The 47587-nt window shown below is 38.1% G+C and carries 37 protein-coding genes and 1 pseudogene (1 of these 38 cut by a window edge); 25 read left to right on the top strand and 13 right to left on the bottom strand.

From position 1 onward, the window contains the following. The 23 genes from AACZ49_RS06055 to AACZ49_RS06165 all read left to right on the top strand — a co-directional run. Positions 1 to 930, top strand: partial view of a dicarboxylate/amino acid:cation symporter gene (locus AACZ49_RS06055; RefSeq protein WP_339652649.1) — the 3' portion only. Its footprint begins 435 nt before the window's first position; only the last 930 of its 1365 coding nucleotides appear in the window; its start codon lies off the left edge, out of view; its stop codon occupies positions 928 to 930. Positions 931 to 949: 19 nt separating this feature from the next. Further along, the gene (locus tag AACZ49_RS06060) at positions 950 to 2635 is read left to right on the top strand and encodes an alpha-amylase family glycosyl hydrolase (RefSeq protein ID WP_339652651.1); all 1686 of its coding nucleotides are present in this window, start codon (positions 950 to 952) and stop codon (positions 2633 to 2635) included. A 37-nt stretch (positions 2636 to 2672) separates the two neighbouring features. After that, positions 2673 to 3590 carry an alpha/beta hydrolase gene (locus AACZ49_RS06065; protein ID WP_339652653.1) on the top strand — a complete coding sequence of 306 codons (918 nt, stop codon included), beginning with the start codon at positions 2673 to 2675 and terminating at the stop codon, positions 3588 to 3590. 37 nt (positions 3591 to 3627) lie between these two features. Continuing rightward, positions 3628 to 6168: an alpha-glucan family phosphorylase gene (glgP, locus tag AACZ49_RS06070; protein WP_339652655.1), complete on the top strand. Its 2541-nt coding sequence runs from the start codon at positions 3628 to 3630 to the stop codon at positions 6166 to 6168. Positions 6169 to 6195: 27 nt separating this feature from the next. After that, the gene (locus AACZ49_RS06075; protein ID WP_339652657.1) at positions 6196 to 6414 is read left to right on the top strand and encodes a hypothetical protein; all 219 of its coding nucleotides are present in this window, start codon (positions 6196 to 6198) and stop codon (positions 6412 to 6414) included. 181 nt (positions 6415 to 6595) lie between these two features. After that, positions 6596 to 7570 carry an ATP-dependent 6-phosphofructokinase gene (locus AACZ49_RS06080; RefSeq protein ID WP_339652659.1) on the top strand — a complete coding sequence of 325 codons (975 nt, stop codon included), beginning with the start codon at positions 6596 to 6598 and terminating at the stop codon, positions 7568 to 7570. A 3-nt stretch (positions 7571 to 7573) separates the two neighbouring features. Beyond that, positions 7574 to 8836 (top strand): MgtC/SapB family protein, encoded by a 1263-nt coding sequence (locus AACZ49_RS06085; protein ID WP_339652661.1) that lies wholly within the window; start codon positions 7574 to 7576, stop codon positions 8834 to 8836. A gap of 17 nt (positions 8837 to 8853) precedes the next feature. Next, a complete protein-coding gene (locus tag AACZ49_RS06090; protein WP_339652663.1) occupies positions 8854 to 9849 on the top strand; it encodes a 2-hydroxyacid dehydrogenase in 996 nt (331 codons plus the stop codon). A gap of 48 nt (positions 9850 to 9897) precedes the next feature. Further along, positions 9898 to 10728, top strand: coding sequence for a universal stress protein (locus tag AACZ49_RS06095; RefSeq protein WP_339652665.1), 831 nt, complete (start codon positions 9898 to 9900; stop codon positions 10726 to 10728). Between the two features lie 13 nt (positions 10729 to 10741). Further along, complete coding sequence (locus AACZ49_RS06100) at positions 10742 to 11296, top strand: ion channel (RefSeq protein WP_339652667.1); 555 nt, start codon at positions 10742 to 10744, stop codon at positions 11294 to 11296. After that, a complete protein-coding gene (locus AACZ49_RS06105; RefSeq protein WP_339652669.1) occupies positions 11289 to 12128 on the top strand; it encodes an ATP cone domain-containing protein in 840 nt (279 codons plus the stop codon). The genes AACZ49_RS06100 and AACZ49_RS06105 overlap by 8 nt, the downstream gene beginning before the upstream one ends. A gap of 36 nt (positions 12129 to 12164) precedes the next feature. Then, a complete protein-coding gene (locus tag AACZ49_RS06110) occupies positions 12165 to 12419 on the top strand; it encodes a hypothetical protein (protein ID WP_339652671.1) in 255 nt (84 codons plus the stop codon). A 15-nt stretch (positions 12420 to 12434) separates the two neighbouring features. Beyond that, positions 12435 to 13811, top strand: a complete 1377-nt coding sequence (locus AACZ49_RS06115) for an MBL fold metallo-hydrolase (protein WP_339652673.1) — start codon at positions 12435 to 12437, stop codon at positions 13809 to 13811. A 30-nt stretch (positions 13812 to 13841) separates the two neighbouring features. Continuing rightward, positions 13842 to 15359 carry a thymidine phosphorylase family protein gene (locus AACZ49_RS06120; RefSeq protein ID WP_339652675.1) on the top strand — a complete coding sequence of 506 codons (1518 nt, stop codon included), beginning with the start codon at positions 13842 to 13844 and terminating at the stop codon, positions 15357 to 15359. Continuing rightward, complete coding sequence (locus AACZ49_RS06125) at positions 15356 to 16249, top strand: ribose-phosphate pyrophosphokinase (protein WP_339652676.1); 894 nt, start codon at positions 15356 to 15358, stop codon at positions 16247 to 16249. The genes AACZ49_RS06120 and AACZ49_RS06125 overlap by 4 nt, the downstream gene beginning before the upstream one ends. A gap of 44 nt (positions 16250 to 16293) precedes the next feature. Beyond that, positions 16294 to 16890 carry a hypothetical protein gene (locus tag AACZ49_RS06130; RefSeq protein WP_339652678.1) on the top strand — a complete coding sequence of 199 codons (597 nt, stop codon included), beginning with the start codon at positions 16294 to 16296 and terminating at the stop codon, positions 16888 to 16890. Between the two features lie 6 nt (positions 16891 to 16896). Further along, positions 16897 to 17190 (top strand): phosphoribosylpyrophosphate synthetase, encoded by a 294-nt coding sequence (locus tag AACZ49_RS06135; protein WP_339652679.1) that lies wholly within the window; start codon positions 16897 to 16899, stop codon positions 17188 to 17190. 65 nt (positions 17191 to 17255) lie between these two features. Further along, positions 17256 to 19376 (top strand): copper-translocating P-type ATPase, encoded by a 2121-nt coding sequence (locus AACZ49_RS06140; protein ID WP_339652726.1) that lies wholly within the window; start codon positions 17256 to 17258, stop codon positions 19374 to 19376. After that, on the top strand, positions 19376 to 20593 hold the full coding sequence (locus AACZ49_RS06145; RefSeq protein ID WP_339652681.1) for an MFS transporter: 1218 nt from the start codon (positions 19376 to 19378) through the stop codon (positions 20591 to 20593). The genes AACZ49_RS06140 and AACZ49_RS06145 overlap by 1 nt, the downstream gene beginning before the upstream one ends. 85 nt (positions 20594 to 20678) lie before the next feature. Beyond that, positions 20679 to 21116, top strand: a complete 438-nt coding sequence (locus AACZ49_RS06150) for a universal stress protein (RefSeq protein WP_339652683.1) — start codon at positions 20679 to 20681, stop codon at positions 21114 to 21116. 133 nt (positions 21117 to 21249) lie between these two features. Continuing rightward, positions 21250 to 22443 (top strand): phospholipase D-like domain-containing protein, encoded by a 1194-nt coding sequence (locus tag AACZ49_RS06155; protein WP_339652685.1) that lies wholly within the window; start codon positions 21250 to 21252, stop codon positions 22441 to 22443. Positions 22444 to 22620: 177 nt separating this feature from the next. Continuing rightward, entirely contained in the window at positions 22621 to 23073 is a 453-nt protein-coding gene (locus tag AACZ49_RS06160; protein WP_339652687.1) for a pyridoxamine 5'-phosphate oxidase family protein, read from the top strand. A 140-nt stretch (positions 23074 to 23213) separates the two neighbouring features. After that, complete coding sequence (locus AACZ49_RS06165) at positions 23214 to 23708, top strand: hypothetical protein (RefSeq protein ID WP_339652689.1); 495 nt, start codon at positions 23214 to 23216, stop codon at positions 23706 to 23708. 21 nt (positions 23709 to 23729) lie between these two features. Here AACZ49_RS06165 and AACZ49_RS06170 read toward each other — a convergent pair whose 3' ends face one another. The 8 genes and pseudogenes from AACZ49_RS06170 to AACZ49_RS06205 form a co-directional block, all read right to left on the bottom strand. Continuing rightward, a complete protein-coding gene (locus tag AACZ49_RS06170) occupies positions 23730 to 24680 on the bottom strand; it encodes a hypothetical protein (protein ID WP_339652691.1) in 951 nt (316 codons plus the stop codon). Beyond that, on the bottom strand, positions 24677 to 27883 hold the full coding sequence (locus AACZ49_RS06175; RefSeq protein WP_339652693.1) for a hypothetical protein: 3207 nt from the start codon (positions 27881 to 27883) through the stop codon (positions 24677 to 24679). The genes AACZ49_RS06170 and AACZ49_RS06175 overlap by 4 nt, the downstream gene beginning before the upstream one ends. Beyond that, on the bottom strand, positions 27880 to 28527 hold the full coding sequence (locus AACZ49_RS06180; protein WP_339652695.1) for a hypothetical protein: 648 nt from the start codon (positions 28525 to 28527) through the stop codon (positions 27880 to 27882). The genes AACZ49_RS06175 and AACZ49_RS06180 overlap by 4 nt, the downstream gene beginning before the upstream one ends. Beyond that, on the bottom strand, positions 28500 to 29846 hold the full coding sequence (locus AACZ49_RS06185; RefSeq protein ID WP_339652697.1) for a hypothetical protein: 1347 nt from the start codon (positions 29844 to 29846) through the stop codon (positions 28500 to 28502). Before AACZ49_RS06185 ends, AACZ49_RS06180 begins: the two co-directional genes overlap by 28 nt. A gap of 41 nt (positions 29847 to 29887) precedes the next feature. Further along, a pseudogene (locus AACZ49_RS06190) lies at positions 29888 to 32488 on the bottom strand (TrlF family AAA-like ATPase); the annotation flags it as partial. A gap of 242 nt (positions 32489 to 32730) precedes the next feature. After that, the gene (locus AACZ49_RS06195; protein WP_339652699.1) at positions 32731 to 33027 is read right to left on the bottom strand and encodes a hypothetical protein; all 297 of its coding nucleotides are present in this window, start codon (positions 33025 to 33027) and stop codon (positions 32731 to 32733) included. A gap of 6 nt (positions 33028 to 33033) precedes the next feature. Continuing rightward, positions 33034 to 33303: a helix-turn-helix domain-containing protein gene (locus AACZ49_RS06200; RefSeq protein ID WP_339652701.1), complete on the bottom strand. Its 270-nt coding sequence runs from the start codon at positions 33301 to 33303 to the stop codon at positions 33034 to 33036. 114 nt (positions 33304 to 33417) lie between these two features. Next, positions 33418 to 34626 (bottom strand): site-specific integrase, encoded by a 1209-nt coding sequence (locus AACZ49_RS06205; RefSeq protein ID WP_339652703.1) that lies wholly within the window; start codon positions 34624 to 34626, stop codon positions 33418 to 33420. A 646-nt stretch (positions 34627 to 35272) separates the two neighbouring features. Here AACZ49_RS06205 and AACZ49_RS06210 point away from each other — a divergent pair. Further along, positions 35273 to 37861: a hypothetical protein gene (locus tag AACZ49_RS06210; protein ID WP_339652705.1), complete on the top strand. Its 2589-nt coding sequence runs from the start codon at positions 35273 to 35275 to the stop codon at positions 37859 to 37861. A gap of 804 nt (positions 37862 to 38665) precedes the next feature. On the opposite strand, the gene AACZ49_RS06215 is transcribed toward AACZ49_RS06210, so the two are convergent. The 3 genes from AACZ49_RS06215 to AACZ49_RS06225 all read right to left on the bottom strand — a co-directional run bounded on the left by AACZ49_RS06215 (position 38666) and on the right by AACZ49_RS06225 (position 43413). Then, complete coding sequence (locus AACZ49_RS06215; protein ID WP_339652707.1) at positions 38666 to 40300, bottom strand: WG repeat-containing protein; 1635 nt, start codon at positions 40298 to 40300, stop codon at positions 38666 to 38668. Positions 40301 to 41099: 799 nt separating this feature from the next. Next, the gene (locus AACZ49_RS06220) at positions 41100 to 41735 is read right to left on the bottom strand and encodes an SCO family protein (RefSeq protein ID WP_339652709.1); all 636 of its coding nucleotides are present in this window, start codon (positions 41733 to 41735) and stop codon (positions 41100 to 41102) included. Between the two features lies 1 nt (position 41736). Then, complete coding sequence (locus AACZ49_RS06225) at positions 41737 to 43413, bottom strand: hypothetical protein (RefSeq protein ID WP_339652711.1); 1677 nt, start codon at positions 43411 to 43413, stop codon at positions 41737 to 41739. Positions 43414 to 43653: 240 nt separating this feature from the next. Here AACZ49_RS06225 and AACZ49_RS06230 point away from each other — a divergent pair, with 240 nt between their 5' ends. After that, on the top strand, positions 43654 to 45222 hold the full coding sequence (locus AACZ49_RS06230) for an IS1182 family transposase (protein ID WP_339652712.1): 1569 nt from the start codon (positions 43654 to 43656) through the stop codon (positions 45220 to 45222). 117 nt (positions 45223 to 45339) lie between these two features. Here the strand turns inward: AACZ49_RS06230 and AACZ49_RS06235 are convergent, their stop codons facing one another. Next, positions 45340 to 45900 (bottom strand): hypothetical protein, encoded by a 561-nt coding sequence (locus tag AACZ49_RS06235; RefSeq protein WP_339652713.1) that lies wholly within the window; start codon positions 45898 to 45900, stop codon positions 45340 to 45342. A gap of 161 nt (positions 45901 to 46061) precedes the next feature. After that, positions 46062 to 47342 carry a serine hydrolase gene (locus tag AACZ49_RS06240; RefSeq protein ID WP_339652715.1) on the bottom strand — a complete coding sequence of 427 codons (1281 nt, stop codon included), beginning with the start codon at positions 47340 to 47342 and terminating at the stop codon, positions 46062 to 46064. Positions 47343 to 47587 lie beyond the last annotated feature (245 nt).

A 47587-nucleotide genomic window follows, 5' to 3' on the forward strand; every position in this document is an offset into this window, starting at 1 on the left:
ACTGCCGAAAGTTCGGAACTATCATTTGGACTAAACGATATTCCGAATGCCATAACAAATTTATTGCCCGAAAACCCATTGGCATCTATTGTAACTGGCGAAATGTTGAGTATTGTAATTTTTACGATTATAATAGGCGTTGCCGTGTTATCGCTGACCGACAACTTTCTCAAACCGGTAAAGTTGCTGTTGGGGGCCATCCAGGAAATCTGTATGACGGTGGTCAAATGGGCCATGTTGTTGGTTCCGGTCGCTGTATTCGGTCTAATGGCACAGCTGACTTCGAGCGTTGGCCTGAACTCTTTGGCGGGTTTGGGTTTTTATGTGCTCGTAGTACTGATAGGATTGCTCATATTGGTCGGTATTTACCTCTTGCTGGTAAGCATCCTTGGTCGCAGCAATCCATTTAAGTTTTTACGTAAGATTACGGATGTCCAACTTTTGGCATTCTCAACAACAAGCTCTGCCGCAGTAATGCCCTTATCACTAAAAACAGCGGAGGAAGAACTCAAGGTGGATGCCTCTATCAGTAATTTTATAATTCCCATCGGAACCACCGTAAATATGGATGGGACGGCCCTTTATCAGACCATTACGACTTTGTTTATAGCCCAGGCATACGGACTTGAAATGGGCCTTCTAAATGTCATTGTTATCGTGATTACAATAGTTGCAGCTTCGATTGGAACTCCGGCCATACCGGGAGGAGGCGTGGTGATTTTGGCTTCTGTACTATCCAGTGTCGGAATTCCGGCCGAAGGAATTATCATCATCATCGGGGTGGAGCGCTTGCTTGGCATGTTCCGGTCTGCGGTCAACGTTACCGGTGACCTAACGGCCTGCATGGTATTCGATAGGTTTTATGGAAATAAACCAGGAGATGCCAAACAGAGCGATGTAAAAACAAATACAGAGTTTTCAACTGTTTAAATGTTAAAAGAAAAGGATAATGATAAAATCAATTAACAAAATAGATCTTACCCCGAAACCGGGCAAGGAGTATTGGATAAACTGTCATAGGGAATGGCGGGAGGAGATCATTTATTTTCTTATGATTGACCGATTTCATGACAGCAAAAAGCGGCATTCGAAGAATTTCGGTATCCGACATCCCGGTTTCGGGAACGAAGATCAGTTGCAAAAGCCTTTTGGGGGGACAATTAAAGGCATTATGGACAACATTGATTACATCAAAAATTTAGGCTGTACGGCCCTTTGGCTGAGCCCTGTTTTCGAAAACAATCCGGGATCCTACCATGGCTATGCCATACAGAACTATATGGACGTTGACAAACGCTGGGGCACCAAGGAAGAACTGGAAAAACTGGTGGACAAGGCACATGATCTGGATATACGGGTCTTTTTGGATATCGTTCTTCATCATTCCGGGGATAATTGGTCGTATCCTTTTGATTATGACTATTTCTATGCAGAGGGGCAACGGTTTCCACTAGGAGGTTGGCGTGAGAAAGACAGGCCGCTTCCAGTCGAACTGAGAAATCAGGAGCTGTATAACCGAAAAGGGCAGATCAGGAATTTTGATGCCTATCCCGAGACCCAGGAAGGTGACTTCTTTACCTTAAAAACATTTAGAAACGATGATTCCCCCGTTAGTGAAGATTTACAAGAGATACTGGCCAAGATACATTGTTACTGGATACGAGAGACCGATGTGGACGGTTTCCGGTTAGATGCCGTCAAGCATATGAAGGGTAGCGATATCAGTCGTTTTTGTTCTAACATACGGGAATATGCCTATTCCTTGGGGAAGAGAAACTTCTTTTTGTTCGGTGAGATTATTGGTAATGATGAGATGGGAAACCCCTATATAGGCCCCAAAATGCTGCCGGAGGACCGGAATGTATACTATGGGCTCGATTCCATTTTGGACCATCCTTTACATAGCGTATTGGCAGAAGTGATAAAAGGGAATTCATCTCCAAACAGATTGATACAGCGGTATTCTGAACTGCAAAGGAATGCCCTAAGCCGGGGCGAATATGGGGAATTCCTGGTAACCTATATCGATGACCACGATCAGGTGGGGATGGATTTTAAACACCGCTTTGGCTATAATGCCGTTCCCGAGCAAATTGTTGCGGGCATGGGCTTTCTCATTTGCGCCCTTGGCGCCCCATGTATTTATTACGGAACTGAACAAGGTTTTGAGGGCAACGGTATGGATGACCGGTATATTCGGGAAGGAATGTTCGATCCCGATGATAAACAGACGAATGTATTGAACCAAGATTCATGGATATACAAGAGAATTGCAGTCTTGGCACATCTAAGGCAGAAAGAAGCTATTCTAAAGTTCGGTAGGATGTATTTCCGGGAAACTTCAAAAAATGGACTTGATTTTCAGTTTCCCGATTGTGAGGAATGTCTTTTGGCATTTTCAAGGATTCTGCATGAGGGCGAAATTCTGGTAGTTTATAATTCTTCACCAAAGAATATCAAAGAAGAATATATAGCGATCGATAGCATTATCAACAAAGAGGGTATGCTTATGGAATGCATCTATGGCAAAAAGAAAAAAATTAGGATAGAAAAAAATATGGATAAGAACGATGGCCGTCTTTTCATCAAGGTAAAGCTCAAACCCATGGAGTTTTTGATATTCAAGAACAAGTAGCGGAAACAGAACCTCGTAACGAATTTGACCTAGGATAATGAAATACGTACAGATAAAAATAATAAAAATGGTTTTTTTGGCAGTATTGGTGATTTTAGTATCCGTTATATCGGTAGTGGGATATCAATACCTAACCGTCGTTTTGGCTCCAGAATATGATTCCGATACCATGCCCCTAAACTATGAAATAGTGGGCTCGGGCGAAAGGAACATAATCTTGATTCATGGTATGGCAGGTACTAAAAATTATTGGAAAAAGGATTTGGCGCAGGTTACCGGAAAGTACAGGCTACTTTTGGTCGACTTGTTGGGTTTCGGAGATTCGTCAAAACCCCAAAGCGAATATAGTCTCGAAATTCAGCTTGCGGCACTTGAAAACATCATCACGAAAGAAGGCTTTAATGATGGTAACACCCTTATTTTAGGCCACTCCATGGGCGCGGTAATTTCCTTGGCCCTCTTTGCAAAACACCCTAACCGGTTTGTCGGGGCTACGGTCATAGGCCTCCCTATTTTTGAAAGTAGAGATCAATTTTCCGAACAGATGTCCAGTAATTCTTTTTTCGATAAGCTCGCCGTAAGCTCCTATGGGAAGGTGTTCTGTATGCTCCACCCATTATACATTGTCAAATGGTTAAAGCCTAAAAATCTGACCGACGATGTTTTTAAAGACTCTAAAAAACATACCTGGCAGAGCTATTATAATTCGTTGAACGAGGTCATTCTCAAAACGGATCTATACGCCCTTACAAAGAGCATACGCAATCGAAAGATTCTCTTTATCCAAGGCACCGACGATAAAGTGGCACCCTTTGTAAACGTGGAAAAGTTTGCAAGGTCCTTTCCCCGTGCAAAATTAATGGTAGTAAAGGATGGAGACCACCAGCTCTTTCTTAAAGAACCACTTGAAGTCTGGAAAGCGGTCGGGGATTTTTTCGATGAAAAATCATGGTGAACAGGAATGAATACTAATTTGAAAATGAAATAGAAAGATGAAAGAACAAAAATATAGTACAAATCAATTCTATGGATTGATGCATACGGACGTCGAGGGAATCGATGCCCTTATAGAACTGGCCCTGAACATCCGTTGGTCATGGAACCATGCCTCGGATATGTTATGGGAACAACTAGATCCGGAACTCTGGGAATTCACGCGAAACCCCTGGGTCATTCTACAGACGGTTTCACGAGATCGACTGGAGGAGCGTTTGGCAGACCCGGATTTTCGGGAGAAGTTAGACGGTCTTTTAAAGGCAAACGAAAAAGCGATTTCCGCGCCCTCGTGGTTTCAGCAGAACCATCCTAAGGCGGCACTTACCACCATTGCCTATTTCAGTATGGAATATATGCTCAACGAGGCCCTGCCTATTTATGCCGGTGGCTTGGGCAATGTAGCGGGCGATCAACTAAAAGCGGCCAGCGATCTGGGCGTACCCGTTGTTGCCGTTGGCTTGCTTTATGCCAAAGGCTATTTCCGACAGGAAATCGACAAATATGGCACACAAAATGCCCTGTTTCCCTATAATGACCCGGGACAACTGCCCATTACGCCCTTGCGCCTACCAAACGGCGAGAGGCTACGTATAAAGGTATCGTTGCCCGGCCACCCGATATGGCTAAGAGCATGGCAGGTTCAAGTAGGAAGAGCGAAACTCTATCTATTGGATAGCAACGATGCCGCCAACTTGCCGATTCATCGTGGAATTACCGATGAGCTGTATGGTGGAGGGCCCGAACTGCGAATAAAACAGGAAATCATTTTGGGTATAGGAGGCTACAGATTACTAAAAGCCTTGGATATAAAACCCGAAGTATGCCATATGAACGAAGGGCATGCTGCCTTTCTGGTCCTGGAACGTGCCAATGATTTTATGAAGGCGAACGGAACTTCGTTCGAAGAGGCACTTGCCGTAACCCGGGCGGGCAACCTATTTACCACACACACAGCGGTCGCTGCCGGTTTTGATCATTTCAGTCCCTCGTCAATGGAATACCATCTAGGTGCTTATACCAAAGAAGAATTGGGCTTGGACTTTAATGACCTGATGGCCTTGGGGTGGGCAGACACGAATAACCGATCGGAAAGTTTTAACATGGCCTATCTGGCCATTCGTGGTAGCGGGGCGGTAAATGGTGTTAGCCGTTTGCATGGTGAAGTAAGCAGAAATCTTTTTAACAATCTTTTCCCGCGTTGGCCGGCAGCCGAAGTTCCGGTAGGCCATGTGACCAATGGAGTACACATGCCAAGCTGGGATTCCAAATATGCAGATGAAATTTGGACGGAATCCTGCGGAAAGGATCGCTGGAGGGGCGAACTCGATGACCATTCAGCACATATTTCGAAACTATCCGACGAAAAACTATGGGAATTTAGGTGCCGATCCCGCAAAAGCCTTGTCGGTTTTATAAGGAAAAGGTTTGAGAGGCAGGCAATAATCTCGGGCCTACCATCGGAAGTGGTCGGGGGCGCAAAACAGGTTTTTGACCCGGACACCTTGACCTTGGGCTTTGCCCGCCGATTTGTGCCGTATAAAAGACCGGACCTCTTATTGCACGATCCAGAACGTTTTGTCCGAATTCTTACCAACCCGGAACATCCGGTACAATTGGTCTTGGCCGGTAAAGCTCCCCCATTTGATGAAGCGGGAAAAGGCTTGATACGAAAGTGGGTGCAGTTTGTCCAAAAACACAATCTCCACAAACATGTCCTCTTTCTAAGTGATTACGATATGAGGTTGGCCGAAAATTTGGTCCAAGGTGTTGATGTGTGGGTAAATACCCCAAGACGGCCATGGGAAGCCAGTGGTACCAGTGGCATGAAAGTACTTGTAAATGGTGGCCTGAATTTGTCGGAACTGGACGGTTGGTGGGCCGAGGCATACACTCCCGAAGTAGGCTGGGCATTGGGCGATGGCCAAGAACATGGCGATGATCCGGCGTGGGACGCACACGAGGCAGCAACACTATATGAGATACTGGAGCAGCAGGTCGTCCCCGAATTCTATTCACGTAACAAAAAAGGAGTAGGGGAAATTTGGGTAGAGCGCATGCGAAAAAGTATGGCGACCCTAACGCCCCGTTTTTCGGCCAACCGAACCGTTCGCGAATATACGGAGAACTATTACCTGCCAGCCGCAGTAAGCTATAAAAAATGCGCAGCTAGAAAAGGAGCTAAAGGGAAAAGAATTGTTAGCGCAGGAAATGAGCTCAAAAATAAATGGGATACCATACAATTTGGGAGCGTCGAAATTGAAAGTGCGCGTCAAAAGCATCACTTTAAAGTGCCGATATGGTTGAAAGGAATAAACCCCAAACATATTCAGGTAGAACTATTCGCGGAAGGAATCAACGGTGAAGCGTCTGAAAATATCAAGATGAAATTTGATTGGATGGGAGAAGACGGCGCGCATAACTTTTATGCCCAAGTAAATACTTCCAGGCCTATCGATCACTATACGGTTCGCATTGTACCCAGTTACGAAGGCATTTCTGTGCCGTTGGAGGACAACTTGATACAATGGCAGCATTAAAAATGGAATTTTAAATAAAAAAGGAAAATGGAAACACTGGAATATCACGAAACTATATTGAAAAAAGTCAGCTTCGACGAGGAGTTGCTAAAGATAGAACTGAAGAAGGCGGTTCGCAATACTACCTGTTCCCAACAACCGGCCTTATTGGAATGGTGCGGCAAGGAGCTTGGGCCAAAATATAAAGAGTTGGCATCCTCCTTAATGAAAGATAAGGATTGTGCCTTTAATGAGCCAGATTCATGATAGGGTTCAGCTAGGAATCATCGCAACAAAGCTTAAGTGATGAAGTAGCTTACCTAAAATAGGAAAAGCAGGATGCGTATTACATCCGGTAAATGGGGTTGGATATGCTCGAAATTAGAGACTGGAAATGGGAAAATTGAGCATTCGTTCTAAAAGGTCACATAGTTAAAAATGTAAGAAAATGAAGAATATAAAACACCGACATATAGCAGTATTTACCTCGGGGGGCGATTCCCCAGGGATGAACGCCGCCTTATACGGAATTGTAAAAAAAGCAGAACAAAGTGGTATCAGGTTAAGTGGTATCCGAAAAGGATATGAGGGCCTAATAGATGGCGATTTGGTTCCCTTGGACGCCCACAAATTGCAAAAGATGATACATCGGGGAGGAACACTGTTAAAAACAGCTCGAAGCAAACGTTTTTTAACGCTGGAAGGAAGACAGCGGGCATTGGAAAATCTTCAAAAAAATGATATCGATGCTCTGATCGCCATAGGTGGTGATGGAACATTTAAAGGTTTGTTGGCTTTTTCCGAAATATGTGACATCCCATTTATAGGCATTCCTGGAACCATTGACAATGATATTTCCGGTACCGATTACACCCTCGGTTTTGATTCGGCGGTAAACACGGCTATTGAAAACATCGATAAAATAAGGGATACGGCCGAGTCCCATAACAGGATATTCTTGATTGAGGTTATGGGAAGGGATTCAGGCTACATTGCCATTCATTCGGGATTGTGTACTGGAACAGATGCCATTCTTATTCCCGAAAGTGGCACCGATTTTATGGACCTATTGGATAAGATTAAAAATTACCATAGTGAAGATGCTTTCCTTATCGTGATTTCTGAAGGTGATGAGATAGGCGCTGAACTTGTCGCATCCAAAATAAAGCAAATTAATAAAGATGTGGATTTGCGTATCACAAGACTTGGTCACGTACAACGCGGAGGTAATCCTTCAGCGTTAGATAGAATGTTGGGAATTAGACTTGGAGTGGCAGCCGTAGATGCATTATTACAAGGAAGAGAGAATGTAATGGCTGGGATTTTAAACAATCAATTACACTTTACCCCCTTTGAAGAAGTGGTCAAGCAACATCAAGTAACTGGTGAATTTCAAGAACTTTTAGAACTTTTTGGCAAGTAAAAAATGATAGAAACTTTAAAAAATATAAACCCATTTATTCTCGGATTACTTATTAGTCTAGGCATTGGTCTTATTCTAGGGTTGGAACGTGAATATGATAAACTGAAAGAAGAACAAGGATTTGCTGGCATAAGAACTTTCCCCATTGTTGCTATTATAGGTTTTATTCTAGGAAATCTTTCCATAACCTATACTCCTTGGTTGGTCATTATTATTTCAGCGGCATTTCTCTTGTTTCTGTCCTTGAGTCATATTTCCATACTACAAAAACACTTAATGACCGGTATTACCACAAATATGGCATTGTTCGCTACGTTGATTTTGGGTATTATGGTAGCCAATCATCTGCATAAGGAAGCAGTTGCCACTGCAGTCATAGTGGTTACTTTATTATCATTGAAAACGACCTTTAATACGTTTATAAAGAATATCACTTCGGAAGAGCTTTTTGCTTTTATTAAATTTTCGATTATTACACTTCTGATTTTGCCTTTCTTACCAAATCAAGACTATGGACCAGAAGGTTTGTTAAACCCCTTTGAGATTGGAGCGATTATAGTGATTGTTTCTTTTTTAAATTTTATTGGCTACTTCCTCGTAAAATATGTAGGTTCTAAACGTGGTATTCTGCTTACGGCAATTTTAGGCGGATTGATTTCAAGCACCGCAGTTTCGTGGATATATGCTGCTCGAAGCAAGGAATCGCCTGAACTTTCTAAAGAATATGCTGCAGGAATAATTATTGCTTCTGCCATCATGTTTCCAAGACTGGCAATATTAGCATATATCTTTAATAATGCCATACTTTCTTATTTGGCCGTTCCCTTTACCATCCTAACACTGATCTGTTTGATAAGTGCCATCCTATTTATTAGAAAGAATACTGAAGTCTCAAAGACAGCTATTAACCTTGGCAATCCGCTTAATATTTTGAATGCCCTTGGGTTTGGGGGAATTTATGTCGCAATTCTATTTGCTGTTTTTTATGGAAATCAATTTTTTGGTGAAAGTGGTTTATATTTTTCAGCTTTAATTGCAGGATTGGCAGATACAGATGCGATAACTATTAGTATGGCAAAATTCGGGTCTTTGGAGGACAAACTTGCGCTCGCAACCAATGTCATTATTACCGCAACCATAAGTAATATGATTGTGAAGCTGGGTATTACCTATTTTAAAGGTTCCAAAAAAGCAGGCAAACTTGTGATGCTCATTTTTGGAGCAGTTATCATAGTGGGCATAGCCTATATATTAATACAGTTATAGAATTAAAAAAAAGTAAAATGAAAACAACCCTATTCAGCACCCATAAATTTGAAGAAGCCCATTTGATATCCGCAAATAAAGGCAATCACGAACTTAACCTACTTGAAGTACGGTTGACCGAAAATACGGCTTCCTTGGCACAGGGTTCAGAGGCCATCAGTTTGTTTACAAGTGATGATGCCTCGGCGAAAGTACTGGAAAAGTTAAGTGAATTAGGCGTTAAGTATATCGCCCTTCGTACTGCAGGGTATAACAACGTAGCTACTGAAAGAGCAGCTGCGCTGGATATAAAAATAGCCCGTGTTCCCGCCTATTCACCTTATGCCATAGCAGAACACACCATGGCTTTGATACTTGCATTAAATAGAAAATTGATTAAGGCTCACAATAGGGTCAGGGATATGAATTTCTCGTTGAACGGACTCACAGGGTTCGACTTGAACGGAAAGACTGTCGGAGTAATGGGTACTGGAAAAATCGGGGCTACCCTTATCAAAATACTGTATGGTTTTGGCTGTAAAATATTGGCCTACGATGTTAACAAAGACGAAGACCTGGTCGAACAGTACGGGGTTCACTATACCGATTGTAAAACATTATGCAGCGAATCGGATATTATCAGCCTTCATGTCCCTTTGACTCCCGACACAAAGCATTTGATCAATGCCCAACAAATTGCCAATATGAGACATGGGGCAATGCTTATCAATACCAGCCGGGGTGGCTTGGTAGACACCAAAGCCGTCATCGAAGGGTTAAAAACAGGAGAGGTTGGGTATTTTGGGATGGATGTCTATGAGGAAGAGGAAGGACTCTTCTTTGAGGACCATTCAGAAGAAATACTTCAGGATGATGTCATTGCACGTTTGATGACTTTCAACAATGTTTTGATAACTAGTCATCAGGCCTTCTTGACCGATACCGCATTGGCCAACATTGCCGACACTACCCTATTTAATCTCGACTGTTTTGAAAAACTAATCGACTCGGGAAACGAAGTCACCAGTAAATAAATTGACAAGCTTCTATAGGAAGTTTTTAATCTTAAAAAAAATAGCACTATGAAAAGTATTCTTGTACCTACTGACTTCTCCGAAAACTGCGACAAAGCGGCCAATTTAGGCATTCAAATGGCCAAACAATATAATGCGGAAATTCATTTCTTTCACTTGATACATACCCCGGTGGACTGGGTGAAACTGGATAAGTTAAAGGAGAAAAGATATCCCGACACCCTGAGAAAAATCGGTTCGGCCAAATCGGCCTTACGGGAATTGGAGAAAAAAGCAGAGAAAGAAAACCTAGAGTGCCGCACTTTTTTGGAGTATCAACTATCAACTACTAATATTTTAAAACATTCCGGTCATTTCCATCATGATTTTATTATCACAGGAAGTAGCGGTACCAAAGGCACCGCCCGCGAACTTTTTGGTAGTAATATAGAAAAAATCGTACGAAAATCCGATGTGCCCGTGATCGTGGTTAAAGAGGACGAGGTCTCCTTACCTTTTAAAAATATAGTATTTGTTTCTGATTTCATGGAGGATGTGAGTGGTGCTTTCGTTCATGTAATCTCAATTGCAAAAAAATGCAATGCCCATATTCGTTTGTTACGTATCAACACCCAAACAGATACCAATAGTATATCGGCAGGTCTGAATCCTATTAAGAGATTCTTGGAAAAGTTTCCCGATTTAAAAAATTATTCTATGTACGTCAATAACGAGCCGTCTGTGGAAACCGGTATAAATACGTTCCTAAGACAAGAACCTGCGGATTTGATTGCTATGTCTACACACGGCAGTACAGGATTTTTGAGCTTGTTTTCCAAAAGTATCGCCGAAGGAATAGCCAATCATTCATCCCTTCCGGTAATGACTGTTAAAATTTAAAAAAAATAATACGATGTCAGACAGTTTAAATCATATACGAGAAAAGCCCTTTTATAAACTATTGTTGGGAAGGACAGTAATGTCCCTTGTTAGCATTTTGGCAATAGTCATCCTATACATTATTTTGATGTCAATGGTAGATCATCCAGCTTTTCCATTCCATATTATCATTGTAACGGCAGCATTGGGGAAGACATTAGTGATAACTATGACCACTTTAAAGGGACTATCAAAATTGATAAAGGTATGTCATTCATTAGAGCGATTGCTTTGGGTATTTGGATTGATAATCATCATAAGTATTTTCTCCTTTGCAACCGATTATGCCTGCCTTTACCAATTCAGCCATAGTACCTTTGAAGGCGTTCCCGAGTATTCAATCTCGTACTTGTATAATTTGTACCACTTTTTTTACTTCAGTGTGATTACTTTTTCAACGGTAGGCTATGGAGATATTATTCCAACTTCCGATATAGCTAGATTCGTTGTTATGCTCGAGATATTTCTAAGCTTTTTTATAATCGTATTTGCATTGGCAAATATCAAAAAAATACATATCAATGGATAAAATATATATTAAAAAAGCAAGCGGTGAAACAGCTCCTTTTGAAATAGAAAAAGTGATACGATCTTTAGAAAGGGCCAGTGCTGACAAGTTGTTAGTCGAAGAGATAGCTCAAGATATTGAAAAAGCGGTTTATGATGGAATGACAACCAAAAAAATCTATCAAATGGCTTTCAAAATGCTCAAGGGGAAATCTAGAGTAAGTGCTTCAAAATATAAACTAAAAAAAGCATTGATGGAATTAGGCCCTACAGGATTTCCTTTTGAAAAGTTGATTGGCAAACTAATGGCATATGAAGGATTTTCAACACAGGTTGGTGTCATAGTTCAAGGCAATTGTGTACAACACGAAGTTGATGTGATAGCGCAAAAGGACAATAACCATTATATGATTGAATGTAAATACCATAGTGATCAAGGTAGATTTTGCAATGTGAAAATTCCTTTATATATCCATTCAAGATTTTTGGATGTTGAAAAACAATGGGAACACCAAAAAGGTCACGAAGCCAAGCTTCATAAAGGGGGTGTGTATACTAATACACGATTTACTAAAGATGCGGTGGAATATGGTAAATGCGTCGGAATGTTATTGACAAGTTGGGATTATCCGAAGGCAGACGGTTTAAAAGACAGAATAGATAAATCAGGACTTCATCCTTTAACAGCATTAACAACGCTAACCAAAGTCGAAAAAACAAAGTTATTGGATAAAGGTATTGTGCTCTGTAAAGAGCTTCACGAATCCCCAAAATTATTAGAACAAATAGGAGTGCCAAAATCAAGACACAAAAAGGTTCTCGAAGATTCAAGAGAACTATGTGAAATTCGTTAAAGCACTAAACAAAATTGTAACTCAAAAATAATAAAGATGAAAACGGATGAACTACAAAAACAGAACAGTATAGATTTAGAGCCATTTTACCTAGCATTGGAAGATGACTCGAAACTACTAGAAGAAGCCCTTGAAATTTTACTCGGTATGGTAAACTTCGAGCCTAAATCCGTAAAGAAGTTGGCGCTTCTTATCAAAGAAGATTCCCGCAATCTATATAATGAAATAGCTGAATTGAGCAAATCAAATCAAGATAAAGGAAATACACCTTCCTGCTGTGGTGGACATTAAATAAATACTATAAAAATGAAAAATAATAAAATAAACATCCACTTTTTAGGGGCGGCAGGTACAGTAACCGGCTCAAAATATTTAGTGGATTCGGGAGAGAGAAAGATACTTATAGACTGCGGACTTTTTCAAGGTTTAAAGGAATTGCGCCTTAAAAACTGGGAATATCCACCAGTTGAAGTTTCAGAAATTGATATGGTATTGCTTACCCACGGTCATATGGATCACACAGGGTATTTACCTCGATTGGTAAAACAAGGATTTAATGGCCCCATATATGGTACTAATCCCACTTTGGACATTGCAAAAATTATTTTGAACGATAGTGCCAAAATTCAGGAACAAGAAGCAGAACGAGCTAACAAAGAAGGCTATTCCAAACATAGTCCAGCCGAACCTCTTTATGATTTAAAAGATGTTGAAAATACTATTCCACATTTTAAAGCTGTTCCCCAGTCCCAATGGATTCCATTTTTTGATGGTATCAAAGCTCGTTTTCAGTACAACGGTCATATTTTGGGCGCTACATTCATCGAGTTGGACGTATATGGAAAACGCTTTGTCTTTTCAGGAGATATTGGAAGAACCAATGATTTATTACTCTATCCACCTCTAAAACCTAATAAAGCTGATGTCTTATTTATTGAGTCCACCTACGGTGGCAGGTTTCATCCAGACGAAGTAGAAGCCATTCCAAAAATTGAAAAATTAGTTAATGACACTATAAATAGAGGTGGCAGTCTGTTTATCCCAAGTTTTTCTGTGGAGCGAGCTCAATTAATGATGCTCATTTTTTGGAGACTTTTAAAGGAAAATAAAATTCCGAAAGTCCAAATGATAATGGATAGCCCTATGGGAGCCAATGTTTTGGAATTGTTTCATCGCACAAGGGAATGGCACAAACTTGAGAAACACGAATGTGATGAAATGTGTTCCTATTTTACGGTTGTGAGCAGCTATCGGGAAACTATGGAATTACGAACTGATGAGAAACCAAAAATCGTCATAGCTGGAAGTGGAATGCTTACAGGTGGACGTATGCTAAACTATCTCGAAACCCAAGCTCAAAACCCTAGTAACACCCTGCTTTTTGTAGGATATCAAGCCGAAGGAACTCGTGGTAGAAAATTATTAGAAGGCGAAAAAGAATTAAAGGTTTACGGGAAATGGGTGCCGTTTCATATGGAAGTTGCAGAAATCGAAGGACTCTCAGCACACGCAGATCACACTGAACTTATAGATTGGATGAGCAAAATAAAAAATAAACCAGAACTGATTTTTATTGTTCACGGTGAAAAAGAAAGTGCAGAAGCACTGCAGAAAGGAATAAAGGAGACCTATGATTGGGATTCTGAAATCCCACAGCTTTATAGCATCGAAGAAATTAAATAGGTTGTAAAAATTACAAAAAAAAGCAAAACTATGGAACAACATTCAAATATCCTAAAATATAAACATCTCGGCATTTATACCCAGAACGAAAACGTGGTTTATATGCGAGAAGATTGTCACGTATGTATTTCCGAAGGTTTTGAAGCACTCACAAGAATAAGGATATCAAAGGCAACCCATTCAATTGTAGCAAGCCTCAACATTATAAATTCAGATATACTGTTGCCGAACGAAATCGGACTATCAGATGCGGCTGCAAAAAAGTTGAATATTTCCGAACATGAAACCTTATATGTTTCACATTTGGAACCTATTGAGTCGTTGAGCCATGTCAGGGCTAAAATCTACAACCAGAAATTAGATTATAACGCCTACGATGAAATCATAACAGACATTGTTCAAGGCGATTATTCCAACATACACCTTTCGGCATTTATTACAGCCTGCGCAGGTGACCGATTGGATATTGACGAAATATCCGACCTCACAAAAGCAATGATAGCCTCTGGCGCGCAGATGAATTGGGACAAAGAAATCGTGGTCGATAAACATTGCATTGGCGGATTACCGGGCAATAGAACCACACCATTGGTAGTTGCCATTGTCGCTGCTTACGGACTCACAATGCCAAAAACTTCCTCGCGAGCCATCACTTCGCCCGCAGGCACTGCCGATACTATGGAGGTATTAACCAATGTGACGCTTTCTTTAGAAGAAATCAAGACCGTGGTAGAAAAAGAAGGTGGTTGCATTGTGTGGGGTGGAACAGCGCAATTAAGTCCTGCGGATGATGTGCTCATAAAAATTGAAAAGGCCTTGGATATTGATAGTGAAGGACAGCTTATTGCTTCGGTACTTTCAAAGAAAGCTGCGGCAGGATCTACACATGTTGTCATTGATATTCCTGTGGGAGAAACCGCAAAGGTACGCAGTACGGAAATGGCTCAAAAACTAAAAAACCATATGGAAACTGTAGGCAACGCTGTTGGACTTAATGTGAAAGTTGTGATTACAGATGGCACACAGCCCGTTGGAAGAGGTATCGGTCCTACTCTGGAAGCCATCGATATATTGAAAGTTTTGCAAAATGAGCCAGATGCACCAAACGATTTAATGGATAGAGCGTTGCTTTTGTCTGGCGAAATTTTGGAACTGTCTAGAAAAGTCGAAAAAGGAAAAGGAACGAAAACCGCCAAAGAAGTCCTTAAATCTGGTCAGGCTTACAAAAAATTTCTTGCCATTTGCAAAGCACAAGGGCGTTTTTCAGAACCAGTTTTAGCACCCTATAAAATCGAAATTAGAGCAGAAACCTCTGGGATTTTAAAGCGAATAGATAATAGAAAGATTGCTAAACTCGCTAAACTTTCTGGTGCACCGCAGTCTAAATCCGCTGGGATTCTTATGAATGTCCATTTAGATGAAAAAATTGAAGAAAACCAATTGTTATATACCATATATGCAGAATCCAAAGGCGAACTCAACTATGCTCTGGAATATAAAAATTATCACAATAACATATTAACCATTACTCAAAAGCACACACGATGAAAACGATATTATTCAGCCTTCCCGGAAACGAAGAACTTACAGCACTTATGGCAAAAAAAATGGATGCAGAAATCGGGAAAGCGACCCTACGCAAGTTTCCCGACGGAGAATCCTATACACGCATATTATCTGATGTCAAAGACAAATGTGTTGTACTGATTTGCACCTTACACGAACCAGACGAAAAATTGTTACCGCTTTATTTTTTAAGTCATACTGCCAAATCATTAGGAGCAATGTTCACGTGCTTGGTGGCACCCTATCTCGCCTATATGCGGCAGGACAAAATTTTCAATGAAGGAGAAGGCGTTACTTCTGGTTTCTTCGGAAAATTGATTTCAGGTTTTGCCGATAGCATTACCACGGTTGACCCACACTTACATAGAATTAGGTCTTTAGGGGAAGTATATCAAATTCCAAATAAAGTAATTCACGCTGCCGATGCTATTTCAGATTGGATAAAAGAAAACATAGAAAATCCTGTACTTATAGGTCCCGATTCTGAAAGTGAGCAATGGGTTTCTGAAGTTGCTAAAAATGCAGGAGCACCATTTACGGTATTGCAAAAAGTGCGTCACGGTGACCGTGATGTGGAAGTTTCTGTCCCAGATGTGGAAAAATATAAAAACGCCACACCGATTCTAGTAGATGATATTATCTCGACCGCTCGAACAATGATTGAAACCGTGGTGCATTTAAAAAAAGCAGGAATGAGACCACCTATATGTGTTGGTATTCACGCAGTTTTTTCAGGTAATGCCTATCAGGATTTGTTAGATTCAGGAGTAGAAAAGATTGTTACTTGCAATACTATTACGCATCCGTCAAATGACATTGATTTAAGCGATATACTGGCAAAAGAAGTAAAAAAATTGATGCACCATATATGAGAAAACGGGTCTTTATAATACTAATTACTTTATTCAGCATCACAATGACTGGACAAACTGAAATGCTTATCGGGCAGGTTTCAGACAGACTTGTCGTTAGAGAAAATTTCGATGAAGAAGGTACTTTTTTGAATAAGCAAACTTTTAAATCTGGAAAAGTTATCGATAAGGATGGCTATTATGAAATTGATGTCATTACAGAATTGTTTGACAAAGACAAAAAATCTACCGACAAATACACTACGACCTATCGCTGTAAGCCTTATGAAGCGAGTGTAATGGTTATGGCATTTCCATTTTCCAGCCCAAAATCAAAGGAAACCGAAATCAATACCACTTCTAAAAATTTCAAAGAGCTCTACGATTTAGGAAATTTGGAAAATATAGAACTTGAAATGAGTTTTGATTCGGGCTTATTAAATTTTTTTGGTTCAAAAAGCACGATAAAGATTTACGACCGAAAATTAGATAGTAACAAAAATAATATTAAATCAAAAATTAATATTAAAGCCTATGCCTTGGGAATTCGAATAAAACAACTTAACTATTCAGTAATTGAAAAATTAAACAGTAACGGTTTATTGACCTTTCAAAAATTCACCGAAGAAGACAACAGTTATTTCACGATGACTTATAAATAAAAGAACATGAAAAATTACGACACTCTTTCAGAAGCCATTAACGATCTGCAGGCAAACGAATATCCTTATGATTTTAACTTAAAACCAGAATGCTTGGAATGTGCTTCGCTGAAAATTGAAATTCGACCAGAAGATTTTAAAGTAGATAGAACCTACCGCTTTGAAGGTATGAGCAGTACCGACGATAACAGCATACTATATGCCATTTCTTCAAAAAACGGAATCAAAGGTATGTTAGTGGATGCCTACGGAGTATACGCCGAGAATATCTCGGAAGAAATGCGAAAAAAATTACGTTAACCCTTAAATAGAATACTATGGACAATAACAACGATCACAAGGACAAAAAAATGGATCATTCCAAAATGGACCATTCTAAAATGAATCACGACAAAGATGACCATTCAAAGATGGATCACTCGAAGATGGACCACTCGAAAATGGATCATTCCAAAATGAACCACGACAAAGAAGATCACTCAAAGATGGACCATTCCGGTCATGACGGCAACGCACCAATGGGAGCGACAGGGCACGACCACCATAAAATGATGGTCAAGGATTTTAGAAAACGGTTCTGGGTATCGTTGATAGTTACCATCCCAATCCTGTTCTTATCACCAATGATCCAAGAGTTTTTTGGTTATGATTTTCTACTTCCCCGTAATCCCTATATCCTATTTGCGCTCTCCACATTTATCTACTTTTGGGGTGCATGGCCATTTTTAAAAGGTTTTTATGGCGAAATGAAAACCAAAGGCGCCGGTATGATGACGCTAATATCCATGGCCATCAGTGTCGCCTATTTTTACAGCACCGCTACGGTTTTCGGACTGGAAGGCGAAGATTTCTTCTGGGAATTAAGTACCCTTATCGTTATTATGCTCTTGGGGCATTGGATAGAAATGAAAAGTGTTTTAGGAGCCTCAAAAGCCCTACAATTATTGGTAAGCATGTTACCTTCCGAAGCACATAAAGTAGTTGGGGATACCATTCAAGATGTGAAGTTGGACGATCTTATAAAAGATGATATCATCCTTATTAAGCCAGGCGAGAAAATTCCGGCAGATGGTGTGATAACCGAAGGGTCCAGCTACCTCAATGAATCTATGCTTACCGGAGAATCCAAACCTGTTAAAAAGGAATTGGATGATAAGGTTATTGGTGGTGCCATAAATGGCAATAGCACCTTAAAAGTCAAGGTAGAGCATACAGGAAAAGACAGCTATCTAAGCAAAGTCATCAAAATGGTCGACGAAGCACAGCGGACCAAGTCCAAGATGCAAAATCTCTCTGATAGGGCTGCCAAATGGCTCACCTATGTTGCCCTAGCCATAGGTTTTGGGACTCTTGCTGTTTGGTTGTTTTTAGGGTTTCCATTTGTATATGCCCTCGAAAGAATGGTTACCGTTATGGTCATTGCCTGTCCGCATGCCCTAGGTTTGGCCATTCCACTTGTAGTTGCCATTTCTACCGCTGTATCTGCACAAAATGGATTACTGATTCGCAACAGGACTGCATTTGAGGAATCGCGTAAAATATCAGCCTTGCTTTTTGATAAAACTGGCACGTTGACCAAAGGTGATTTTGGGGTTACCCGTATTGAATCAGTTGATAAAAATTATGCCGCAGATGAAGTATTACGGCTTGCGAGTGCCTTGGAACAAAGCTCTGAACATCCTATTGCAGTTGGTATTATTAAAAAGGTAAAAGCAGATAAGGTGACTATTCCAAAACCTGAAAAATTTAATTCCATAACTGGTAAAGGTGTCGAGGCCAATGTAGAAGGCAAACAAGTAAAAGTAGTAAGCCCAGGCTATCTGCGTGACGAAAAAATCGCCATTCCCGATGATGCTTACAGTGACGCTGCAGAAACCGTAGTGTTTGTGTTGATAGAAGGAAAATTAGCAGGTTATATCGCACTCTCCGATGAGATCAGACCGGAATCGGCCGAAGCTATTAAAACCTTTAAAAAGAACAATATCAAGGTATATATGGCAACCGGTGACAATGAAAAAACCGCCAAGGCCGTAAGCGATAAATTGGGATTGGATGGCTATTATGCGGAGGTATTACCACACCAAAAAGTGGAAATTGTAAAGGACTTACAGGATAAAGGGGAATTTGTAGCTATGACAGGAGATGGGGTAAACGATGCACCTGCATTAGCACAGGCCAATGTTGGCGTTGCTGTGGGTTCTGGTTCCGATATTGCTGCTGAAACAGCCGATATAATATTAGTGAACAGCAACCCTAAAGATATAGCCAACCTCATTTTGTTCGGGAAAGCAACTTACAATAAGATGATCCAGAACCTGATATGGGCTACTGGGTATAATGTGGTTGCCATTCCTCTAGCTGCGGGCGTTTTCTATGCCTCAGGTTTTGTGCTAGGGCCAGCTATCGCAGCTGTATTTATGAGTTTGAGCACTATTATTGTGGCCATTAATGCTCAATTGTTGAAAAGAAAAATAGGTAAAAAGTAATGGACAAAAAGGAAAAACTCCACAGGATATATTTAGTGTTGTTGAGTTTATTTGTGGTTATGTTAGGGTACGGTATTTTATTGCCTACCCTTCCCTACTACACGGAAAGATTGGCGCTAAAGGACAATCTGGACACGGATCTGATCAACTTCCATATCGGAATGTTGACCAGTATTTATCCGCTGTTCCAGCTCTTGTTCGTACTAGTTTGGGGAAAGCTTTCCGATAAATATGGTCGCAAGCCCCTGATCGTAATCGGTCTTATAGGGTTTGTAGTGATGAACTTGCTAACAGGTCTGGCCACGTCACTTACAATGCTTTATATCGCCCGAATCGTAGGGGGCATATTTACATCAGCGGTCATTCCGGTCAGCAATGCCTATTTAAGTGACATTACCTCGGAAAAGCGACGGACCAAGATAATGGCCTGGTCCGGGGTGGCTATCAGTTCGGGCGTTATTTTTGGGCCTGTTCTGGGAGGATTTCTGTCGCAAACGAACCTGCACTTGAAATTTTCCTTTGGAATATTCCATTTAGATCGTTTTTCGATTCCTTTTATTTTTGCTGCCATTTTGGGCTTTATTGTAGTGTTGATAATCGTAAAATGGTTGAAGAATACAGAAATAAAGAGTCGCATTGCTTCGGAGGTAGTTAAATTCAGTTTTTCACTGAGTAAATATTTTATCGTTTTGTTGCTGCTATCCTTTGTCATGCAGTTTGTGGTTACCTTATTTGAGACCGTATTTTCTATTTACGGAAAGGACGAGTTGGCATTTACAAGTAATCAAGTGGGCATTGGTTTTATGCTATGTGGTTCTGTAATGGCCGTTTTGCAACCTGTGTTCGCAACCTATGGCGAAAAAATATTGACATCTAAACAGCAAATAACGCTAGGATTATTGATATCAGGAGTTTCGTTAATTGTGTTCCCTTTCGTAAGCAATGAGCTATATGTTTATCTTATGATTATACTTTTCGCAGCCGGTGGAGCTATGGTAACTCCTAATCTGCTTTCAGCAGTTTCTTTAATATCCAAGGAGAACACGGGAAGGAATATATCCATACAAAGTTCCACGAACAGTATCGGTCAAATTTTGGGTCCAGTGTTAGGAACTTGGCTGATCGCAGGGGGATTTTATTATCCTTTCATCATTGCCGGCACAACTGTTTTGGGTGCTATGGGACTGGTTTATTTTTTAAAACAACAAGATAATTAAGTTCATCAAAATTGATCTGTTCTAATCAAATTAGGCATTAAATTTTTTTTGCTGATTGATTCTGATTAAACCAAAATGTACGTTTATGAGAATGATTAAAAAAATTCTAGTAGCTATCGATGGAAGCTTTTCTGCGATGAATGCAGCTGATTATGCCATTCAACTTGCAGAACAATTCGATGCTCAATTGGAAATAATCTATGTAGTCAGGTATTCTCCGGGTAATATTCCGGCTGGAATTTTTCCAGCCGACGTTCAAGCACAGGAAAAGGAACGGGCTATTGAACTTATTGACAAGATTAAGAGTGAGCACCCAGAGTTGAAAATTCATGATTTTGAAACCCTTGGTCGGCCAGCTGTGGAGATTGATAAGACCATTAAAAAATGGGATGCGGACATGCTCGTTATTGGCCACCATGCCCATTATTTCTTTAAACATGTATTAAAGAGCAGCATTGAAAAAAAGTTGCTGAAGCATTTAAAAGTGCCGCTATTGATTATTCCGGAAAATTATACCATATAGAATTTGGCTGCTATTTTCTTGAAAGTTGGATAAATGTAGCGGACAACTAAAAATAGCGTAAAACCGGAAAAGTATCTAAAATGAGAAAAAGTACGAGTGATAGCTCCGAACAGAAACGGTTAAACCCTTAATGATGAACCATAAATCGACAATTAAAAGACATACTAAAACAACATTTCTGAATGTTGCCGGCAATACTAAACATATTGAGTTGGTCCATTCGGGAGAAGACTATTTTTTGCGGTTAAAAGAAATAATTGATAATGCGGAAAAGGAAATCCATTTACAGACCTACATTTTTGAAAACGATGAAACTGGAAACAAAATAGCCGGCAGTTTGAAGGAAGCCGCTCAACGAAAGGTAAAAGTATATGTCTTATTGGATGCCTATGGTAGCGCTGCATTACCCGATAGTTTTGCGCAGGATTTGGTGCAGCATGGTGTTTTACTCCGGTTTTTTTCGCCTTTGTTGTCCTTGAACAATTTTTATATCGGCAGACGGATGCATCATAAAATAGTGGTCGCCGATGAAAAAACAGCATTGATAGGCGGGATCAATATTGCCGATAAATACCATGGAACGGTAGCTTCGGAACCTTGGTTGGACTATGCAGTTCAGTTAAATTGCCCGGCAGCTGAAAATCTACAAAAACTGTGCAGTGATTATTTTTTCAAAAAAGGGAGCTCAAAAAAAATACCCCCTGTTTTACATTCGGCAGGTAGCGCACTTGTAGGAATTTTGCAAAACGACTGGCTGCAGCGAAAAACAGAAGTCTGTGATGCCTACACGAATGCCATACTCCAGGCAGAACAGGAAATAGTTATCGTAGGCTCTTATTTTTTACCAGGAAGCAGAATGGCAAAGGCATTGAAAAAAGCCTGTAAAAGAGGAATTAAAACAACGGTGATCTTAGCGGGCATTAGCGATGTGACTTTGGTACGTCGGGCTACCGAACATTTGTACTCCTATTTTCTAAACCATCATATGAAGATATATGAGTGGAACAAATCCGTAGTTCATGGTAAAGCAGCGGTAGTAGATAACAAATGGTCCACCGTCGGCTCATTTAACCTGAACAGTCTTAGTTGCTATGGTAGCATTGAAATGAACGTGGAAGTTCATTCCGTAGAATTTGCCGAAATCCTGCGGGCTGACTTTGAAATGGTTATAAACGAGTGTAGCGAAATTACAAATGGGACACTCAGACAAAGAGCAAGTATATTCAACAAATTCGGCAATTGGTTTTCATATCAAATGGTACGGACAGCCATGCTTTTTCTCACCTTTCTTCCTCATTTAAGGTTTTTGAAAAACTACAGGTTATAAGGCGTTGGCAAATGATTAAATAGTTTTGCTATTTTATTGGTCCTTAAAACCCGAGTGGTAAACCATGCAAGACAGCAACTTAAAAAAGGAAATATATAATCGATGCCTGAATAAAAGCGGAAGCTGCACTTGGCACAACACAAATAAAACGCTCAGTAATATTTAAAAACAATAACAATGACTGATTTAACAATTAGCGCGATTGAGCATGTTCTCAGAAACAATTACCTCGGCCACTTGGCCTATCTATGGCAAGAGAAACCCTATTTAATTCCCATTACCTATTATTTTGATCATATAGACGGCACGATTATCAGCTATACGTCGGAAGGCCATAAAATCGATGCAATGCGAAAAAACAACACGGTTACCGTACAGGTCGAAGAAATGCAATCTATGTTTAATTGGGAGTCGGCGATGGTGCACGGCACATTCGAAGAACTTGAAGGCAGCATTGCCAAACAAAAGTTACACCTTTTTATCGAAGGCATAAAAAGTATTGTAAAACGAAAAGAACACAAAGAGGTCGAGTTCATCAACGAATTTTCTAGTAAATTATACTCCAGGGGTATTCCTATTGTTTACCGCATTAAAATACTAGAAGTTATGGGAAAACGAAGGGAAACGTAAAGACAACATCAATAATAGAATAGTACTGCAGGGCAATTTAAAAAAGCTAGAATGGAAAAAGTGAGTGGAACGCAAAAAATAGATATGCTCCATGTTACCATAAAAAGCAACTTTATTTTAATTAAATCATGCTAAAAAAAATGATTTACATATTGTCACTTTCATTGTTGGTTATCATGGCATGTAACGACGACGACCAAAATTCTCAAGAAGTTGATCTATTGTTTACCGAGGATAATCTAGCAGGAGATTGGAAAAGGATAGCCGAGTTTAGGGGGCAACCTAATGATTCACTGGGAATATTGGAACCAACAGAAGATTTATTTGCCCAATTCGAAAATTGCCGAAAAGATGATATGATCCGCTATGTCAAGGCAATACAACAAGAAGAAAACACTTATTTCTGGGGAATCGGAGAAATTGCCTGTCATAACCAGATAGCCAACTCATTTATAGAAATTGGCACTTGGACTATTCAGGAATCAGGGAAACTAAACCGCTTTTATTCGGATATCAGTGAACCCTTTGTCGTAGTCTTATTGACAAGCCAACAGTTGCGTATTCGAAAGGAATCGGGCATGGAAGAACCGGACGTGTTAATCTATGAATTCACTGAATATGAGCGAATAAAATAAGGTTTTATCGGCTAATCCTGACTATTTTTTAGCCCAAGATTTAATTATCTGAATTGAATCGATAGTTTGTTCCTCTACCCATTTATTCTGGGCGATTAAATCACTAATCAAGGAAATCGCTTCAACTGAATAGTAAGTCCTATCCAAGCCAGCAAAATCCTTTCTAGGCCATTGACTCTTGTGTTTGCCGGAGTCAATAGGTTTGAACAATGGGTTTGGTGGCACCAAAAGTTTTGGGAAAACACCTTTATCTTTCAGTATGTCACATACGCCTTGAAAAATTTGTAGTCCATGGTAATCCCAATCGCAAACATAATAAATAGGCAACGTTAGATAACGTTTGGACAGCCTTTTTAATTTTTTCGTGTTATTTCCACCAACATACCAAAGTTCAATATTTTCTTTTGTGAACTTCCAATACGCTTTTAAATAATCTAAGTTTTCACACAATAGTACTGCCTCTGGGCTAAGGCAGTCTATAACAAATCGCCATTGATTCTCTTTAGGTCCCTCATCTGGAAATTCTTCTATTTGCAGCAAGAACTTTACCTCTTTCAGGAGACCAGAACGATTTTCAAGAAACTTGGAGTCCTTTTGTTGAAATATGTTGGAGCTAAAGATTCGAATTGTAGTTAAGTTCTTTTTCAATTCTTCTTGATGCCTATAAATAAACATTAAGGTCTCCAATTCATATCTGTCGTACTTCTTTCTCGCGCTATTTTCAATTCCAGAATTTTCAAAAAAATCGGCATAGTAATTATACTGCTCCAAAAGTTCTTCTTCGAAATATGTCTTGAATCTGGGCTTGGCCTCTATAATATCCATATTGCCTTTCTTGAAACTGATTATATGAAGCCTTTTGTACAGAATGTTCTTGATGAAAGGACTTCCCATCAATTTGTTACGGACACGTTCTTCTTTGTAGAGTTTGTACAAGCCCTTTAAATATCTCCATTCTATGTCGTCTCTCATTCTGTACTACTAAAAATTGGAACTGGATGATGGTTTACGAAATCCTCCTCCGGATTTTTATACAGTCTATAGATATATTGGTTTCCTTCGGTCAACCTGTTGAGGCCAATGGATAAGGAAAGTATCTGATAGTCATACTTCTCGGCGATTTCGCCTAACATATCAAAGTTAGAACCTATGCCAGCTGCCTCATCTATGCTCATAAACCTCAAACCCTTTTCTATTTTTTCAGGGTTTTCTTGAGTTAATGATAGCTTAGCAATGCATAGTAAGGCGATAGCCGTATATGTTTGTCCAGTACTACCAGAATTACGCTGTCCACCTGCTGTCTGAATGCTATAATTGAGCGAATAGTACGAAAATGGATTCAGCAACTCTTTAAGGGTTACATTGACGTTACGGAATTTACTATGTCGTAGGTACTCGTCCTTAATGTGGTCAGCTATGGAAGTATTTTGACTTTTTTCATCCTCGGAAAGGAATGCCCCGGTAGGGTTAAATAGGCCTTCGTTGATTACGCTTAATTCCTCTAAAAAATTCACTATCCAATCAACAGAGATTCTGGGATTGTCGTGTTTTCTTAAAGACACATGATGCCCGCCTGTGATTTTTGCAAATGGTTTTTTAAAAAAATTGTTAATCTTCCTTACTATATTAGTCTGTCTCAAAACTTCAGTTTGCAGGTCTTGTAACAAATCTCGGATATGCACCAACTTGTTTTTGGTAATCTCTGCATTTTTACGATTAATGTCGTCAAGATACTCGCCAATTTTATCCATTACCTCGCTTTCTTCAAAGGCTATATTGTTGAAGATGTTGGGTAGAATAGTACGAACCAAAATTTTGAAATCTTCGGTCTGCTCCAATAGTTCAAGGTCATTTTCTACATGGTTTTTTAAAATGACCTTATAGACAGCCTTATATTCGATATCCAACTCTTCAAATATATCTTTGGCAGTTTCAATTTCTTCGGGAGCCGTTGATGCATTCCCGACATTTTCAAAAATCAATCCCTCATATTCCAACTTAATCTCAAAAAGCCTTTTATCATTATCTTCAAGGCTATCTTTGAGTTTTTGTGCTTTTTCATCAGCGACAATATCCTGTAGAGCTTCACGATATTGTCTATCAAAATCAAAAAAGAAATTGTCTTTTGCGAATTGAAATTTAATCTGTTCTGATTCGGCTAAGACAAATTCGCTAGATAGAGAAGATAGTAAATCACTCGGTGCATCAAGTTTAAAATATTGATATTGATCTAAAAGTTCTTTTAATGATTCAACCTTACCTATCTTTTTGACCAATTCATCCACCTCTTTCTTTATTTCAGTAAATTTAGATAGCGTTGTTTCTTTTTCACTGTATTTTCCGATTTCAATATCCAAGAATTCGATATTATTGGTCAATAAGGGATTTGTAAAGTCGGTTTTTATAGGGTTTAAATTATCTTTCTTCAACCATGCTTCAAAATACACTTGAGGCTCGGCTAGCTGCCTTAAAAACTTCAATAATTTCAGAACATTCTTTATTTCAACTTCAAGGGAATTAATCGTTGTTCCCAATAATTTTCGGTTATTTTCAAATCGCTTGATAATTTTATCGACTTCACGACCATCAAAAAGTCTTTCTTCCACATATTTGATACAAAAATTGATGCCTCCAAAATCGGCCCAGAAATACTCATTATCAACGGCTTTTTCATATTTCGGTCTCATTAGCTTTGAAGGATCGGGAATATATTTGGAACCTTGGATAAGTTTTTTAGGCATTTCTGTTTCCAATTCTTGAAAATGCCAGATTATGCTTTCTTGTTCTTTGGTAAGGTTTTCATTGTTCTTAATTACCCAATAAGCCAAAGATTTTTTGTTATCAATGTTGCTGAATTTATTAAGTGCCTGATTGATGGCCAGTTCCTCCTGTTTTTTCGCTAGGTTTTTTTCCAATTTTGAGACCGCACTTTCATAACCATCCTTGAGTGATAGACTATCAAATGCAACTGAGAGATTGTTCTCTGACAATAGATTTTTTAATTCAGCTGATTTCTTAATGAGCTTCTTATTATCCTGAAATTGCAAATAGACTTGTCTTAACTCATCTACCGTGGCCAAATTATTTGACTGCATGAAATCATCAACGGTTTTGATACTATTTACTTTAATTTGGCAAGTAGATTGTTCATGAATTTTTTTTGACAGTTGAGTATTCAATATTTCTAACTCTTTACCTAAAGAATCCTTCGTTTTCGCCGATAACTTATTAAGTTCCAATATCACGGCTCGACTCCTGAAATAGTTCTTAATAAGCTGTTCCAAGTCCTTACGATATTGCGTTCTTTGATAAACAAGCGAATAGTGAAGCAACTGTATGAATTTGTTTTCCGCCGTCGCTCTTTCATTCTTCAGCTTAAAGAGTTCATCGAGGGCTAACTTTTTTTGTTTAATGATTTGTAGCTCATCTCGATTCATTCGATAGGAATCCATAGAATCTTGCATCGAAGCTACAACGCTTTCGAACTCCCGAAAAAAATGCGTTTGTTCTTGCTTTCCGAATAAAAATTCTTGTAAATCTACTCCGTCCTTTACACTAATTCCCTTGCGAGAAAAAGCCTGAAGAATTTTGGCATAATCCTGTAAAGCACTTTTTGATGTAATGTCTTTTGGAAGTAGGCTGTTTTTGTAAAGAACCTCGTGATAATTGCCAAAGCGATGATAAGCCCTGAAACCAATTTCCTTTTCAACATTAAAAAAATGGTCAAGTTCGCGAATAGGTATCCAGTTTCCATCCTTTTCAAAGTCATCTACCGTTAAAGGCGCATCTAGTGGTTGTAGCAAACCTTCGTCAAAATCGAGACTTTTTTGAACAATAAAAGCTTGGGACTGTTTGCCATTTAACTCAATGTACGTTCCTAGAACTAGATACTTTTGTTCGGCCACTTCCACATTAATGTAGGCAAAGCCGAAATCGCTGTTGTCTACATTTTTAAGAACCAGACTATAAAATGGTCGATCATCTTTCCCTTGGGTAGAAGAACTGTATTCTGTGGATCCAACTAAGATTAATTGAAGTAAATCCGTCACTATACTTTTACCTGCTCCACTTTCCCCTACAAAATCCGTTCTAAAAGGATGTAATTTGTAAAAAAACTCCTGATGATGGATAATGTTGATAGTACCCAAACTATGTATGCGCGGAAACTGCTTCATTGATAATTGGATAAGATATTCTTAATATTTTTAATAACATCCTCATATATATAGAGTAGGCGATGAAATGAGGGTAATGTTTCGAAATAATCTCCTTTATAATCTACCCATCCAAGTTTTTTAAACTCCAAAAGGGTCTTTCCTACCATTTTATCAATTAGTTCATCATCATCTGCCAATTTTCCCGCCTCATCAGATTTTACAATTAGTTTTAATAGCCCTTCTTCATATTCCTCATAGTCAAGACTAATGGTTTTTTTAAGCTTATCAACGGAGTTAAGTTCTAAATTGCCGTCAAAAAAGATAATCTTATAGATGATAACACCCATTATGACACATTCGTTTTTAAGAGTAAACCGACGGTTTTCCGGAATATGGTTTTGTTCTCTTGAATGATAGTCTAGGTAGTAAAATTGATGACTCCCCTCCCCTTTTCTCCTTAGAGGCACTCCAAACAATCGCAGATAATAGGCGTTGAGTTCAGAATGATTTTTCACCAAATAGTCATAAAAAAAGGAGTTCTCTCCAAAATTTTGAATATGTACCCCATCTTTCAAAAGGTAATCCAAATCCCCAAAGAGTCTCTCGGAATCATCTTCCGCCAAAAAATCTAGGCCTACTTTTTCTCTATCATCGTTTTCCATAATCTGTTTTTTGAATTTTCTACCGTAACAGTATCTGCACTCAATACAGTAACTCTATATTTCTTTTTTTGATAGGCTTTCTCAATAACTCCATACATGACATGGGCAGCGGTTTCAAAATCTTTATCAGCTTCAAGCACGTTAAAAAATGATTGGGATACGTCTAAATGACCGTCTTTATCCAATTGGGCCAATAATTGAATTACCCAGCCATCTATTCTTCTTAAACCTTTGATTGTCTCTTGTAATATCGTTTTGTTTTTCCGCTGTAATTCTTCATTGACGGGATAGCGTTTTCGCTTCTTTGAAGCTGTCGGAAAGAGTGAGGTATTCCTTTTAAATACAAGTAGCTTGGGTCTCTTTAAATGTGGCAGGAAAGGCTTTACTTCTCTTGGAAGTTCGACTACCTTATCATTTCCTTTTCGTTTGACCTTGGAATGTTTTAATAAGAAATGGATAAACGCATCCGTGTTTGCACTTAGTTCAGGTCTTCGAAGGGTAGCGAACAGTTGTTTTATTTTTGGCTGTATCCTATCGAGCCTTCTATCGGTACTGCGTAGTTTACTTTGCACGCTGCTAAAGAAATGGGAAGTATCCTCAATGAAATCAATTATTTGTCCATTATCGGTTTCAATTTTGATGAGCGTATTGCTTATCTTGTTGGTATCCTCAAAAGCGATTCTAAGCTCGCCATTCTTTTTTTGAATGTCCGTTAAATCATCCCTTACCGTTCGAAGTAGATCTAGTGGGTCTATTTGTTTATTCAGAACATCTTTCCTTAATTTTTCTACGGCAAAGTCTATTTGGCGATGAAGAAACTCCGTTTGTTGTGCCAAACGTGTTTTATAAACGTCAAGGTTAACCCTGAACCAATTTAATAACTGCTCGTCGCTACCAAATGCTTCTTCAAGGTCGCGTTTTAGGTTATTACAAATAATCTCAATTTCCGTTGGGTCAAAGGTTCCCTTTAAGGTTTTCTTTGCAATTTTGCAGAATGATAGGCCATAGTCTTGAAAGGAATACAGCCTTTTTTCCTCATCATAGTTTAGAAAATACTTTAGAAGTTTTCTGATTCTCTGCTTATTGCGCTCCTTGGGGTAATATTTCTCTCCTTTTATACTGGTATTCTTAAAAGTCGAGAACATGGCGTGGATTTCTTCTTCATTAAAGAAACCATTTTGGTACTTACCTGTTTTCAACCTCTCATATAAAGCAATAATGACCGTACCTTCTAATTTGCCAGGAAAAAGAAGCCCATAAGTATCTGGTCTATTAATAGCCTTTACAAAATCAAAATCTGTGTTTTCGTTATCCTCCAATATTTCAAATTGCTTGCTTAGTTCCTTGTTAGTAAATCATTTTAAAAATTATACTTCCTTTTCCGTTTATCGAAGGCCTCGCGCCCACCTTCCAACACTTCACATATATGTTCCTGAATCCCTCGTTTGTACAATACTTCATTTATAGCAAGGTCTTCTTTACTCGTATTTTCAATAGATCCGGAAACATATTCAAATTGAAAAGACTTGTTTTTAGTATCATCCCCTTCTTGGTTGGCCACGATTATTTCCTCGGCGTCAGCACCTAAAACGAGGTTTGGGTTATGTGTAACGATAATAATTTGTCGCGTTCTTTTCCGCTTTCTCAAAAACTGGACAACTTGATTGTAAATTGACCGGTTATCTAAATCATCTTCTGGTTGGTCAATCAAAATAGGACATTGGCTATCATCCAAATCGATAAGCAAACGCAATAAAACAAAAGACTTCTTGCCAGGTGACATATCGGAAATATCATCTCCTTGGTAGGTTACTTTATAATCATGTGAAAACCAATTCTGAAAAAGTGCAGTAACCAACTCCCTATTGGTCATTCCTTCTCGTGCCGGAATTTCATGCTTAACTATTTTCCAACATTCTTTTGTTAAAAATTGTTTATGTTTCTCAGGGTTTTCGAAATCATATCCGGTTAAATAATCATATTCATTACCTCTTGTTTTTCTGCCGTCCAAACATTTGTTGACAAAAGATTCTTGGAATCGTTCTTTAGTAAAAATGGTTCGAATATCGAATGAAAGTTCATCATCAAAATCACTTAAGTCAACTTTACTCTTTGCTTCTAAATAAAGTGAATAATATTGGGCATTCAGTTCTGCCAACAGTTCAATATTACTTTTTATCTGCGCATAGGAATTTCCTATTTCCTTGTCCAATTCGCCAATAGTAATTAAAATGGCTTCTTCTTTTTCTTTCTCTTCCAACAAATCTGCCAATGCCTTTTGTTCCGCAAGGGCCGCCTGAAGCTTTGCAATACTTTCCTGAAGAACTAAAATCTCACCTTGCAGTGTGCTGATTGAGATATTAAGCCTAGCAATCTCAAGCTCAATATTTTTTTGCCAATCAGAACTATATTCATTCTTTTTCTTACTTACCAAATCATCTATGGCCTTCCTTAATTGCTCGTTGTTGATGTTCTGAATCAGGGATTCATTTATATCAATGCCAATGTCCTTTATCGTATTCAGCTTTTCCTTGTCTTTCCTTATTATTTCAATTCGTCCACGCTTCTCTTTGATTTGTTGCGTGGTACTGTTGAAAAGTTGGATGTCCTCGGAACTTACCTGAGACTTGTCCTGTAAATCTTTAATCTCCCCATTGAGCTTATCTATTTGTTTCGTAATACCATCTTTATCGCCAAGCTCTTTTTTTTCCTTGGCCTTTTGAATATTTACACCAATATTCTCGAAAAGAGATTTAATAGTAGATTCTATATCATCGGAAATTTTCTTTTTCCGATCAGTTAACGAATCATACCACTCTTTAAATTCCTCTTTTTGCAAAAGAACTTCTTGAATGATTTCATCAATATCGGATGTTTCTTCTCCTTCATCAACGACCCGATTTAAATAGGACTGTGGAATGTAGATTATGCGTTTTGTTGGATTGTCAGGTCTTCCCAAGAAACTAATACTATCATCCCCCCAATGCACCTCAAATCCTTTTACCGGTTTTTTGTCCTCAACTCCAACAGACCTGTTACGCTGTTTGAATTCTTCTGTATCAGCGGTACGGGCAATACTTTTTATTAGAATCGATTTTCCGGTAGATTTCCCACCAATGATAGCCGTTAGGTTATTGCTTATCTCAATAAACTCGGTTGTGAAACTGCTATCTTGAAACCTTACTTTGTCAATAATTTCATAGAGCTTCTTTTCGTCAGGTTTTCTATCGGAAATTCTTACCCTATCTTGTGGCTCATAAATAATTTGCTTAAATCCTTCAAATGTAGGATCCGCTTTAATCCACAATTTTGCTTTTCTCGAATATGTATTAATATTATGATTATCAGAACAAATGATTGTAGGTAGCCATTTGTCAATTTTCTTAAAAAGGTATGGGTTTACTTTGGTCAGATAACCCTCCAAATCAATTTCTTTGCCCAACTCAAAAACATCCACTATTTGAGCAATATCCTCTTTTTGTGCTAGTGCATGAGGTAGGGAATGTGTAATGTTCTCAATACCGTTTCCTTTGCTTCCAGCATGAATGGTTACGATTCCTCCTAATTCTTTGATAAGACGTATAGTATCGGCTAAATCACAATAAACCTCCCATGGTTTTTTACCTTCTCCCTCTATCTTCCTGATTTCAGTGTTATTTTTTATTTGCCCCCAGATATAACCGAAATTGGATTTTTCACTAAATATGCCAATGAAATGAATAGGCTCGTTACCGCGAGCATCTGATAAAAATTCTATCACAGGCAGTACCGTTAAATCTCTACCTTCACTTAATCTTTGCAACTCTTTAATACTATCAACATCGATTAGATGATGGTCAGTTATCGCAACTACCTCAACCCCCTCTGTTATCAAGCCATTTACGATATCTTCATTTGTCACACTCTTGTCTTGATAGTCATAAGATGACGTTGTGTGGAAATGAAGATCCCATTGCCTCCATTTCGAGCCTTTTCGATATTGATTGCTCATAGATATAATGTATAAAACCCCTTATGAAAGGGGTTGTTAATAATTAATCCTAAATAGTTAGGGCTTACTTGTTAGATTGTCCTACAAGTATACGGAATTTTAACACAAAAGGAAAGTGTAAACCACTGTTTACGTGCGGAATTGCTAATTGGTATTAAACCGAATATGTTGACCTATAGCCTGCGTTAAGAATTTAGCTATTTTCCAATTGATTAACTGGAGAAGTCCAATCCTTTACCCAGATCTTTATGGTCAACCTTCTTTGAATCCGTGTTTCGAATATCGGACGTCTTTTTATTTAATTCTATTTGTTGGATATTTTCTTTATGCTGCTCTTGAGTAACTTCATTGCTATATTGCTCCATGCCTACTTGCATAGCATTAATACGCTCGTTACCCAAACTTATATCTTTGAACATTGGCGTAGTCAAATTCAACTCTTTAGCCAATTCATATCCAAGATTGAAAGCCTCTTTATAATCCTTGTCAACTTTTAGATTTTCTTCCATAATTAATTAAAAAGTTTCGCGTACATACTTTTCTATATATTCATTGATTGAATCACGGTCGTAGAGAATGATTTTCTTTTGGGGCTGGGAAAACCTGATTTTTCCTTCGTCTCTCAATTTTTGCAGAGTTGTAGTCGATTTTATGTTCAACAAGGACATTGCCTCTTCCCCATCGACCCATTTGGGGGGCATATCTTTCCGTTTGGATTCTATATGCTCAACTACCTTATCGAACAAGGCGTAAAAAGCTTCTTCTTGTAGACAAACGACTTGCATTGTTTAATTGTGTGAATTCTTTAGAATTTTCTTAAAGTCAATAAGATAGTGTTTTATTCACTTTCTATTCTATCTAAATCGCCAGAACACCATTTTTAATGGATGAAATTCATATTAGAAGTTTACCACTTTCTCCAAAGCGTCGTCCGTTTCCTTGTGCATAAAATTCGATTGGTAATTCACTGTTGTTGTAATCGAAGAATGGCGATAAAGTTTTTGAAGCATTTGAATAGGGATTTTATCCCCTGAAATGTTGCCGAAGCTGTGCCTAGCGATGTGCATGCTTAGTTTCTTTTCAATGCCTACCTTTTCGGCCACAATTTCTAATCGCCTGTTTAGATTTCTATTTATGGTCTTAATGCGAGTAGCCAAGCGTTTTTCATCTTTTAGATTTGTTCCCTCTAAGTAATGAAAGATTAAATCATCTTTCTTTTTCCTCTTAGCCGCATAGTAATCCAATATCTTTTCGACTTTTTCGGGATTTGCCAACGAAACAAGTTTTTTATTCTTTCCCATTCGGTAATAAAGTCGATTATCTATGAAATCGGACCATTTTAGCTGAAGTACATCTGCTACTCGAATACCTGCATAATAGAAACTCATTAGCCAAGTATTGACCGCATGTTTTTGGGCAGGTGTTAATTCTTCCGCCGTTTCAAGTAATTGGACCTCTTCCCTATTCAATCCAATCTTTTCACTTTCTGGAAACTTAATTCGAATTTTGCCTTTACCAAATGGGTAGTTTCTATCATCCACATGGTATTCTTTCCGTGCAAAATTGTAAATGGTGCGAATAAGCAAAAGGTAATTAATAGCCGTTCTTTCAGCTACCTTTCTTTCGTACAAAAGATGTGCCTTGAAATCTTTTAACAGGGTAACATCCAAATCTGTAAAAGAAAGTTTTTTGCTTCCTAAAAATGTTTTGAAAATGTCCAATCTTTTTTCTTGATTGTAATGCTGATTGAATTTTTTCCGCTTTAGGAGATTAGACAAAAACAGTTCACTAGCCTCAAAAAAGCCCATTTTTGTTTTTCCAATAATCTTTTTCTTTATTTTTTTCGCAGATTGAGAAGTAGCTTGATTTTCGCTATCAATTAATCTATCATTTGCTTCCGCGATTTTCTTTGCTACTAAATTGTTAAGACGTTTTGAATTGGGATGAGATTTTTTGACACGTTTGTATTTGTCATCCCAAAATTTGATTTCAATATATTGTCCCGTAAATAGATAGGACGATCTTCTATCTTTGGTAATTCGAATAGCGATAGGAAAAAGCCCTGCGCTATTCGGTTTCTTCATCAAAAAAGATTGTATAGTAGCCATAACCCCTTATTTCACAGCTTAAAGATACAAATTTTAGGTAAAACATAGGTAAAACATTTAATGTTTTTAAGTGGATTTTTATGAATTTTAGAAAAGAAATAAAATTACAAATATGTCATAAACAGTTGATTATTAAACCATTTAAGACCATATCGACACAAAGGTCTCAGGGTTCATAACCCGGAGGTCGGGGGATCGTGCCCCCCTCTCGCTACAACTAATCCGTTGAAATTGAATGATTTACATTCAGTATCAACGGATTTTTTTTTGAAGCTCACCGTATACGGTAGCGTATGCGGTAGCGTATGCGGTTGCTAAATAAATCATATAAAACACTGTTAAACTGAACGTTACAAATCGAAAACCGTCGGGTTTATAATATTTAAGTTAAATATAAATTTGCCATGAATAACTATCCTGTAAAATGGGAGGAGGTCAACAGGGTTAAATTACAACTTAACTTACTGTCCTAAATCTGGGGAGTATTATAGTCTGGTACTTTGACCCCATTTGTTTTCATTAGAGCTCACTTATACATTCAATCATGAAGGATAGATAAATAATTGTAATTTGCAAAAGGAGTTCTAAGTTCAATACCATAAATGACCAATAACTTCCAACCACACTAATCACGATCAACAACACTATGGCCAAATCTTATATTTTCACGATGCTATCGTTCCTTACCCTTTCTAGCTTGTTTGCCCAAGACAAATTAAAGGAAACACTTGAGCGTTTCGAAAACGGAAATGCAAAAGTAGTACGATACAAATCCAACTCGTTAAAAACCATGAACGTTTCCTTTTTGAATGAAAATGGCAGAACCGTGGCAAGCATTCCCTTCGACACTTTAAGCGGCAAACTCCATGGAGATTTTTTCGATCCCTATAACAAAGGAAACTTTAAAAAAGGAAACCTAAATTGCGATGATTGCTTGTTTAGTTTTGACCGTAACAACAACCTATATCGAATTACCTTAATTGATGGAAAAGTCAACGGTCAGGCCATCAAGTGGAAGGTCAATTCCAACCATTATATCGGTCAATTTGAACAAAACGAACAATACTCCGAAGTCCCTCTCTACATCCTTACAAATGTTGAAAGATATTTTTCTAAAAAAAAAGGTAACCAAATTGAGCTTGTTCAGCAGGCTCAACTACTTTTTGAAGATGGCTTTTTGAAAGGTAACCAAGTACTGGAATACAATACCTATGAATATTCCAGAAACCTTGCTTTCCTGCCCATTGTAAAGACCGAGTTATTGTTTTCGGAGGGCATTTTAAAAGGGTTCAAAACCCTGGATGAACAAAATAACATAGTGGACAGTCTATACAGTACCACCAAAAGTTGGAAATACCGAAATGAATTAGTTGAGAACAAGGGTGAAATATTTCATATTTTCCATAAGAACAATCATATCAATTTAACCAATTTAACACTGATAACAAAAAACAATTATAATTACTCCCCTGAAAAACAAACCCTTAAAAAGACAATGACTAACAGGGATGGTTATTTTTTACAACAGAATCCCTTCAAAGATGATTATGGGAACGCGGAAGGCGTAGTTTACGATAATCCGGTAATTTTTTACCCTTCCAATCTAAACACAAACAAACAAGGAATCCTTGAAATTGATTTCAATTTTGAACACTACCTGCTCAATGATTTTTTTGCACAGCTCATCAAAAAACTACTGACAAACCCTTCGGTGATGTTCGATCCCTCATTTCGTTTTTTTCCAGACATACCCGAACCAAAAAGCAAGGATATTCTCCAAAAAAAATATGATTACCAAGGTTCCTATTGGGAGCGTGCCCGTATCAGTGAGTCCTATATGGACGAAACCTTAAGGCCCTATAAAAACTTGGCGCCACAAACACCATCAGAGTTTATAAACTTGGTTCAAACATTACGGGACGACCACAAAATATTCCTGAATTCGTTTTATGTAAAAACATCGCATAAAAGCATTGATACTCTATTCAAGGAGCTGGTTTCATTAAAGAAAAAAGAGGCAAACGAAACAACCTACACCAAATTTTCTATTGATGACCTCGTCCCATATTTTGAGCACCTTGACGAACAATTTAAACGTTACAATTCCAACAAGAAAGAACGGCTTGCCCCCCTTCAAAAAACCTTGAGCAAACTATATGAATCTCACCTATCGCTCGAAGACTTCAATGGCAATGAAAAATACCGCGAACTAAATAGGAGCAAAAGGGACTTCCTTTCACAAACCTTCTCCTCAGATGATTTAATTGCCCCCAAAAAAAACAACAGCCCTGATAATTATAATTTTGATGCAGTCTATTTACTTAACGAAGAGGATTTCCTCGAATGGTTGGGCAAATATGAGAAGCTCATTGAACTAAGCCAAAATTGGATAGCTGATGTGAGCGAATGGGATTCCAAATTGGAATTATTTAAAAACCTGTTTTTTAACTTGTTGACCAGATACCCTATTACAAGCTCGGACAGAGATAAAATAGTTATAAAAATCACAAGTGATTCCATATATGGCTTTCCTAGCACTTCGTTATTTTTGGACAATTTGCCCCATCGTGCACAATATGAGGGCACCAATTCCGATTTTCAAAGGGTTTTTCATGGAAACACCGCCAATAGGTTTTCTCTGATGAGGCTTTATCAACCCGCATTTGGTTCCAAAGATTTGATAAAATTGTTTGAATTTTCAAATTACATACGTCAATATCAAGAAATCAAGGCGTTCAATACCAAACATCTTCCAAATTACGGCGGGTCTGCGGCATATACCATCAAAAACATAAAGGTATTGTATCAAGAGGCATTTGTTCATAATATCAAGCACTCATCCAACACCCCCTTGAATCAAGTCGTATACGCAAGCATTGGTTTCCCTTGCAGTAACAATACTTATACCAATAAAGTCAAGGAAGTATACACCCGATTGAATTTAAATTTTGATCGTATGGTCATCTACAGTTCGGTAAATTCTGATTGGGGAATCAATGCCAATACGTTTATAAAGTACCCGAAAAAAAATTCTATCGATGACAATCCTTCTTATTTCGCCCACACCTTTTACAAAAGCGAAAGTAAGTTCAACAAGGACATTGAGCGCTTAAAAGAAGTGGGTATCGATTACATTTTACCGCTAGCAAATTATTTCGATACGCTTGGGGACTGTGAAAAAAATGATAAGTTCTTTAGGTACTCGATTATCATTACAGGAAACCCGTCCCCTTGAATGTATGAGCAAATTTCATCATAAAAACAACTATTTATTTTAGTATATCCAGAAGCCAGGGTAAACTACCACAACACGATCTTGATCTTAAAAATATTTTTTAAAGTTATAGCACATAGCAACGGTAACCATTACAAATTGGTTTGTATGGGTATAAACTTGAAACTGAACAGAAAAGATATGATACAACACAAATATTTTAAGCACAATACCAAATACTGGAAATATTCAATTACGGATTAGGGTACTTAAGCTTTAAACTGTCTTGTCTACAAATGATGGGCCATATATAAAAAAACCTCAATTACGCTCCAGCCAGGTTACACCTTATCCTACGCTACTTTCAAAAAATCGCAATAAAACTGGTAGCCACTGACCTCCTCCCGTTAAACTAGACTGTACAAAAAACGGTATGTCTTCACTTTGATAACGGTAAGGAGTTCGCCTACCTTCATAAACTGGTCAAAGACCTGGACACTAAAACTTACTTTACAAGACTATCTCCCTCTCTGGACAAGGGAGCCGCAGAAAACAGAATAGGCGTTATCAGAAAGTTTATTCCTAATAAAAAAGACCTTAGGGTTGTGTCTACCAAAAGAATAAAAGAAGTAGAAAGACTACTAAATTACAGACCTATTAGAAAATTTAATTACAATAGACCAATATAAGAACTAAAATACAAATGTGTTGCACTTATGGGTTGAACTCAGCTAAAGCTTACACAGCGCAATTTTTTATTGCCATTTTAATGATAACAATGATTGCCAAATTCTTGAATTTTTTTAGAATTAAAATTTATACTTTTTAAGAATTTGGGACTAAACCAATATTTATAGTATTGTAATTTCGAGATAGCTTTATATTTATTCCTTTATTAGTATACGTTTGGGTTTCCTCTTGAAAAATATATCCTATTTTTTCTAAGTGATTTTTAATAAAGGTTACCATCTCTTCTCCACGGCCTGTTGCTTTATTGTTTAAGTATATTGCCAAACGCAACTTATTAAGATTGGCATTTGGGTTTGGAGTAAGTCCATTTTCTGTTTTATCATAAAATGGTTTATTAAAATCTAAGCGTATTGAAAAATGTAAATTTTTATCAAAAACCAACCTGGAATCAACTATGGAATAGGTATCTAAACGTTTATAGTTTTGATTTAATTTATCTGTTAAAAACAATTCTTTTTTTGAGTCTTCTTTATAATCGTTTACTAGATTTTGAATATCTATTAAGTTATTCGTAGCACTAACAGAATTCAGTAATAATACCTCTTTTGACGCGTTTAAAAACTCATTACAAAAAGCACCTATATTAACAAATTCACTTTGTAGGGTTTCTTCAATATCAAAAGGAATATTGTTAAAAATAATATTCTTTAAAAATTCTTCGTGGTATAGTAGTTTAATTTCAGGAATCTCTCTTTTACTAATACTCTTCCCTTTATTATCCACATAATACCATCTGCCCCCATCTTTTGCCCATGCACCGTCTGCAAAAAAAGGTAGCAATTCATCAAATTCTGCACGTGCCATAAGCGTTCTGTCCTTATCCATAAACCCCCCTTTTTTGTTAGAAGCATCAACATATAGATAAAGGTCATTATAAAGACATATGGGAAATTTTTCTCGTGTGTTTATGATCATTTCTCCCTTTGGATTAATTAACCCAAACTCATTATCTGAGCCTTGAACAGTTGAATACCCATTATGAAAAGGAAAAACCTTTTCCCATTCCGTGCTCCTTATCACTTTTTCTGCGTTGGTATTCAAAAATCCTAATTCATTATCCTCTTCAAAAGATGCAAGTCCACCAGAAAAACGGCCAATTAAATCATATTTATCTGTAAGGTTGATAACAAACGTACCTGTTTTATTTATAACGCCATATAGCATAGAATTTGTTTCACTATCCTTCAAGCCAACGGTAGCATGGCCTTCTGAAAAAGAAAATACTTTAGTATACTTGGGTGTAATAATTTCATTGCCTAAAGGATCTAAATATCCCCAAAGGCCGTTGGTATCCTTAAACTTTATAAGACCGTCTGCAACATAACCTGCTTGCTCAATTCCGACAAGGATTTTTTTAATTTTTAAATCCGTATCAATTAACGCTAATCTACCATCAGCTAAACGAACAAGAGCTATCCCATCTTTAAAATGTAATGCTTTCAAGAAATCGGTAGTATAATACTTGCCTTTTTCATCAACAAATTTTAAAACCCCATTCTCTTTAAAGTGGGCTCTATTTTCTATCATTATTGATGGTCTTTCATCAATTTCAAAGTCTACCACCAATTTTCCGTTAAGATTTACCAAACCGTAATCTCCACTTTTGCTTTGTTTAGCAGGTATGGCAACATCATTAAAAAAAGTATCGTTTGAACATCCTAAAGATAAAAACATTAGGAAAAGAAGACATACAGGTAGTTTACGTTTCATAACTATTAAAAAGACTTTTTAGGTTGGGACAATTCTAAAAAAATGAATTCTTTGAAAATACGAGTATTCTTGTGAAGATGGGTTAAATATCCTAACAAAATTTAAAAACCATTATTTTTTAAGTAGGCAAAGATAATAATTACAGCGTATACAATACTCCCTATCTATAGGACAAGTAAAAGGCATTTATTAGTCCATATCTATATGGATTTTACTTTTTTAGTTCAAATCCTAGTTCCCCGAAACTGAAATATTAAAGCCCGTTATGCATAGAACTTTCAGTAGGATAGCATTAAAAAAGGACATGTAATAGGACACGTTCGATATGAAATTTGTATTGTTTTGAACTGTTTTAGCGTAAAGTCCAAAAAAAACAAAACCCTGATAATCAATTGATTATTAGGATTAAAATATTAAAAGTCGGGGTGGCAGGTAGAATCCTTTTCCTCTATTTATTTAAAAATCAAACAGTTACAAACAATAACTAAGTTTGGTAACCGAAAAGGTAACTTTTTTGATGTGTCCTTTTGTTCTATTTTAATATCAAAAATAGAAATAGTTGGTAGAACAATTGTTTTTTGGGCCTAAAGATATTGCAAGTGGCCGGGTCTATTATAGCTTATAATCATACAGATGTTGGTGACCTCTTCGAGATGGATCACATATAGGATGCGGAGCAAGTTATATTAAAGAAAAAAAAGGTGGTTTAAGGCAAAAAGAAAATATTAACTAACTTTAGATAATTGGACTAGGGCTTTTCATAGGAGGCTTTGTTGTACCCAGTAGTATTTGGTAATAATTAGTTTGTCAAAATATACAGGTCATTTACTAATCGTTCAATTTCTTTATTATTTGTTCCATCATAAATTCCGCGTATTTGTTTTTTCTTATCCACGAGTATAAAATTAGGGGTATGAATAAAATCTTGCAGTCCACCATCGCCTTGCTCTACAACAGCAAAGTAACTTTTTCTGGCTAATTCGTAAATGTGCTTTTTATTTCCAGTAGTTACATTCCATTTAGAGTCTATCACTCCTTTTTCGGTTGCATATTTTCGTAACACAGGAATACTATCAATTGTTGGTGTTACAGATAATGACAAAAACATAATGTCTTCATTTTTTAAAAATTCATTTTGAAGTTCAGCCATATTAGTTGTCATTATTGGGCAAATGGTTGGGCAACTTGTGAAAAAGAAATCGACCACATAAATTTTATCTTTATAATGGTCTTGAGTAATCGTTTCTCCATTTTGATTTAGCAATTCAAAATCTGCAACGGTATGATTTTTATTTTTATTATGTAAACTTACATCTACCAATTCTGGATTAAAATCTGATGGATTATAAACTGGTAATTCCTTTGTTTGATTACAAGAGAATACACCACAAATTAAGAAGACTATAAAGATTGAATGTGATAGATTGAATCTCATATTAAATACTATTCAGCTTAAGAAAATCTTTTGCTTCTTTAATTTCTGGTCTATCGCTTACTACGTTTTCGGTTTGTTTAAGTAACCTTTCAAAATACAGCGTTGCTTTTTCCATGTCACCAGATTGTTTCGCTGCAATTGCTGCACCATAAATACCGTTGAATCTGTTTGGACGTCTCTCTAAATTTAATTCATAAGCAGTTAAAGCTTTTTGTGGTTTATTTAAGGTTAAAAGCATATCCGCTAAAAGTTCATCTGCTGGTAAAATTTCACCTGGCGTTACAGGATGTTTTGTTGTTTCACTTTCCATATCGGCAGCAGTAGTCATAAGAGATAAAGCTTCATCATCATTACCTTTTTTTAATTGCATCCACGCTTCAATGGTTTTAATTTGAATAGCAACTTGGTCTGATTTATAAGTGTCTTTTAGTGTTATTAATTCCTGTTCAAAAGAATTTAATATGTTAAGTTCATTTTGAACAGATTCTAAATTATTAATGTGAATGTATCCCAAGGCTTTTCCAAAATGTAGCAATGAGGCTTGCCAAGGGAATTTATCCCAGTTTATCTCTAATTCTTGTGGGAACTCAATATTGGTAGCTTCCTCCCAATTTTTATTTTCAACAGCTAAACGTGTAGGAATAGCTGCGGCAGTATATGCGATTTTAAAATTTGGCGGAAATATTTCTTTAAACGTTTTTAGGTAGTTGTATTGTTCGTAAGCAAGTTTATTATTTCCTGTTTGTAAATAGGCGTAAACCAAATAACCCATGGCGTGTATTTCTTCATCCCAATGCGCTCCTGGAGCAATACTTTCTGCATAGCAAATTGCAGATTCTGCTGAATTAAGATTTGTTTCTATAGATTCATTCCATAACCCTAAACGCGTAAATATATGCGATGGCATATGTTGTGCATGTGCAGAATTAGGTGCTATATCTGCATAACGTCTGGCAGTGCTTAATCCTAGTTCTGCTAATTCAGGATAATCATAAGAATGGATAATATAATGCGCTATTCCTGGGTGATTGGGTTGTTTTTTAAACAAATCTTCTAATATTTTTCCAGCTTCACGTTGTTTAGAATAGGCTTTATCCGAAGGTAGAGCAGAAGCTCGAAGTGCTAAAGCATAAAAAATGGCAACTTCTGTATCATCTTCATTTTCTTGGTACATATCTTGCATTTTTTGTGCATAGGCTTCTTTTCTAGTTTGATTGTCAACGGTCTCCCAATTTTTGTAGAACGCGCCAATAGCTTCTATATATTGTTCTGCTTTTTTAGTTTTAGGCAATTTTTCAGCAACAGCAAGAAGTTTTGTGCCTTTTTCTAAAACTGATTGCTCTGGTGGTGCCCACAATCCATGATAAATACTCATAGCTACACCCCAATATGCCATAGCGCATTCTGGGTCTTTATCTATAACTTTTACAAAGGCTTTTTCTGATTCAATATATTCAAAGGAATGTAGCAATGAAATTGCAAGGTTAAAGGTTTCTCTTGTTTCATAACTACATGCTTCTGAAAAATTTACCTCTCCAAATTCTCCATTACCACATAATAGTAATTCACCTCTTAAAAGGTCTAAACTTGTTAAATTGGGTTTTGGTTTTTCTTTTTTACAAGCAGTTAAGGATAAAATTAAACTAACAAGGATTAATATGTCTTTTAAATATTTCATAATCTCTATTTTTTAATTTGATGTTCGAAATCCCGCTATTGGGTACAACGCTAAGTATAAGAATAGTAGCTGACTGCGTTGTACTTTCCTATCAAGTTACAATAAAGTTGAAGCGGGCTACAACCCTTTGTTTTACTGCTATTTTGGCTATTATTTTTATACATTGTGCCTGTTGCACAAGTTAGGGAAAAAAGTCGTTGACGATCATTGCCGATCCAATGATCGATCGTAACTTTAGGTATGCAAGGCAAGAAGGATTATCAAGAAAAGCTGTTCGCCCATTTTCAATTGAGCGACCGTGTTCCCCAGCACAATTTTTACAGGCGTTTGAAAGAGGTATTGGATCTAGACTTCCTGTACCCCTTGACCAAGGGTCATTACGGCGATAGCGGCCAAAAGAGCATCGACCCCGTGGTGTTCTTCAAGTTGTGCTTGGTGGGGTACTTGGAGAACATCATTAGCGACCGTAAACTTATCGACCATTGTTCGATGCGATTGGACATCCTTTACTTTATCGGTTACGATATCGATGAGCCACTGCGCTGGCATAGTACGATAAGCCGAACACGCCAACTTTTCCCCGAGTCTATATTTGAAAAGGTCTTTACCAAGGTATTGAAGCTTTGTATTGAAAAAGGAATGGTCGGCGGCCATACCCAGGCCATTGACAGTGCGCCCGTGAAAGCGAACGCAAGTATGGACACCTTGGAGCTTAAGGTGCCGGAAGAGGACCTTGACGAACATTTGCGCAAGGTACGTGCGCTCAGTGCTATGGACAAGGAAGGACCGCACCGTAGATCCAAGAACGACAAGTCGGACAAAGGCCAACGCAGTGTTACGGCGAGCGAAAAAGAACTGGATGCGATAAAGGGCCGGAACAAGAAGTGGGCCAAGGACCAGGACCAACGCCCGGGCGCGGGCAACAAGGGTTCGAAGTACACCAGTAACAAGACCCATTATAGTCCCACGGATCCCGATGCGCGTATCAGCGTAAAGCCTGGCAAGGCCAGAAAGCTGAATTACCTAAGTCAGTTATGTGTGGATACGGCCCATCATGTAATAACGGATATCAAGGCTTACCATGCGGATGGAAAGGACAACCAGCAGCTTCAAGATATTGTAGCGCGTTTACAAAGACGCTTATGGCAACAAGGTCTGGTCTTCGAAAACTGCGTGGCCGATACCGGTTACAGTAGCGGGGAGAACTATGCCTTTCTGGAGGAAAGGGGACTGAAAAGTTTCATCCCGCCCCATGGCACTTACAAGGGCGGCCCCGATGGTTTCGCGTATATAGAAGAACACGACCATTATCTCTGCCCACAGGGCAAGGTGATCCCGTTCAGGAAAGTGTTCCTGGACAGCCGCACCAAGACCAGGAAGAAGTCCTATCGGGCATCGAGCAAGATCTGTAAGGGCTGTGCGCTTAAAGAAACTTGTTTGGGCAAGGTGAACGAGAAACAGTTCTCGGTCACTTATTATCGCGAAGAATACGAGCGTAATATCGAGCGTGTGAACAGCAAAGAGGGTAGGTACATGAAGGGCAAGCGACAGAGCACGGTAGAGCCTGTATTCGGTACCCTGACCCAGTTCATGGGACTTCGAAAGATAAATACCATCGGGATCAATCAGGCCGACAAGGTGATGCACCTCTCGGCAATTGCCTATAATCTCAAGAAATACCTAAAATTCATCGAAAAACGTTCCAAAAGTGGGGCGGGGCAGCTTGCTTTTAGGGTCTTTGTGAAAAGTGTTGTTCGAGACCCGTTTTTAGCTTTGATAAGGCATCAAAAATTGACTTTTCAATACTGATCCGGAAAGAAAAAAGCCTCTTGAAGAGGCTTAAAATCATTCGTTTTTTGCTGATTAGTGGCTTGTGCCACGGTTACCGTTGTTGTGCGTAGGCCTTTCCGCTACAGGATCCGTGCATTAATTTTTAATTACAATTTTTCCACAGTTAATTTCATAATTATTAAGTTTATAAATAAGTTCATCTTGCTGTAATTCGAATCCTGCTCTTATTGTTCCGTTTACACCTTCGTCAGAGATTACAACCGAATACAACAGATAAGAGCTGTTTGGTTCAATTACTGTTTTCAATTTAGATGGCTTATTTATATTTTCGTCAAGGAAACTTATTATATCCAATCCATAATTCGGTAATTTTTCTTTCTCAAGAGTCATTTCGCTATTTGGTATAAACAAATTGAAGTTTATGTTAGGCTCTGAAGGTATTACAAATGAATTAGCTGAAAAATCCACTTCTAATTCCAAATTAGAAGAAGATTTGTTTGTAATACAAGTCCAAAATGTTACATAAACAAATTCTTTTCCGTTGGTTGTTGTAAATCTTTGTCCGCCTTTTGGATAACTATTCTGAATTGTAATGCCTTTATTAATTCCATTATCATATTCAAATTCGGTATGGAAATTTTGTCCCATTAAAGTATTGGAGAGCAGAAAAAGAGTGAAAATGATGAAAAATTTCATTGGGCTATATGTTTTTCTCGGCTTACGCACAACGGTCAAGTATAAGAGAAGTAGCGGATTTAAAGGCGATTACCTGGCCGCCACCACAAAAGTTTATTAATAGCACTGACTTTGATTTTACCACTTCACCCGCTATTGCTCTTATACAATGTTGTGGTTAGTTAATCATCGAATAATCCAGATTTTGCGAGTTGTCGGGCTATCTGATGCAGGTTGTTGAGTAAAAGGTTACCCTCACTATCAAAGCCTCGGGTACCAAAATACGCGATAACCAAATCACGACCTGGCGAAACGTACAGTCCCTGTCCACCACCTCCTTCTTTGAAAAAGTCACCATCATCCATAACCACATCCCATTGATAAGTGGAATGTCTTGGCGGCTCACCATCAACTAAATGCTCTGCAGTTATTGGATCATCATAGATGAACAGATCAATTGGGCCGGTTTTCTCTATTATCTCAGGCCTACCACCTCGCTGTATTTTCTTAATGTAAGCATCAGGTATAAAATCATAAGGAGGAGTTCTGCCCGATGGAGTAAACAATAAGCCAAAACGGGTATGATCGCGTAAGGTGGCGCTGAGGCCTCCCATATACATACGGTCGTTGGAATTTGGTAAAAACATCAGTGCATCAGACTCTGCGCCCATTTTCTGCCATATCCTTTTTTCAATCAGTTGAACGGCTGTTTTATTAGTAATTCGCTCGATGATCCAGCCCAGAACTTCGGTGTTCAGAGAGAAGTATTCATAAATCTGTCCTGACGGTCCTGTCTTTTTCATGGGTGCGAGTTGGCCAGATGGCCCACCTTTAGATTTATCGTTGCCTATCCAGCCATTCTCATTTAAAAATATTTTTGCAAAAAGATTATCATCAATCCCCATTCCTGACGTCATATCCAAAACATCAATAATGGGAACAGCACCCCAGTCAGTACCTTCCAGTTCTGTTAAATAAGCTGACACAGGCTTATTGACGTCTATTTTGCCCTCCATCTCCAGCAAGCCAATGATAGTAGAAACATACGGTTTGGTTACTGAAAAACTATGATGCTTGTTGTAGTCCTTCATGTGAGGGTATTCTTCAAACACTATTTTGCCTTTATGCAAAATGATCATGCCATCTACTAACGGACTCTTTACATATTCTTCAAGTAGAATTTCTCCTTCTATGGTTTTAGTGATGAATACCTTGACATCCTCCCTTAAATGATAGTCCAGTTGTCGAATAGCGCCTGATCGGCTAACGACCTGATGAGGCCAGAATTCAGACATGTGTGTATTAATATAGCGAGTAAAATCTCCTCCCTTATTCGATTGCTGATTAGTATCAAAATCAGCATGAATGGCTTGTATTTCATCCAACGTGTAGCCGTTGAAATCTTGCGCATAACCCAAATAAGGTAACAGAATTGCCAGAAGAACCAATAGCGCTATTCTCATTTTATTAATTTTTTAATTAACCACAACGGTTTAGCTAAGCGTAGTGCGGGTGGTAAAGAAACTTTTCGTTTCCGTCTTAGCACGAAGCTAAAGCTTATTGTTTTGCTTTTTCTTTTTCGTTCCAAAGCTAAATCCATAAGATTTAGCGACTTTATAAATATACATAGACCTCTCGGTTTTGCCCTAAAGTCCGCATTACGTTTAGCATCGATGAAAAAGCAGCAAGTCGAGTATCTTTAAAGTTC

It is taken from the genome of uncultured Maribacter sp. (assembly GCF_963975365.1).
GTDB lineage: Bacteria > Bacteroidota > Bacteroidia > Flavobacteriales > Flavobacteriaceae > Maribacter.

What these genes read in the sequence shown, in the direction of transcription:
- AACZ49_RS06155 (WP_339652685.1), top strand. Translation starts at nt 21,250, where the DNA reads ATGAACCATAAATCGACAATTAAAAGACATACTAAAACAACATTTCTG.
- AACZ49_RS06100 (WP_339652667.1), top strand. Translation starts at nt 10,742, where the DNA reads ATGTCAGACAGTTTAAATCATATACGAGAAAAGCCCTTTTATAAACTA.
- AACZ49_RS06195 (WP_339652699.1), bottom strand. Translation starts at nt 33,027, where the DNA reads ATGGAAGAAAATCTAAAAGTTGACAAGGATTATAAAGAGGCTTTCAAT.
- AACZ49_RS06140 (WP_339652726.1), top strand. Translation starts at nt 17,256, where the DNA reads ATGGACCATTCTAAAATGAATCACGACAAAGATGACCATTCAAAGATG.
- AACZ49_RS06095 (WP_339652665.1), top strand. Translation starts at nt 9,898, where the DNA reads ATGAAAAGTATTCTTGTACCTACTGACTTCTCCGAAAACTGCGACAAA.
- AACZ49_RS06230 (WP_339652712.1), top strand. Translation starts at nt 43,654, where the DNA reads ATGCAAGGCAAGAAGGATTATCAAGAAAAGCTGTTCGCCCATTTTCAA.
- AACZ49_RS06065 (WP_339652653.1), top strand. Translation starts at nt 2,673, where the DNA reads ATGAAATACGTACAGATAAAAATAATAAAAATGGTTTTTTTGGCAGTA.
- AACZ49_RS06090 (WP_339652663.1), top strand. Translation starts at nt 8,854, where the DNA reads ATGAAAACAACCCTATTCAGCACCCATAAATTTGAAGAAGCCCATTTG.
- AACZ49_RS06210 (WP_339652705.1), top strand. Translation starts at nt 35,273, where the DNA reads ATGGCCAAATCTTATATTTTCACGATGCTATCGTTCCTTACCCTTTCT.
- AACZ49_RS06200 (WP_339652701.1), bottom strand. Translation starts at nt 33,303, where the DNA reads ATGCAAGTCGTTTGTCTACAAGAAGAAGCTTTTTACGCCTTGTTCGAT.
- AACZ49_RS06160 (WP_339652687.1), top strand. Translation starts at nt 22,621, where the DNA reads ATGACTGATTTAACAATTAGCGCGATTGAGCATGTTCTCAGAAACAAT.
- glgP (WP_339652655.1), top strand. Translation starts at nt 3,628, where the DNA reads ATGAAAGAACAAAAATATAGTACAAATCAATTCTATGGATTGATGCAT.
- AACZ49_RS06080 (WP_339652659.1), top strand. Translation starts at nt 6,596, where the DNA reads ATGAAGAATATAAAACACCGACATATAGCAGTATTTACCTCGGGGGGC.
- AACZ49_RS06120 (WP_339652675.1), top strand. Translation starts at nt 13,842, where the DNA reads ATGGAACAACATTCAAATATCCTAAAATATAAACATCTCGGCATTTAT.
- AACZ49_RS06060 (WP_339652651.1), top strand. Translation starts at nt 950, where the DNA reads ATGATAAAATCAATTAACAAAATAGATCTTACCCCGAAACCGGGCAAG.
- AACZ49_RS06125 (WP_339652676.1), top strand. Translation starts at nt 15,356, where the DNA reads ATGAAAACGATATTATTCAGCCTTCCCGGAAACGAAGAACTTACAGCA.
- AACZ49_RS06115 (WP_339652673.1), top strand. Translation starts at nt 12,435, where the DNA reads ATGAAAAATAATAAAATAAACATCCACTTTTTAGGGGCGGCAGGTACA.
- AACZ49_RS06135 (WP_339652679.1), top strand. Translation starts at nt 16,897, where the DNA reads ATGAAAAATTACGACACTCTTTCAGAAGCCATTAACGATCTGCAGGCA.
- AACZ49_RS06215 (WP_339652707.1), bottom strand. Translation starts at nt 40,300, where the DNA reads ATGAAACGTAAACTACCTGTATGTCTTCTTTTCCTAATGTTTTTATCT.
- AACZ49_RS06240 (WP_339652715.1), bottom strand. Translation starts at nt 47,342, where the DNA reads ATGAGAATAGCGCTATTGGTTCTTCTGGCAATTCTGTTACCTTATTTG.
- AACZ49_RS06205 (WP_339652703.1), bottom strand. Translation starts at nt 34,626, where the DNA reads ATGGCTACTATACAATCTTTTTTGATGAAGAAACCGAATAGCGCAGGG.
- AACZ49_RS06105 (WP_339652669.1), top strand. Translation starts at nt 11,289, where the DNA reads ATGGATAAAATATATATTAAAAAAGCAAGCGGTGAAACAGCTCCTTTT.
- AACZ49_RS06130 (WP_339652678.1), top strand. Translation starts at nt 16,294, where the DNA reads ATGACTGGACAAACTGAAATGCTTATCGGGCAGGTTTCAGACAGACTT.
- AACZ49_RS06220 (WP_339652709.1), bottom strand. Translation starts at nt 41,735, where the DNA reads ATGAGATTCAATCTATCACATTCAATCTTTATAGTCTTCTTAATTTGT.
- AACZ49_RS06150 (WP_339652683.1), top strand. Translation starts at nt 20,679, where the DNA reads ATGAGAATGATTAAAAAAATTCTAGTAGCTATCGATGGAAGCTTTTCT.
- AACZ49_RS06075 (WP_339652657.1), top strand. Translation starts at nt 6,196, where the DNA reads ATGGAAACACTGGAATATCACGAAACTATATTGAAAAAAGTCAGCTTC.
- AACZ49_RS06225 (WP_339652711.1), bottom strand. Translation starts at nt 43,413, where the DNA reads ATGAAATATTTAAAAGACATATTAATCCTTGTTAGTTTAATTTTATCC.
- AACZ49_RS06110 (WP_339652671.1), top strand. Translation starts at nt 12,165, where the DNA reads ATGAAAACGGATGAACTACAAAAACAGAACAGTATAGATTTAGAGCCA.
- AACZ49_RS06145 (WP_339652681.1), top strand. Translation starts at nt 19,376, where the DNA reads ATGGACAAAAAGGAAAAACTCCACAGGATATATTTAGTGTTGTTGAGT.
- AACZ49_RS06170 (WP_339652691.1), bottom strand. Translation starts at nt 24,680, where the DNA reads ATGAGAGACGACATAGAATGGAGATATTTAAAGGGCTTGTACAAACTC.
- AACZ49_RS06180 (WP_339652695.1), bottom strand. Translation starts at nt 28,527, where the DNA reads ATGGAAAACGATGATAGAGAAAAAGTAGGCCTAGATTTTTTGGCGGAA.
- AACZ49_RS06085 (WP_339652661.1), top strand. Translation starts at nt 7,574, where the DNA reads ATGATAGAAACTTTAAAAAATATAAACCCATTTATTCTCGGATTACTT.
- AACZ49_RS06235 (WP_339652713.1), bottom strand. Translation starts at nt 45,900, where the DNA reads ATGAAATTTTTCATCATTTTCACTCTTTTTCTGCTCTCCAATACTTTA.
- AACZ49_RS06165 (WP_339652689.1), top strand. Translation starts at nt 23,214, where the DNA reads ATGATTTACATATTGTCACTTTCATTGTTGGTTATCATGGCATGTAAC.
- AACZ49_RS06175 (WP_339652693.1), bottom strand. Translation starts at nt 27,883, where the DNA reads ATGAAGCAGTTTCCGCGCATACATAGTTTGGGTACTATCAACATTATC.